The organism is Ruminococcus sp. AM42-11, from assembly GCF_003480145.1.
GTDB classification, from domain to species: Bacteria; Bacillota; Clostridia; order Lachnospirales; family Lachnospiraceae; genus Blautia_A; species Blautia_A faecis.
On record NZ_QUIO01000022.1, the window covers coordinates 1 to 57671 of the forward strand.

Annotated in this window: 58 protein-coding genes, 1 tRNA gene and 4 pseudogenes (1 of these 63 running past the window's edge); 49 read left to right on the top strand and 14 right to left on the bottom strand. The window is 43.7% G+C overall.

The window, feature by feature from the left end; genetic code table 11:
* Window positions 1–109 precede the first annotated feature (109 nt).
* The 7 genes and pseudogenes from DW904_RS24030 to DW904_RS13415 form a co-directional block, all read left to right on the top strand.
* A pseudogene (locus tag DW904_RS24030) lies at window positions 110–256 on the top strand (single-stranded DNA-binding protein); the annotation flags it as partial.
* Between the two features lie 257 nt (window positions 257–513).
* Window positions 514–693, top strand: a complete 180-nt coding sequence (locus DW904_RS13400) for an excisionase (protein WP_118581334.1) — start codon at window positions 514–516, stop codon at window positions 691–693.
* 202 nt (window positions 694–895) lie between these two features.
* Window positions 896–2011, top strand: coding sequence for a site-specific integrase (locus DW904_RS13405; protein WP_195700450.1), 1116 nt, complete (start codon window positions 896–898; stop codon window positions 2009–2011).
* A 33-nt stretch (window positions 2012–2044) separates the two neighbouring features.
* Window positions 2045–2194 (top strand): hypothetical protein, encoded by a 150-nt coding sequence (locus DW904_RS22930; RefSeq protein WP_173718607.1) that lies wholly within the window; start codon window positions 2045–2047, stop codon window positions 2192–2194.
* 324 nt (window positions 2195–2518) lie between these two features.
* Window positions 2519–2590 (top strand) — tRNA-Arg (locus tag DW904_RS13410).
* A gap of 52 nt (window positions 2591–2642) precedes the next feature.
* A complete protein-coding gene (locus DW904_RS22935; RefSeq protein WP_202187720.1) occupies window positions 2643–2798 on the top strand; it encodes a hypothetical protein in 156 nt (51 codons plus the stop codon).
* Entirely contained in the window at window positions 2747–3568 is an 822-nt protein-coding gene (locus tag DW904_RS13415) for an SH3 domain-containing protein (RefSeq protein ID WP_243110418.1), read from the top strand. Before DW904_RS22935 ends, DW904_RS13415 begins: the two co-directional genes overlap by 52 nt.
* Window positions 3569–3773: 205 nt before the next feature.
* Here DW904_RS13415 and DW904_RS13420 read toward each other — a convergent pair whose 3' ends face one another.
* Window positions 3774–5207 carry a polysaccharide deacetylase family protein gene (locus DW904_RS13420; RefSeq protein WP_202187721.1) on the bottom strand — a complete coding sequence of 478 codons (1434 nt, stop codon included), beginning with the start codon at window positions 5205–5207 and terminating at the stop codon, window positions 3774–3776.
* Between the two features lie 411 nt (window positions 5208–5618).
* Here DW904_RS13420 and DW904_RS13425 point away from each other — a divergent pair, with 411 nt between their 5' ends.
* Complete coding sequence (locus DW904_RS13425) at window positions 5619–6215, top strand: zinc dependent phospholipase C family protein (protein WP_118581340.1); 597 nt, start codon at window positions 5619–5621, stop codon at window positions 6213–6215.
* A 344-nt stretch (window positions 6216–6559) separates the two neighbouring features.
* Window positions 6560–8764, top strand: coding sequence for an NlpC/P60 family protein (locus DW904_RS24575; protein WP_270431846.1), 2205 nt, complete (start codon window positions 6560–6562; stop codon window positions 8762–8764).
* A 226-nt stretch (window positions 8765–8990) separates the two neighbouring features.
* Here the strand turns inward: DW904_RS24575 and pduL are convergent, their stop codons facing one another.
* On the bottom strand, window positions 8991–9629 hold the full coding sequence (gene pduL, locus DW904_RS13435; RefSeq protein WP_118581346.1) for a phosphate propanoyltransferase: 639 nt from the start codon (window positions 9627–9629) through the stop codon (window positions 8991–8993).
* A 130-nt stretch (window positions 9630–9759) separates the two neighbouring features.
* Here pduL and DW904_RS13440 point away from each other — a divergent pair, with 130 nt between their 5' ends.
* Both DW904_RS13440 and DW904_RS13445 read left to right on the top strand, forming a co-directional pair.
* Window positions 9760–10647: a leucine-rich repeat protein gene (locus DW904_RS13440; RefSeq protein WP_173718603.1), complete on the top strand. Its 888-nt coding sequence runs from the start codon at window positions 9760–9762 to the stop codon at window positions 10645–10647.
* The gene (locus tag DW904_RS13445; RefSeq protein WP_347562145.1) at window positions 10644–12023 is read left to right on the top strand and encodes a VWA-like domain-containing protein; all 1380 of its coding nucleotides are present in this window, start codon (window positions 10644–10646) and stop codon (window positions 12021–12023) included. The genes DW904_RS13440 and DW904_RS13445 overlap by 4 nt, the downstream gene beginning before the upstream one ends.
* Before the next feature lie 39 nt (window positions 12024–12062).
* Here the strand turns inward: DW904_RS13445 and DW904_RS25660 are convergent, their stop codons facing one another.
* Window positions 12063–12269: a DUF6783 domain-containing protein gene (locus DW904_RS25660; protein ID WP_319017806.1), complete on the bottom strand. Its 207-nt coding sequence runs from the start codon at window positions 12267–12269 to the stop codon at window positions 12063–12065.
* Here DW904_RS25660 and DW904_RS25665 point away from each other — a divergent pair.
* Genes DW904_RS25665 through DW904_RS13465 form a run of 5 tightly spaced genes read left to right on the top strand, consistent with a single transcriptional unit; the run spans window position 12201 to window position 16125 of the window.
* Window positions 12201–12359: a DUF6783 domain-containing protein gene (locus DW904_RS25665; protein WP_308768409.1), complete on the top strand. Its 159-nt coding sequence runs from the start codon at window positions 12201–12203 to the stop codon at window positions 12357–12359. The two genes, DW904_RS25660 and DW904_RS25665, sit on opposite strands and share 69 nt — an antisense overlap.
* Window positions 12356–12814, top strand: coding sequence for a hypothetical protein (locus tag DW904_RS25670; protein ID WP_347562146.1), 459 nt, complete (start codon window positions 12356–12358; stop codon window positions 12812–12814). Before DW904_RS25665 ends, DW904_RS25670 begins: the two co-directional genes overlap by 4 nt.
* Complete coding sequence (locus DW904_RS13455; RefSeq protein ID WP_347562147.1) at window positions 12706–13866, top strand: ATPase; 1161 nt, start codon at window positions 12706–12708, stop codon at window positions 13864–13866. The genes DW904_RS25670 and DW904_RS13455 overlap by 109 nt, the downstream gene beginning before the upstream one ends.
* Window positions 13867–13875: 9 nt before the next feature.
* Window positions 13876–15120, top strand: coding sequence for a transglutaminase domain-containing protein (locus tag DW904_RS13460; RefSeq protein ID WP_118581355.1), 1245 nt, complete (start codon window positions 13876–13878; stop codon window positions 15118–15120).
* 21 nt (window positions 15121–15141) lie between these two features.
* Window positions 15142–16125 carry a DUF4203 domain-containing protein gene (locus DW904_RS13465; RefSeq protein ID WP_118581358.1) on the top strand — a complete coding sequence of 328 codons (984 nt, stop codon included), beginning with the start codon at window positions 15142–15144 and terminating at the stop codon, window positions 16123–16125.
* A gap of 149 nt (window positions 16126–16274) precedes the next feature.
* Here the strand turns inward: DW904_RS13465 and rfbD are convergent, their stop codons facing one another.
* The 4 genes from rfbD to DW904_RS13485 form a co-directional block, all read right to left on the bottom strand.
* Window positions 16275–17216: a dTDP-4-dehydrorhamnose reductase gene (gene rfbD, locus DW904_RS13470; RefSeq protein WP_118581360.1), complete on the bottom strand. Its 942-nt coding sequence runs from the start codon at window positions 17214–17216 to the stop codon at window positions 16275–16277.
* Window positions 17217–17230: 14 nt separating this feature from the next.
* The gene (gene rfbB / locus DW904_RS13475) at window positions 17231–18250 is read right to left on the bottom strand and encodes a dTDP-glucose 4,6-dehydratase (protein WP_021926781.1); all 1020 of its coding nucleotides are present in this window, start codon (window positions 18248–18250) and stop codon (window positions 17231–17233) included.
* Window positions 18251–18277: 27 nt separating this feature from the next.
* Window positions 18278–19174, bottom strand: a complete 897-nt coding sequence (rfbA, locus tag DW904_RS13480) for a glucose-1-phosphate thymidylyltransferase RfbA (protein WP_118581363.1) — start codon at window positions 19172–19174, stop codon at window positions 18278–18280.
* A gap of 195 nt (window positions 19175–19369) precedes the next feature.
* The gene (locus DW904_RS13485; protein ID WP_118581366.1) at window positions 19370–20566 is read right to left on the bottom strand and encodes a methyltransferase domain-containing protein; all 1197 of its coding nucleotides are present in this window, start codon (window positions 20564–20566) and stop codon (window positions 19370–19372) included.
* A 300-nt stretch (window positions 20567–20866) separates the two neighbouring features.
* Here DW904_RS13485 and DW904_RS13490 point away from each other — a divergent pair, with 300 nt between their 5' ends.
* The 17 genes and pseudogenes from DW904_RS13490 (at window position 20867) to DW904_RS13565 (ending at window position 38186) form a co-directional block, all read left to right on the top strand.
* Window positions 20867–21607: a DUF3825 domain-containing protein gene (locus DW904_RS13490; protein ID WP_118581369.1), complete on the top strand. Its 741-nt coding sequence runs from the start codon at window positions 20867–20869 to the stop codon at window positions 21605–21607.
* Window positions 21608–21902: 295 nt separating this feature from the next.
* Window positions 21903–22628 carry a hypothetical protein gene (locus tag DW904_RS13500; RefSeq protein ID WP_118581375.1) on the top strand — a complete coding sequence of 242 codons (726 nt, stop codon included), beginning with the start codon at window positions 21903–21905 and terminating at the stop codon, window positions 22626–22628.
* A 338-nt stretch (window positions 22629–22966) separates the two neighbouring features.
* Window positions 22967–25072 carry an NAD(P)-dependent oxidoreductase gene (locus tag DW904_RS13505; RefSeq protein WP_118581378.1) on the top strand — a complete coding sequence of 702 codons (2106 nt, stop codon included), beginning with the start codon at window positions 22967–22969 and terminating at the stop codon, window positions 25070–25072.
* Window positions 25069–25974 carry a hypothetical protein gene (locus tag DW904_RS13510; protein WP_118581381.1) on the top strand — a complete coding sequence of 302 codons (906 nt, stop codon included), beginning with the start codon at window positions 25069–25071 and terminating at the stop codon, window positions 25972–25974. Before DW904_RS13505 ends, DW904_RS13510 begins: the two co-directional genes overlap by 4 nt.
* The gene (locus DW904_RS13515) at window positions 25950–27791 is read left to right on the top strand and encodes a DUF2194 domain-containing protein (RefSeq protein ID WP_243110419.1); all 1842 of its coding nucleotides are present in this window, start codon (window positions 25950–25952) and stop codon (window positions 27789–27791) included. Before DW904_RS13510 ends, DW904_RS13515 begins: the two co-directional genes overlap by 25 nt.
* Window positions 27792–27875: 84 nt before the next feature.
* Complete coding sequence (gene pelF, locus DW904_RS13520; protein WP_118581384.1) at window positions 27876–29300, top strand: GT4 family glycosyltransferase PelF; 1425 nt, start codon at window positions 27876–27878, stop codon at window positions 29298–29300.
* Window positions 29281–30748, top strand: a pseudogene (gene pelG / locus DW904_RS13525) (exopolysaccharide Pel transporter PelG). The gene pelF and the pseudogene pelG overlap by 20 nt, the downstream one beginning before the upstream one ends.
* Window positions 30735–31949 carry a CotH kinase family protein gene (locus tag DW904_RS24580; protein WP_279254390.1) on the top strand — a complete coding sequence of 405 codons (1215 nt, stop codon included), beginning with the start codon at window positions 30735–30737 and terminating at the stop codon, window positions 31947–31949. The pseudogene pelG and the gene DW904_RS24580 overlap by 14 nt, the downstream one beginning before the upstream one ends.
* Window positions 31931–32539 carry a CotH kinase family protein gene (locus DW904_RS24585; protein WP_279254393.1) on the top strand — a complete coding sequence of 203 codons (609 nt, stop codon included), beginning with the start codon at window positions 31931–31933 and terminating at the stop codon, window positions 32537–32539. The genes DW904_RS24580 and DW904_RS24585 overlap by 19 nt, the downstream gene beginning before the upstream one ends.
* Window positions 32529–33257: a polyphosphate polymerase domain-containing protein gene (locus tag DW904_RS13535; RefSeq protein ID WP_202187722.1), complete on the top strand. Its 729-nt coding sequence runs from the start codon at window positions 32529–32531 to the stop codon at window positions 33255–33257. The genes DW904_RS24585 and DW904_RS13535 overlap by 11 nt, the downstream gene beginning before the upstream one ends.
* Window positions 33258–33363: 106 nt before the next feature.
* Window positions 33364–34035 (top strand): DUF4956 domain-containing protein, encoded by a 672-nt coding sequence (locus DW904_RS13540; protein ID WP_118581390.1) that lies wholly within the window; start codon window positions 33364–33366, stop codon window positions 34033–34035.
* Window positions 34032–34253, top strand: coding sequence for a hypothetical protein (locus DW904_RS24045; RefSeq protein ID WP_243110420.1), 222 nt, complete (start codon window positions 34032–34034; stop codon window positions 34251–34253). The genes DW904_RS13540 and DW904_RS24045 overlap by 4 nt, the downstream gene beginning before the upstream one ends.
* A gap of 14 nt (window positions 34254–34267) precedes the next feature.
* The gene (locus DW904_RS13545) at window positions 34268–35401 is read left to right on the top strand and encodes a DUF4832 domain-containing protein (RefSeq protein ID WP_243110421.1); all 1134 of its coding nucleotides are present in this window, start codon (window positions 34268–34270) and stop codon (window positions 35399–35401) included.
* 62 nt (window positions 35402–35463) lie between these two features.
* Window positions 35464–35700 carry a hypothetical protein gene (locus DW904_RS13550; protein WP_118581393.1) on the top strand — a complete coding sequence of 79 codons (237 nt, stop codon included), beginning with the start codon at window positions 35464–35466 and terminating at the stop codon, window positions 35698–35700.
* Between the two features lie 169 nt (window positions 35701–35869).
* The gene (locus tag DW904_RS24590; protein ID WP_279254391.1) at window positions 35870–35992 is read left to right on the top strand and encodes a hypothetical protein; all 123 of its coding nucleotides are present in this window, start codon (window positions 35870–35872) and stop codon (window positions 35990–35992) included.
* Window positions 35989–37557 (top strand): recombinase family protein, encoded by a 1569-nt coding sequence (locus DW904_RS13560; protein WP_118581399.1) that lies wholly within the window; start codon window positions 35989–35991, stop codon window positions 37555–37557. Before DW904_RS24590 ends, DW904_RS13560 begins: the two co-directional genes overlap by 4 nt.
* Window positions 37558–37688: 131 nt before the next feature.
* Window positions 37689–38186: a GNAT family protein gene (locus DW904_RS13565; protein WP_118581402.1), complete on the top strand. Its 498-nt coding sequence runs from the start codon at window positions 37689–37691 to the stop codon at window positions 38184–38186.
* 107 nt (window positions 38187–38293) lie between these two features.
* On the opposite strand, the gene DW904_RS13570 is transcribed toward DW904_RS13565, so the two are convergent.
* Both DW904_RS13570 and DW904_RS13575 read right to left on the bottom strand, forming a co-directional pair.
* Window positions 38294–38992: an ABC transporter permease gene (locus tag DW904_RS13570; protein ID WP_118581405.1), complete on the bottom strand. Its 699-nt coding sequence runs from the start codon at window positions 38990–38992 to the stop codon at window positions 38294–38296.
* Window positions 38985–39752, bottom strand: a complete 768-nt coding sequence (locus DW904_RS13575; protein ID WP_118581408.1) for an ABC transporter ATP-binding protein — start codon at window positions 39750–39752, stop codon at window positions 38985–38987. Before DW904_RS13575 ends, DW904_RS13570 begins: the two co-directional genes overlap by 8 nt.
* Before the next feature lie 144 nt (window positions 39753–39896).
* On the opposite strand from DW904_RS13575, the gene DW904_RS25675 reads away from it, so the two are divergent.
* From DW904_RS25675 to asd, 7 genes and pseudogenes are all read left to right on the top strand, one after another.
* Window positions 39897–40259 carry a lysylphosphatidylglycerol synthase transmembrane domain-containing protein gene (locus tag DW904_RS25675; protein WP_347562148.1) on the top strand — a complete coding sequence of 121 codons (363 nt, stop codon included), beginning with the start codon at window positions 39897–39899 and terminating at the stop codon, window positions 40257–40259.
* Window positions 40259–40930, top strand: coding sequence for a lysylphosphatidylglycerol synthase domain-containing protein (locus DW904_RS25680; RefSeq protein WP_347562149.1), 672 nt, complete (start codon window positions 40259–40261; stop codon window positions 40928–40930). Before DW904_RS25675 ends, DW904_RS25680 begins: the two co-directional genes overlap by 1 nt.
* A gap of 24 nt (window positions 40931–40954) precedes the next feature.
* On the top strand, window positions 40955–41593 hold the full coding sequence (locus tag DW904_RS13585) for a CDP-alcohol phosphatidyltransferase family protein (RefSeq protein ID WP_330386377.1): 639 nt from the start codon (window positions 40955–40957) through the stop codon (window positions 41591–41593).
* A gap of 177 nt (window positions 41594–41770) precedes the next feature.
* Window positions 41771–42652, top strand: coding sequence for a phosphatidylserine decarboxylase (locus DW904_RS13590; RefSeq protein WP_118581411.1), 882 nt, complete (start codon window positions 41771–41773; stop codon window positions 42650–42652).
* Window positions 42621–43279: pseudogene (locus DW904_RS13595) on the top strand (epoxyqueuosine reductase QueH). The gene DW904_RS13590 and the pseudogene DW904_RS13595 overlap by 32 nt, the downstream one beginning before the upstream one ends.
* Window positions 43280–43569: 290 nt before the next feature.
* The gene (gene argH, locus DW904_RS13600; protein ID WP_118581414.1) at window positions 43570–44949 is read left to right on the top strand and encodes an argininosuccinate lyase; all 1380 of its coding nucleotides are present in this window, start codon (window positions 43570–43572) and stop codon (window positions 44947–44949) included.
* Between the two features lie 223 nt (window positions 44950–45172).
* On the top strand, window positions 45173–46258 hold the full coding sequence (gene asd, locus DW904_RS13605; RefSeq protein ID WP_118581417.1) for an aspartate-semialdehyde dehydrogenase: 1086 nt from the start codon (window positions 45173–45175) through the stop codon (window positions 46256–46258).
* On the opposite strand, the gene DW904_RS25685 is transcribed toward asd, so the two are convergent.
* Together DW904_RS25685 and DW904_RS25690 are read right to left on the bottom strand one after the other, a co-directional pair.
* Window positions 46161–46436 carry a DUF6783 domain-containing protein gene (locus DW904_RS25685; protein WP_334286069.1) on the bottom strand — a complete coding sequence of 92 codons (276 nt, stop codon included), beginning with the start codon at window positions 46434–46436 and terminating at the stop codon, window positions 46161–46163. The genes asd and DW904_RS25685 overlap by 98 nt on opposite strands.
* A gap of 73 nt (window positions 46437–46509) precedes the next feature.
* Complete coding sequence (locus DW904_RS25690; RefSeq protein ID WP_308768408.1) at window positions 46510–46653, bottom strand: DUF6783 domain-containing protein; 144 nt, start codon at window positions 46651–46653, stop codon at window positions 46510–46512.
* On the opposite strand from DW904_RS25690, the gene DW904_RS25695 reads away from it, so the two are divergent.
* The 4 genes from DW904_RS25695 to DW904_RS13625 all read left to right on the top strand — a co-directional run bounded on the left by DW904_RS25695 (window position 46603) and on the right by DW904_RS13625 (window position 50772).
* Window positions 46603–46713 carry a DUF6783 domain-containing protein gene (locus tag DW904_RS25695; protein ID WP_308768407.1) on the top strand — a complete coding sequence of 37 codons (111 nt, stop codon included), beginning with the start codon at window positions 46603–46605 and terminating at the stop codon, window positions 46711–46713. The genes DW904_RS25690 and DW904_RS25695 overlap by 51 nt on opposite strands.
* Window positions 46714–46717: 4 nt before the next feature.
* Window positions 46718–47866, top strand: coding sequence for a selenide, water dikinase SelD (gene selD, locus DW904_RS13615; protein ID WP_226855143.1), 1149 nt, complete (start codon window positions 46718–46720; stop codon window positions 47864–47866).
* Between the two features lie 88 nt (window positions 47867–47954).
* Window positions 47955–48710 carry a formate/nitrite transporter family protein gene (locus tag DW904_RS13620; RefSeq protein WP_118581426.1) on the top strand — a complete coding sequence of 252 codons (756 nt, stop codon included), beginning with the start codon at window positions 47955–47957 and terminating at the stop codon, window positions 48708–48710.
* 1 nt (window position 48711) lies between these two features.
* Window positions 48712–50772, top strand: a complete 2061-nt coding sequence (locus DW904_RS13625) for a DNA topoisomerase (RefSeq protein WP_118581429.1) — start codon at window positions 48712–48714, stop codon at window positions 50770–50772.
* A gap of 498 nt (window positions 50773–51270) precedes the next feature.
* Here DW904_RS13625 and DW904_RS25700 read toward each other — a convergent pair.
* Window positions 51271–51597: pseudogene (locus DW904_RS25700) on the bottom strand (DUF6783 domain-containing protein); the annotation flags it as partial.
* Between DW904_RS25700 and DW904_RS25705 the strand changes: the two are divergent.
* Window positions 51535–51696 carry a DUF6783 domain-containing protein gene (locus tag DW904_RS25705; protein ID WP_319017275.1) on the top strand — a complete coding sequence of 54 codons (162 nt, stop codon included), beginning with the start codon at window positions 51535–51537 and terminating at the stop codon, window positions 51694–51696. The pseudogene DW904_RS25700 and the gene DW904_RS25705 sit on opposite strands and share 63 nt — an antisense overlap.
* 58 nt (window positions 51697–51754) lie before the next feature.
* Here the strand turns inward: DW904_RS25705 and DW904_RS13635 are convergent, their stop codons facing one another.
* A complete protein-coding gene (locus DW904_RS13635) occupies window positions 51755–52498 on the bottom strand; it encodes a TraX family protein (RefSeq protein WP_118581431.1) in 744 nt (247 codons plus the stop codon).
* Between the two features lie 271 nt (window positions 52499–52769).
* Between DW904_RS13635 and DW904_RS13640 the strand changes: the two genes are divergently transcribed.
* The 4 genes from DW904_RS13640 to DW904_RS13655 all read left to right on the top strand — a co-directional run bounded on the left by DW904_RS13640 (window position 52770) and on the right by DW904_RS13655 (window position 56498).
* Window positions 52770–53462: an iron-sulfur cluster assembly scaffold protein gene (locus tag DW904_RS13640; protein ID WP_118581434.1), complete on the top strand. Its 693-nt coding sequence runs from the start codon at window positions 52770–52772 to the stop codon at window positions 53460–53462.
* A 27-nt stretch (window positions 53463–53489) separates the two neighbouring features.
* Window positions 53490–54500, top strand: a complete 1011-nt coding sequence (locus DW904_RS13645) for a GGGtGRT protein (protein ID WP_118581437.1) — start codon at window positions 53490–53492, stop codon at window positions 54498–54500.
* A gap of 460 nt (window positions 54501–54960) precedes the next feature.
* Window positions 54961–55443, top strand: coding sequence for a Cys-tRNA(Pro) deacylase (gene ybaK / locus DW904_RS13650; protein WP_118581456.1), 483 nt, complete (start codon window positions 54961–54963; stop codon window positions 55441–55443).
* A gap of 224 nt (window positions 55444–55667) precedes the next feature.
* The gene (locus DW904_RS13655) at window positions 55668–56498 is read left to right on the top strand and encodes a hypothetical protein (RefSeq protein WP_118581459.1); all 831 of its coding nucleotides are present in this window, start codon (window positions 55668–55670) and stop codon (window positions 56496–56498) included.
* A 154-nt stretch (window positions 56499–56652) separates the two neighbouring features.
* Here DW904_RS13655 and DW904_RS13660 read toward each other — a convergent pair whose 3' ends face one another.
* A protein-coding gene (locus DW904_RS13660) for an ATP-binding cassette domain-containing protein (RefSeq protein ID WP_118581462.1) crosses the window boundary here: on the bottom strand, window positions 56653–57671 show its 3' portion. It continues 622 nt past the right edge of the window; the window shows 1019 of its 1641 coding nt (coding positions 623–1641); its start codon lies off the right edge, out of view — the gene reads right to left on this strand; it ends in the stop codon at window positions 56653–56655.

A 57671-nucleotide genomic window follows, 5' to 3' on the forward strand; every position in this document is an offset into this window, starting at 1 on the left:
ATCTTGTTTTATAAGATTTAATCATATACACCCCTGCCTATATTTTAACACAATGAAAGGAACCTGCGAACAGATTCCTTTCCATTTTTTTCTTAAGTTTATGATGTTGCGCTATGCGGCTGATCTTAAGGTGGGAACCCGTGTGATGGTCTGGGGCAGAATCCAAAGCCGGGAGTACAAAAAACGGATCGAGGAAAATGAAACTCAGAAGCGAATTGCATATGAGGTTTCAATAAATACGCTGGAGGTAGCGTAAATGTTGAGTTTATAACTTTTTATGATAATTAAGCGATAATAATAAAACTTTAATGCTACATATTTGAAACTGTGATGAAATTGACACATAGTTTCATGGATGATATTATAAAAATGGTATTTGGCAGCAGACGCTGCATAAACTCTTATTCCGATTTGGTTCGGGATGGATGGAAATAACGGTAGTGTGTGCAATTGCACCCAAAATCACGAAAACGTTGATTTTTGGGTGCTTTTTTGATTTGGGAGGTGATTATTATGTCTGAGAAATATTTGTTGACGATTGATGAGGCTGCTGAATATTTCAACATTGGTAAAAACAAACTGCGCGATATGATAAAAGAACCTTGCTGCAATTTTGTGCTTTTCAATGGTAAGAAAGCGCTTATCAAAAAAAACAGACTGGAATCATATTTAGATGAAACTGTTTATTTATGATTGCAGGAAACGGAGGTGTGTGATAAGATTAGTGCTATAAAAAATAACATTTACGCACCTCTAGTTAATAAGAGGTGAAAGAATGGGAAAAAATTTAAAAGGAAAGGAATTGGGAAAAGGCATTACACAAAGAAAAAACGGGGTGTATCATGGAAGGTATGTAGACCGTTTCGGCGACAGAAGATCCGTCTATGGTACAACGGTGAAAGAAGTAAAAGCTAAGCTGGCAGAGGCGGAACTAAACGAACAAAAGCTGTCAAATATTGTTGATGAAAAAATAACATTGGATGAGTGGTACGAAAAATGGATGCGGGTTTATAAAGAACCTGTTGTCCGTCTCAGCACAAAAACTACATACAATTCAATGTATAAAAGGTTGATTTCACCAGTTCTTGGAAAAACTCGTTTAGTAAATATCACCAAATTGATGATTACAGATTTGGTGAATAATATGTCAAAAAAAGGATATCAGTATGAGTCTTTGAACAAAGTAAAGGTTCTTCTTATTGATATGCTTAATAGAGCAATGGAAGATCAGTTCCTTATCCGTAATCCAGCAAAAGGTGTAAGATTGCCAAAGAATAAGCCACAGAATGAGATTAAGGCGCTCAGCAAAGAGGATCAGACAGACTTTTTTGAATGTGCTGCCGGTACATTCTATAATAATATGTTTGTAGTTGCTGTAAATACTGGTTTACGTCCAGGAGAATTGTATGCGCTTACGGAAGATGATATTGATTGGAAAAATAATGTTATTCATGTGAAGCGTACGTTGTTGTATCAGAAACTGGAGGGTGATGAGTGTAAGACGTTCCATCTGGGACCACCAAAGACAGAAACAAGTATAAGGACAGTTCCAATTAATTCATATTGCCGTAAAGCATTAGAAAAACAGATTATTCAGCATAAAATTGTAATGGCGAAAACTTGTAGGAAGAATTTGGAATTTCCTGATTTCCTGTTTACTACGAAGCTCGGGACTCCATTAAATGCACAATTATATTGCGATGCAATTGAAAGAATCGTGCAGGAAGTGAATCTGATGAGGGATCCGTTGGATTTGATGGAAACTTTTTCAGGACACTGCTTCAGACATACATTTGCTACTAGATGTTTTGAAGCTGGAATTGTACCAAAAACAGTGCAAGCGTATCTTGGCCATGCTTCTCTTCAGATGACAATGGATTTATATACTGCGGTTATGGAGCATAAAAAAGTGAATGATATGCAACTTCTTGAAGATTCAATTGATCTCCCTGATCCGGCAGCTGAGATAAATTTAGCTAGTAATGAAAAAGTTATTAAATTTTGTGGATGATACCGTGGGGTAAAAATGGGGTAGTGCAGAAAAATGATATGGCGTAGAGCCTTGGAATCCCTTGATTTTACTGGATTTATTGTAACCAGATGGGGTGCAAATAAATGTAATTATTACGTATATCAGAGCACCCCATACGACCTCTACGGAACACCTGATTTTTCCAGTATTTCCAGGGGTTGAGAGAGTGGTGTATTCCACGTAAATTATTATAATTTCAAGCTATTTATTACGAAAATGGAGTAAAAATGGAGTACTAGAGCGTGTTTGAAAAAGGCTTTCTGCAAGATGTGCGTCACAATTTGTGGGAGATTTTGCCCGGATGAGGGCGGGGCTGTCTATTTCCCGACAGCCCCTTTTTCAAAACTGACATAACTATTCCGTCAAAAGAAAAAACTTTACATCCAGTCGATATTGTGCTATAATTTTTTAGTCGAAGTGGTTGTATATAAGGTTGCTGTTTAAACGCTAGACAGTAACGAATGATAATGCAGCTTTCGAATTTATGCACCTGTAGCTCAGTGGATAGAGCAGTGGTTTCCGGTACCATGTGCGGGGGTTCGATTCCCTTCAGGTGTGTTGCCTGGAACGATCGGGCGTTCCGGTGCGTTGTATTAAGGAGGACAAGAACTTGGATAATTTCAGAGAATGGTTATCAGATAACCTTCGCTATTTTATGCTTGGCGGAGCGATTCTGTTAATCGTGGTTGTCCTGTTTTCGGTATCCGTGCATTTATGGGAAGCGGGAAGGGCGATTCCAGCAAGGATACAGCCGATGAGCAGGTAACAGCAGACAACGACCAGGGAAATGTTCCTTCTTCTCCGGCAAATGATGGGGAGACTGACGGGAAGAAAGACGCCAATCCCATGGAAAAAGCTAATGAAGAGATTACTTCATTGATCAAGAGCTATTACACAGCTCTGGGGGATAAAGATATTACCACATTGCGTACTTTGGTAGATAATCTTGCACCGGCAGACGAGTCTAAGATTACCAATGCCAAGTACATTGAAGGGTATGAAGCTGGTGATATCTACACGAAAAAGGGGCTTGATGACGATTCCTATGTAGTATATTCCTGTTTTTACTACATCTGTCAGGGGATTGATACAAAGGTACCTGCGCTTGCTGAGTTCTATGTGGTAAAGGATACAGACGGGAACTGGAAGATTGACGGCGCTGCTCACGATGACAGCGACGAGATAACGAAATATGAAGTTTCTTTGCGTCAGGATGACGACGTGAAGGAGCTGAAGGCCAAGGTACAGAAGCAGTATGAGGATGCACAGACTGCAGATCCTGCACTTGCTGCTTTCCTTGATGGTCTTGGTGAGGATGTCACAGGATCTGCAGAGACAGCCGATGGAACTACGCTGGTAGTGACAGAGGATTGTAATGTCCGTGCAGCAGCCAGCAGTGATGCAGAAGTGATTGGTGGATTGTCCGCTGGAACAGAAGTGGTCAAGAAAGGTGAGAGCGGAGACTGGATCCAGATTGACTATGAAGGCTCTGAGGCGTATGTTCACAGCAGCCTTCTGGAAGAGAAAGCTGAATAAGTATAAAAGAGGAATTGTCATGATGGCAGTTCCTTTTTTTGCGTGTTTGAAAAAAATATATAGAATAAAACCAGAGTATAGTTGATGATTTCCTGAAAACGATACTCTGGTTTTTATATAGTGCTATATTATGATACCAGTGTCAAAAGGTCAAAAAGCCGTTCGTGCTTGCACGATAAGGAGTTTGAACTTGGGACACGCCAAATCAAAACGATCCATAAGCGGTTCCGTTTTCCAATGTAATTCCCTTTGCAGCAGCCAGCTCGCTTACTGTTACCAGCTGATAGCCCTCCTGCAGCAGCTGCGGAATAAAAATTTCAGCAGCATCCACAGATTCTTTGAAAATATCATGCATTAAAATAATCTGTCCATCACTGGCGTTGTCCATTACATTCTGTACTGTGGAATCTGCATTCTGTGTTTCCCAGTCCAGAGTATCCACAGACCACAAAATCAGAGGCCTTGCTGCAGTCTCTGCTACGGTGTCATTGTAAGAACCATAAGGGGGGCGCACAACAGTGGCAATGTGCCCTGTGAGATCCTGGATCAGCTGATCTGTGCGGGAAAGCTGACTTGCAGCATCATCGGCGGAAAGCGTGGTGAGATCCGGGTGATCATAAGAGTGGTTTCCAATCTCGCATCCAAGCTCCTCCATACGCTTTACAGGTTCCTGAAAATATTCCACTTCCTGACCTGCCAGGAAAAAAGTAGCTTTTACATTGTTTGCTTCCAGACAATCCAAAAGACGGTCTGTAAAATCACTGGGTCCATCATCAAAGGTGAGGGCAATCATCCCCTTTGGCTCCGGAGAAACAGTCGGTTCCGAAGTAACGGAGGCTTCCGGTACAGGGGAGACTTCTGATGCTGCAGAAGAGGCTTCAGAAGTCTCATCGACTTCGGAAGAAGCTTTCCTGGAATCTTCATTTCGATCAGAAGAAATATCAGCTTCTGCAGCCGGTGTGGAAGCACCTGTCGCAGAAGCTGTGAGATTGTCAGCATTCGAAGAATCTGATGTAGTATTCATGTAGAATACAAGATCCTGATTGGAACTATCATCTGGCGTCGTCGGTTCACCCTGTTGTGCACCGTCAGCGCCAAAGTGATAAATTTCGCCGTCTATTGTCACGTCACCAGTCTGAAGAACTCCATCTGCATTGAGGTAGTAGCGCTTGCCATCAAGCTCAAGCCATCCGGTCTGCATAACGCCTTTGTCATTGAAGTAATAGCGGTGTCCGTCTGTATCTGTGAGCCAGCCTTTATAACCTTCTCCGTTTACCATGAAATACCAGTTACTGTCAACTGGCGTCCACACCCCCTGGGAAGCTTCCGGAGAGACTTCGAAAGAAGTGTCTGAACCTGAAAGGGTATCAGGTGCCGGGGTATCTGCGGCAGGCGCTTCGGTGGGAATGACATCCTCCGGTGTGTTCTCCTCTCCTGCATCGGTATTTTCAGCTGCCGCACCATCAGATTGAATCTGGGAATCATCTGTATTTCCAGCTACGAACATGTCTGGGGTCTGGGTATCTGTAATGGGTGAGTGCGAAGCGGAAGACTGGGTAAAAGAAACTCCGCATGCAAGACACATAAGAACAGCAGCTATAGCCAGCCCTTTATTCGTCCGTGGTTTATGGCCAGGCATATAATTCCTCCTTTATGTAACGATTTCATGATGCCAGTGTATTTCATTACTGTTCGCTGGCAGCATTTCATTTTTTGGATCATGTTACGGTTCACTTTGTGACCAGCAACACACTTTGCAATGTACAGAAATCATGGGTCTGCATGATTTTCAGCTGTACAGTAACCTAATAATACAATATATGACGAAAAAAAACAAGACCGGCTTACACGCAGGATATAATTGTGCAATTTAACGATATATTGGAAAATATTTTACAGAAAATCAGAAAATGTTTATTTGAAATTTGACAGAGATTCTGCTATATTAAGTTGTGATAACGATGATTTGAAAAGCAGATACAAAAGCTTTTTACAGTTTATTGTTTTTTATCTGTTACAATGGATAAGAACAGGAAAGAAGAGGAAGCGGTTGCGTAAAAAATCCCATATACTGGTAGCCAGATATCTGGCAGACCAGATGCCTGCCACTAAGAGTCTGCAGTCCCACAGAAAGGCGTTCTGCCTTGGAAGCATTCTTCCGGATATTAAGCCATCTTTTCTTACAAAGAAGCATGAATATTTCGGCACCTTCGAAGAAATCCAGGGTAAGATGAAAGCTCTTATTGACAATGATCCCAAAGAAAGCAAGGAGCGCGTTTACTGGCGCAGGTTTGGCGAAGTGATGCATTATATGGCAGATTATTTTACTTTTCCCCATAATAAGAACTTTACCGGGAATCTGTACGAGCATAATAAATACGAGAAGCATCTTAAGAACCATCTGAAGCGCTACATAGAGAGTGGGGCAGCAGATCGTATGGTCATTCTTCCAGTGAATTTCGGAAGCTTCAGGGAACTGGTGGAGTATATTGGAAATGCCCATGAAAGATATCTTCTTAAGGAGCGTAATATTGCAGAGGATGTTCAGTATATTCTCAGAATCTGTTCACAGGTTATTCATGGAATCCTGCAGCTGGCTGCGAAGCAGTTTGGCAGAGAGGATATTCTGATTCCGGCTGCATGCTGATAATGGGAAGAGCCAGTGCCGGGAGATCACAGCAGCTTGTCTGTGAGTACCGGGACTGGTATTTTTTTGTACAGCAGAAAAAATGAATTATTCGCTGCTGCGATAAAAACGGTATTTAGCAAGTGGGAAACGCTTTCACTTAAATCTGTACAGAAATTGTGAAGAAAAAATGAAAAATCACGAAAATACGTCTGTATATTTTGAGGATAGTTGATTTAGAAGGGTTAGTATGCTACAATAATGCATGTTAATACTTAATGCGAACTGTCTTTAAGGTAAGAATGCATACCTTTATATAGGGGAGTAAAGGGATGTTCATGAATAGAAGGGAGCATCTTTTGAATATGAAAAATAAATATCTGACAAAATGTTTATGTATTACTATGGCAGCTGCGATATCCTTTACAGGAACGGCCAGTGTTTTTGCCTCAGAAGAGACAGCCTTGTCAGAAACAGAAACAGCTGCCCGGGAAGCGGCAGCAGAGCCGATTTCATCAGAGCAGGCATCGGCAGAGACGCCTTCCGCACCTCCGGAGACAACGTCAGAGCCGGCACAGGTACCAGCAGAGTCTGTACAGACGCCATCAGAGCCCACAGAAACACCAGCTGAGCCTACACAGATCCCATCAGAGCCTACTACACCAGATCATATACCTACAGAGACACCGGCTCCAAGTGAAACACCAGATCATACACCTACAGTGACACCGGCTCCAAGTGTGACGCCAGATCATACACCTGAGTTGACACCAGAACCAAGTGCGACACCAGAACCAAGCGTGACACCAGAAGCTAGTGCAACGCCGGACGATACCCCCACAGTGACACCAGAGCCTAGTGCTGCACCTGAGGTGACACCCACTGTGACTCCTGGACTTTCAGCAGAGAGCCAGCAGAAGGTAAGTGCCCTGATCAAAGACATTGATAAAACCTTCAAGCAGGAATTAGATAAGAAAAAGAAGAAAAAAGTCAAAGCCCTGAGAAAGACCTATAACAGCTTTTCAGACCAGGAGAAGGCTGCTGTTACTAATTACAAGCTTCTTATCGATATGGAGAAGACGATCAGCCAGCTGTCCGGGGCAGCAGACGATAAAGATGCAGATAAGATTGACAGCACCACAACGCAGGCACTTAATGGAACCCCAGTCTACTATGCATCTAATCTTCATGCAGGCAAGGAATTTTATCTGAACAGCCTGCAGGAGAACTATCAGCTGTCATTTTCTGATGATTTTGCAGATGTTATGGAGCAGATTGAGACAGAGTATAAAGCTGCCAATCAACTGACAGATGTATCTGATTCCGAAGGTGGTGTTACCACATCCGCAGATACCCTTCTTGTACGCAACTGGCAGGATATACTTGCCATATATGTCTATGAGAAGAGCCTTGATGGTGCCACTTCTTTTACGCTGGATTCTTCCTGTAAGGATGATCTGGCAGCTATTTTTGCCAGGATGAATCCTGTTGTGAAGGACGAAAGTAATTCTAACAGAGTTACATATGGAAATTACCATATTAACCATTACATTAAAGAGAATAAGATCCCCAAGGATGAGAGGGGGATTTTGAAGAAATATCTTGAAACAGACTGCAAGCTTCTTTGTGCAACCGTTACAGCAGCCAAGGGCTTTGTAAGACAGAGTGTTGGCGATGACGTTTCAGAAGAGCGTGTAAACGTAATTGCAGCTGCTTATTCACTGGTTGGTAAGGTAGGGTATTTCTGGGGCGGCAAGTCTACTGTGATCGGAATGGATCCAAGCTGGGGCGCAGTACAGCAGGTAAGCGCAGAGGGAAGTCAGAGTACCGGTACTTTACGTGCTTATGGCCTTGACTGCAGCGGTTTTGTTACCTGGGCAGTGATCAATGGCTATGAGAATCAGGCTATGATCGCAGCTGTAGGAAGCGGTACCTCAGACCAGTGGGGCAGAGCGAACGTGGTAAGTGAGGCGGATGCCCAGCCAGGTGACCTGGTTTTTCAGAGAGGACCAGAAGCAGGAAGTGCCAACCATGTTGGTATTATCTGTGGAAAAACTGACGCAGGAGACTGGATCGTCGTACATTGTTCTTCCAGCAAGAATGGTGTTACAGTAGGAGAGGCTTATAGTGCAAGCTTTCGTTACATCCGTCAGCCATCCTTCTATCCGAACGCACAGCAGGTAGAGGAAATGAGACAGAGTGGTAAAACTATAGCCAATACCCAGTATATCACAGGAATTGACGTATCCAATAACCTTCAGGATCTGATCAAGGCGAACCTTGTTACAACAGGAGATATGGATACGGTTACCATAGATGCTTCCGGAGACGGAACTGTTTCACCGGGAAGCCTCTATGTCGCAAACAGCCTTCAGGAACTGTTTGATGCAGGACAGCATGTAAGTGTATTTAGTCAGGTGACATACGGAGATGCCGCAGAGATGGAAGCTGGCAGTAATGAGGCAGCAGGTACTGCGGGAGTTAATAAAGCCCAGACAGTAGATTTTTCCAGAATTATGGTTACCAATTCTCTTCAGGAGCTGTTGGCGGCGACAATTGGAATTCAGTGACGCAAAAGTGCTTCCACACCCGGATTCGGGCAGGAAGCACTTTTCATTTGTATAGACTGAGTGAACAGATTACAGAATTGATTTTCAGACAGGCTCCGGGAGGCTGTGACTGGCATATGCTGCTGCAAGAAAATGGAATTACTGTTCACTCTGTTCACAAAAAACACCTTGCGGAATGTCACCAGTGAACAATAATAAAATGGAGTCACAGAGTATGCCCTGACATTTAGCGGTTAATACCGGACAATACGTCTTCAATCCATTTATCTGTATTATAGTTATCATCAAAGAATTTTACGATTACCCCATAAGGCTCTTTTTCATTGGAAAAAGCATTGGCCTCATCGGTATCTACGTGCATGGCAAGGCGGTAACTCCAGTCTACACGTACTACCACATCTGCATAAATAAGAGCGCGGCCGAAGCTTTTGGTCAGGACAAAAACTTCGTCATTATCTTTGACCTTCAAAGTAACAGCATCTGCCGGAGTCATGTGAATGTGACGTTTGGCAACAATGACACCGTGAGCAAGGATAAGTTCGCCCTTGGGTCCGATGAGAGTGCAGCCAGGGGAGCCGACAGTATCACCAGACTGGCGGATAAGACCGGGAAGACCGATCTTGCGGGTATCTGTAAGGGAAAGCTCAATCTGGGTTTCTTTACGAAAAGGACCTAGAATGGCCATATTCTGATACTCACCTTTAGGCCCCTTTACGGTAAGACGTTCCTGGCAGAGATACTGTCCAGGCTGGCTTAATTCCTTTATGTAATGAAGCTGGGCATCCTCTCCAAACAGGAGTTGGAAATCCTCCTGGGAAACATGAATATGCCGTGCTGAGGTTTCAATCGGTATTTTAATGCTCATGGAAATTCCTCCGATATTATATAGAGTGTGAACATCAGTACTGTTTTAACACTGCAATAGATTAAGTTTAATATTAATGAGAAAAAATAGCAAGCCTTTTTTTACAGGCACATATACAGGAGTGTATGAAATGAAAAAACATACAGACAGCGGTTTTACCTTTGATATTAAGGAAGATCATGCTGCAGTAATGGAAATTGATGGGGATCCCCAGATTGTGGAAATTCCGGAACAGATCGACGGAGTACCGGTCACAGAACTGGCTGAATATCTTTTTTCCGGGAAAAGCTGTCAGGTCATACGGATTCCCTTGGGAGTTCAGAAAATAGGCCGTTACGGTTTTTATAACTGTCGGAATCTGGAAGAGCTATGGTTTTCCAGTGATTTTACTGATCTTGGAAGTGGAGCTTTTACAGGGTGCCACAGGATCCGAAGAATGGAAGTTTTGATGAATGATGAACAATCCGGGCTGAAAGAGATCCTTTCAGAAGTTGGGGAGGAGCTGCGGGTACATTTATATGGAAAAGTGGAAGCCATGCTTTGGTTTCCGGAATATTATGAGGAAGGTGTGGAAAATACTCCTGCCAGGATATTGATGACTGAGGTGCATGGAAGCGGTCTGTATTACAGAAACTGCTTTCAGGGAAAAGTATTTCATTTTCTGGAGTATGACAAGCGTTTTGAGATGGCGAGAGCCCAGGAATCATCAGATTTCCTGAGAGAAATGGTATATGGCAGACTGAACTGGCCGACAGGGCTGACTGAACAGGCGAAAATACAGTACGAGCAGTACCTGAAGGAGCATATAGAACAGATTGCTTCTGATTTTATCCGTCAGAAAAGAGGAGAAGAGCTGGAATGGCTTCTTCACACGTATCCCCTGGAACCTGGGCAGAAAGAACTGTTTACAGGTCTGGTAAATCTGGCAGACAAAGTGAAATCTCCGGAGATTTTAAGTATGCTTATGGAGTACCAGAGACTGCATTTTCCATCGAAAAGGAGAAGTTTTGAACTATGAGTGGTTCAGAAGAGAAAAAATTGAATTCATTACATGAGGAAGATTCGTTATATAAAGCGCAGGGGGGAAAAGCTGCTTACCAGATAAGTCCGACATATGGGCAAAATACTTTGTACAAGGTAAATCCGGTACATGACGCCTGGGATCGTGCGTTGGCGGCAGAAAGCATCTGCCAGGATATTTTGTCCAGTGCCAGAAACCAGTTGTACCTGAATATGCGCTTTATGGACTGCGCATTGTCAGCACTTTTCTTTCAGGGAGATATGGGCGTTCATCCTGTTGGAACGGATGGAACTGTCCTGTACTATCAGCCGGAAGAACTGATGGAACAGTTCAGGAGAAGCCAGGAAAAGGTGAATCGAATCTATCTTCACAGCCTTTTACACTGCATTTTTCTCCACTGTTTTCCAGAGAAGGATGAAGAAGGAAATCCTGCTGTGGATGTCCAGTACTGGAATCTTGCATGTGACATTACAGTGGAAAATATCATTGACGGGCTTTATCTGAAATGTGTGCATCAGCCGGCATCTATGGTGAAGAGGCAGGCGTTGAAGCTGATACTGGAAGAGGGAAAGGTAATGACGGCTCAGAGAATTTACCGAAGGCTTCAGACTCTTCATTTGCCGGAAAATAAAATGCAGGAGCTGCGCCGTGAGTTTACTCAGGATGACCATGGTAAGTGGTATGAAAACCATCCAAACAGTCCTCAGATGTCCCAGCGGAAAAAGAACTGGGACGACATCCGCAACCGCATGCAGACAGAGATGGAAACTTTTTCAAAAGAAGCGGGAGAAGGCGGAGAAACTCTGGTAGACCAGCTGCGTGCCCAGAATCAAAATCGCTATGATTATAAAGAATTTCTGCGGAAATTTTCTGTTTTGAAAGAAGAAATGAAAGTTGATATGGACACTTTCGATTATATATTTTACAATTATGGAATGAATCTGTATGGCAATATGCCGCTGATCGAGCCCTTAGAAACGAAAGAAGAGCGGAAGGTGGAAGATTTTGTGATCGTTATTGACACTTCCATGTCCTGTAAAGGAGAGCTTGTCCGGAAGTTTCTGGAGGAAACCTACAGTGTGCTCAGTGAATCTGAGAGCTTTTTCAGGCGGATTCACGTACACATTCTTCAGTGTGACGAGAAAATCCAGTCTGATGTGGTGATTGAAAATGCCATGCAGTTGAAGGAATATATGTCCCATTTCACAGTGAAAGGAGGGGGCGGCACAGATTTTCGCCCTGCTTTTGCCTATGTGGAACAGCTTATGAGAGCGAAGAAGTTTACAAAACTTCGGGGACTGATTTATTTTACAGATGGTTATGGAATTTATCCGGCAAAAATGCTCCTTATGAGACTGCTTTTGTATTTATGAAGGAGGATTACCAGGACATTGATGTGCCGCCATGGGCGATCAGGCTGATCCTTGATGAAGAGGACCTGGAGTCTGTTTAAAAAGTCTTTCTGTGTCAGATCTCATGTAAAGCAGGATATGTAGATTAGCGCCTGTTTGAAAAATCATTCCCGCAATCTGCACGCCCCACTTTGCGGTATATTTTGCCCGAATTCGGTTGCCGTAGCCCGCTACGGCGCCCTCATCCGGACAAAATCTCCCACAAATTGTGACGCACATCTTGCAGAAAGCCTTTTTCAAACATGCTCTAGAATAGTACAGCCAATCTGTAAAGACGAGGAGAATATAATATTATGAACATCAAGCGAGCGAAGGAAGAAATACGCAATACAATAGAAGCTTACCTTTTGAAAAATGAATACGGGGAGTATGAGATCCCGGTTATGGCCCAGCGCCCTGTTTTTCTTATTGGCGCCCCTGGAATCGGCAAGACACAGATCATGGAGCAGATTTCCCGGGAATGTAAGGTGGGACTGGTTTCTTACACCATTACCCACCATACCAGACAGAGTGCAATTGGACTTCCTTTTATTTCCAGAAAGAATTTTGACGGAAAAGAGATGGCAGTTACAGAATATACTATGAGCGAGATCGTGGCATCCATCTATGAGAAAATCCAGGAATCCGGCCTCGGGAGGGAATTTTGTTTATTGATGAGATCAACTGTGTTTCCGAGACACTGGCACCTGCCATGCTGCAGTTCCTTCAGTGTAAAACCTTTGGAAGCCACAAGATTCCGGAAGGCTGGCTGATCGTAGCTGCCGGGAATCCGCCGGAGTACAATAAATCGGTCCGTGAATTTGATGTGGTGACCATGGACCGTGTGAAGAAAATCCAGGTGGAGCCGGATTTTGACGCATGGAGAGAGTATGCTTACGCAAAAGGCGTTCACCCTGCAGTGATTTCCTATCTGAATACAAGACCGGCTAATTTTTATAAGATGGAGAGCACAGTAGATGGCAAAAATTTTGCTACTCCAAGAGGATGGGAGGATCTGTCCAGACTGATACAGGTATATGAAAAACTGGAGAAAACCGTGGATAAGGACGTGGTAGTCCAGTATATCCAGCATCCGCAGATTGCAAGAGATTTCGCCAGCTATCTGGAACTTTTCTACAAGTACCGTACGGATTATCAGATCGATGAGGTTTTAAGCGGCCATATCGATGATATTCTGGTAAAAAAGGCGGCACATGCTTCCTTTGATGAAAAGCTGAGTGTCACCGGACTTCTTCTTTCCAGACTGAACAAAGTCTTTGGAAATGTGCAGGAAGAAGAAGAGAAGCTTGCCAGCATTTTTGATATTTTAAAAGAGGCGAAAGAGCCTCTTATGGGAGCGCAGAAGGAGCAGCCGTTGGTTTATCTGGAGGATGTAAAGAACCGCTTCCAGTCAGACTCATTGGCAAAGAAGAAAGCAGGGCTTTTGTCCAGGGAGGACCTCCATCATGACCAGCAGGTTCTGGATACCCTGGAAAAATATGTGATGGATCTGAAGAAAGAAAATGTACAGGATGGCCAGTCTGCTTTTTCCCTTCTCAGAGGCTGGTTTAATGCGGAAAAAGAAGAATATGACAATGGTTTTGACAAGGCGGCGAAGCAGCTTGAATATGCTTTTGATTTTATGGAGAGTGCTTTTGCGGGTGGACAGGAACTTGTGGTATTTATTACAGAACTGAATACCAGCAGTCCTGCAGTGGCTTTTCTTCAGGAATATTCCTGTGAAAGATATTACCGCTACAATAAGGAACTTTTATTCCGGGAAAACACCAGAGATATTCTGGAACGGATCCGGCAGCTTGGATAAGGAGGCTGAATGAGAAAAAGAAAACCATGGAAATTTATTTTTATTCTTCTGTTTGCAGTGGCAATTTCCCTGGGAATCTATGTTTATCAGCAGCAGTATGAGCCAGCCGATTTGTTTGTGAAGGTGGGAGAGGGAATTCTGGATAACGCTCCGGAGATTTTTTCCGGAGAGCCGAAAGAAGTCCGGGAACTGCGGACGCAGGAGGTGGCAGACACCGACACACAGCGACTGCGCCAAGAATACTATTTTGGTCAGCTGAATGAAGAAGAACAGCGGGGGTATCGGGAAATGATAGAAGGAATCCGGTCAAGAGAGAAAGAATTTTATCTTACGATCTATGATGATGACACCGTAAATAAAGTTTACCATGCGGTGCTTATGGATCATCCTGAGCTGTTCTGGGTGCATAACCGGAAGCAGGTATATAAAACAACCTTCTCAAATGCCAATTATTGTATGTTTTCTCCCGGCTACAGTTATACGGATGAGGAAATCCGGGAGATACAGGCAGCTGCTGATAATGCCTGTCAGGAGGTAAGTGCATTGGTCTCAGAGGGGGCGGATGATTATGAAAAGGCGAAAGCAGTTTATACTTATCTGATCGATACTGCCGAATATCAGGAATCTGAGGACGACCAGAGCATGGCAGGAATCTTTTGGAGGAAGCAGGCAGTGTGTGCCGGATATGCAGGGGCTGCCCAGTATCTGCTGGAATATCTTGGAGTGCCCTGTATTTACGTGGAAGGCAGTACTGCCGGAAGTACAGAGGGACATGCCTGGAACATTATTACTTTAAATGGAAATGATTACTATTTTGATGCGACCAACGGTGACCAGCCGGAATTTCTGGAGGGCGATGCAGTCCAGCTTGCAGAACATAAGACAATCCTATATGATTATTTGTGTCCATTCCCGGAGGAGTATGAGATGACATATACACCCTCTGATGAATTTACGGTTCCGGCGTGTTCTGCAACAGATATGAATTTTTATGTGCTGAACCAGGGCTGCTTTGACAGTTATGACTATCAGGAAATTCTGGCATACTGTCAGATGAGGCTGAATAACGGGGCTGCAGTAGTGAGGTTTAAATTCTCATCACAGGAAGCTTTTGAACAGGCCAGAGCAGACTGGATCAATGGAGATGCCATTCAGGAGGCTGCAAGATATTATATGACTATATATGGAATGAGTCAGGTAGAGTATCATTATGGAATTCTGGAAAACATGAAAACTATCTATTATATGTTTTAAAAGGAAGAGGTATAAACAGATATGGTTGATATTTTAAAAAATATTATGAATATTGCATACAGAGTTCGGGATATGCAGATCGCGGGTACTTTGTCCATGGCGTTATTTGGAGTAGTGCTTGTGTTCGGAATTATGAACTGTGTACTCGGATACCGTCTTTTAAGATTCTGGATGATGATCTTTGGATTTCTCATTGGAGCAGGAATCGGATTATTTGCCATTCATCAGATCGGATTCGGGGAAAAGATGTATTATGCAGTGGGAATGATCGGGGTAGGACTGGTACTTGCCATTCTTTCTTTTGCAGTGTTTAAGGCCGGTATTTTTATTATGGGAGCAGGAATTGGGCTGACGATTACTGTATATATTATCCATCCGACTACTTCTTTCAGCTTTTTCATCTGTCTTCTGGCGGGAGTAGGTCTTGGAATGCTGGCGCTTCGCTATGAGAGAGAAGTGATCATCGTGGGAACCAGTATACTGGGTGGTATCTTAAGTGGCTTTTCTGCTGCCAAGCTGGCAAAAATGGAGGAAATTCCTTTTGGAATTATTTTTTCCATTGGGTTCGCCCTTGTGGGAATGTTGATCCAGTTTGCCATTAATAAGCCGAAATATGACGATGATTACGATGACGAGGAAGATGAGGATCAGGGGAAAGTACCAGAAAGACGACAGAAACGGGAAGAAGCTGACTGGGAGGAGGCTGAAAACGAGACAAAGCGCAGAGGGAAAAAAGAACGTGATGATAAAAAGAATCCTTCCAGGGAGCAGTACAGAAAGTATCAGGAAGAGTATGAAGATGATGATTTAGATGATGATCTGTCTGATGCAGATGACAAGGAAATTGATGAGATTCTGGATGAGTATGGCGTGGACGAGGAAGATGTGATTGAGGAATACCTGGAAGATTATTATGGCGAGAACAAGAGAAAGCCGCAGAAAAGACGGAAAAGTAAGAACAAGCGAAAAAACAGTGCCAGCCTTATCAGAAGAACAGATAGATGAAATCCATTTTCAAACACGCTCTAGAGAGAAAGGCAGAAGAAAGTAAATAAAAACTATGAAATCCTGGAGTCAATAATGCTTCAGGATTTTGACTTATAAAGAAAACGCAGTCAATTGATTTTGAAATTGACTACGCTTTGTTTTGTGAATTAGAATTCGATTTCCTTTAAATATCTTGCCAGAGCATCCTGCCAGGTTGGAAGAGGGGTGAATCCATTTTCTACCAGCTTCTTTTTGTCCAGACGGCTGTTAAATGGGCGTGCTGCCTTGGAAACTCCGTATTCAGCGGTGGTAACAGGAAGAACTGTTACTTTATCCTCGGCATACTCGGTATGTCCAAGCTCAACAGCCTGACGGAAGATTTCCTTAGTGAAATCATACCAGCTGATATAACCACCCTCATTGGTTGCGTGATAGTAACCGTATTTGTCAGTGAGAATCATGTCGATCATCAGGCGGGCAAGGTCATAGGTGTAGGTTGGAGTACCGATCTGGTCGTTGACAACCTTTAAGGTATCATGCGTTTTGGCAACGTTTAACATGGTCTTGATAAAGTTCTTGCCATTTTTACCAAATACCCATGCAATACGGATAATAAAAAATTTGTCAACATTGTTATAAACTGCAAGCTCTCCGTCAAGTTTCGTCTGACCGTAAACATTCAGAGGCTTGTAGGCTTTACAGTCTGGCTCCCATGGAGTGGTGCCCTGACCGTCGAATACATAGTCTGTGGAAAGATACATCATTTTGATGCCCAGCTTTTTGCAGACTTTTGCAATATTTTCAGTACCAAGAACATTTACTTTGCGGACGATTTCCTGTTTGTCCTCATCTTCAGCTGCATCTACAGCTGTCCAGGCTGCACAGTGTACCACGCCGTCCACGCCTGCTTCTGTAATGGCTTTTTCCACAGCGGAAGCATCTGTAATGTCTACAGAAATATAAGGCATTGTGGTGACAGCAGTACTATCCTGAATTCCGCTATACTCCGGGGCAAGGTCAGAGCCTACCCCTTCGTATCCGCGTTTGTTAAGTTCGTTCATTACATCATGACCAAGCTGACCGGCCACACCTGTTACAAACAGTTTCATAAAAACAGCCCTCCTTAGCGGTTGCCGTACATTTTTTCGTAGTAATTCTGATACTCTCCGGAAATAATGGTCTCCCACCATTCCTTGTTGTCAAGATACCACTGGATGGTCTTCTTGATACCGTCTGCAAATTTGGTTTCTGGCAGCCAGCCCAGTTCGTTGTGGATCTTGGTTGGGTCGATCGCATAACGCATGTCATGACCCTTACGGTCTGTTACGTATGTGATCAGGCTCTCTGGTTTTCCAAGCTCTTTGCAGATGATCTTAACGATGTCGATATTTTTCATTTCGTTGTGTCCGCCTACATTGTAAACCTCACCAACACGTCCTTTGTGGATGATCAGGTCGATGGCGCGGCAGTGATCCTCAACATACAGCCAGTCACGAACATTCTCACCTTTTCCATAAACAGGAAGCGGTTTGTCATTTAATGCGTTGGCGATCATAAGCGGAATCAGTTTTTCAGGGAAATGATATGGGCCGTAGTTGTTAGAGCAGCGGCTGATGGATACAGGAAGTCCATAGGTTCTGTGGTAAGCAAGTACCAGAAGGTCAGCAGAAGCCTTGGAAGAGCTGTATGGGCTGCTTGTGTGGATCGGAGTCTCCTCTGTGAAGAACAGGTCCGGTCTGTCAAGTGGCAGATCACCGTAAACCTCGTCAGTGGAAACCTGATGGTAACGTTTGATTCCGTATTTGCGGCAGGCATCCATAAGAACAGCAGTACCAATGATGTTTGTGTTCAGGAAAACTTCAGGGTTTTCGATGGAACGGTCAACGTGGCTCTCAGCCGCGAAGTTTACAACCATGTCCGGATGTTCTTCCTCAAAAAGCTTGTAAACTGCTTCACGGTCTGTGATGCTCTCTTTTACAAAACGGAAATTCGGGTTATCCATAACCGGTGCCAGAGTAGAAAGATTACCTGCATAGGTAAGGCAGTCCAGACAGATGATGCGGTAGTCCGGGTACTTTTTTAACATGTGGAAAATAAAGTTGCTTCCGATAAATCCGGCACCGCCGGTAACGATAATATTCATGATATAATTCTCCTTTGATTTTTATAATTAGTGAAGTACGTCCATATATTTGCCATCCAGTACGTCCTTCAGATACTGACCATACTGATTCTTCTTCAGCACGTTGTAAACTTCCATAACTTCTTCTCTGGAAATCCAGCCGTTTAAGTAAGCAATTTCCTCAAGGCATGCAATCTTACGGTGCTGATGGGTTTCTACTGTTTTTACAAAATTAGTTGCGTCTACAAGACTCTCATGTGTACCTGTGTCAAGCCATGTGAAGCCCTGACCAAGAAGCTCTACATTTAACTGACCTTTTTCCAGGTAAATACGGTTCAGGTCTGTGATCTCCAGCTCACCGCGGGCGCTTGGTTTCAGGTTCTTTGCATATTCAACAACTTTGTTATCATAGAAGTAAAGACCTGTTACACAATAGTTGCTCTTCGGATGCTCCGGCTTTTCTTCGATGGAAATGGCCTTGCCTTCCTGGTCGAATTCAACGATACCAAATCGTTCCGGGTCGTCTACATAGTAGCCGAATACAGTAGCACCTTTTCCTGAGCTTGCATTCTCAACAGCGGCTTTCAGACGCTTCTTAAGACCGTGTCCTGCGAAAATGTTGTCTCCAAGAACCATGGCAACCGTGTCATTTCCAATGAACTCTTCGCCGATGATAAATGCCTGTGCAAGTCCATCCGGGCTTGGCTGTACCGCGTAAGTAAGAGATACGCCGAACTGATGACCGTCACCAAGAAGCTCCTTGAAACGTGGGGTATCCTGTGGAGTGGAAATGATCAGGATATCACGGATCCCTGCGTTCATAAGAACGGACATTGGATAGTAGATCATTGGTTTATCATAAATTGGAAGCAGCTGCTTGGATGTGACCATAGTCAATGGGTAAAGTCTGGTACCGGATCCACCGGCTAAAATAATTCCCTTCATAATTTCGTTCTCCTTTGTTGGATTTGCTATATTGTTCCTATTGCGGACAATATCTGATTTATGCTGTCAGGTGCATAATTTCGTAGTCGTTCATGAATGCTGCCGGATTTTGGGCAGCATTTGTTTGCCCTGACCTGAGTCTGTAGCTACATTATAAAAGGTGACCTTACGTTACCTTCAAGACCTTTTTTACAATTATTTCAAGTTTGTTACTTTTTCACAAAGAAATACCCCTGCATCCTTGGTGATATGGAACCCATTTTCTGTCTTTTTCTTAACAAGGGCGCGAAAATCCTTGTAACGGTCTGGCAGATACTGGTTCTGATTGCCGTGGCAGGAGAGAATATAGGAAATTAAAGGTTCCGCATCGGTGACAATCAGTTCGTCCTCATAGGATTTCCAGGTAATCTGCTGAAAATAAGGGGAAAGGATATCCGTTCCATTTTCCCTGCCAAAGCGTTCGTACAGTTTATCTGCGGAGAGGGCAATCCTTTCATCGAAGGACTGGACTAGAAGGCTGACCTCCCGCATATGTCTGGAACCGTAGGTACTGCAAAGAAAACGTCCGCCTGGCTTCAGGATTTTTGTTACATTTTTGCACACCTTTCCAATGTCGTCACAGTAAAAAAGTACATGATTGGCAATGACCAGATCAAAGGTGCCAATCCTTGGAGGAATGTTGTGACAGTCAAAAGCTTTGAAAGAAAAACGGGGATCTTCTCCGCCAATGGCACGCCTGGCGTCACGGAGCATACCCTCGGAAATATCAGAAAGGGTAATGTGTATGTTCCCTGGCAGTTTTGATAAGTTCTGGGTCCAGAGAGCTCCGTCACCGCATCCAAGCTCCAGAATATTCATTCCCTCATGAATCTGGCACTGCTGGCAGATCCAGGGAAACCAGCCTTCCTGGTTTACAGAATAAAGACTGTGCAGGTTGATTCTGGAAGAAATGTTGGAAGCATTCTGGTACTGATTTTTCAGACTTTTTTCCATGACAGTCAGATGGATCAGGTCCAGCATACGACTCCAGTCCACGGTATGCTCCTCAGAAATGGCCTGGGCAGTATCTTTCAGTGTTTTTTCCACAAGCTGCATCTGTTCAATCCGGTCCTGTACAAGCTTCAGCTGTACATTCAGGGCATTGAGCATAAAATGGCTGTCCGGGTCTTCGATAGTCATCTCCCGGATATCCTCCAGGGAAAATCCAAGATATTTCAGCAGCAGGATCTGCTGCAGCCTTGCAAAGTCCGTGTCAGTATAAAATCTTGCGCCGGACTCGGATACAAGAGAAGGTTTCAGAATATCGTGCTGGTCGTAATAGCGGATGGTCCGCAGTGTTACTCCAGCCATCCGGGCAAACTGACCGGAAGAGTAGTAGCCGTCTTTTTTCAAAAAAACACCTCCTGGATTGCCAAATGTTATATTATATTATAGGGAAAATTTATCTGGGGTGCAATGGAAAGTTTGAGGCAGGTTATGGTTTATTACACTTACAAAAGAACAGCTTGCGGAATATTACTGGCAGATCCTGTCGCAAAGAGGCGAACGCTTTTCCTTGTGCTTTTTTTATCTGTGTGCTACCCTTTAAGCAAGGCCAGCGGGGCCGAAGATGAATCTTAAAACTGGCAGTTCTGTCAGTCTTTTTCCACAATAAAATGTAAGGAAGAGAAGAAAAAAGGACAGGAGGTTAACATGAACCTATTCGATTTTACCTACTGCGGTAATTATAACCGGCAGATTCAGAACCTGGCCAGGATATCCCCTGAGAAGTGGAGTTTTGGGCAGTCCGGGGATAACGGGATCCTGAAAGGTTATCTGGAAAATACATTCCGCAGACTGTATGAGGAAGGAAAAGTACGGGAAGAGAAAGAATATGCCCTTTTTCATACAGGACTCTTTAATCAATATTATCAGCCAATTTATGCTTATTTTGTTCCAAATGTAGTACCGGACAGACAGAAATGGTATCTGGAAGGATTTTATACAGACTACTCGCTTTTAAAAATAAAAATTACGGATCTGCCGCCCAGGGCTGCTTATGTGGAAAATCCTTCCGATCTGGTGTTTGATACCAAGCTGCCGGTGGTGCCTCAGTATGAGCATATTTTTGATGATGAGGAAAATGTGCAGCGGCTTCCTTCTGCAGTGAGGGAGAGCGGCATGCGGGTACAGCTTTTTGATGGAGCCTTACAGCAGACCAGACGGATACTGGAGTCAGACTACAAGGCTGCCATTCCTCAGTATTATAACCATTCCATTCAGCTTTTAATCCCAATCTGCCTTCAGAATCCGGGAATTCCGGATCTGGCACTGGCCTGTATGAAAACTCCGGATGGGACCAAATATCTGGGACGAACCTGTCTGACTCTCCGGATGGCCTATCACAATGCCAGACTGCTTGCAAGGCTGGACGGGAGCTGGCTGAGGGCGTGAAGAAGTTAGAGAAAATGAAATACCTTCAAAGAGGATATTGGAACAGCAATCGGAAAGCTGCAATTTCCTGGCAACGTCTTGCTGCTGTGGGGCAGATCGTGAGCAGGAATAAAGAGTGTGAAAGAACTGTGACTTTCTTTCGGAAAAACTGTTCAAAATATATAAAACGTGTTACAATATAAAACTATCACAGAGAGAAAATCAGAGGTAAGGACTACATAAGACAGCAAGTCCTGGATTGATCAGAGAGGCAGGAATCAGACCTTGGATTTTCTTATGAAACACAGGAGAATGTATGAGAATCGAATTAAAAGACGAAAATCAGGAAGAACCGCAGAAAATTGATGAGAACGACATCCGTTACAAACACGAGACCGATCTGACGAAGAAAGAGAAGCGTGAACTTGAGAAAATGAAGCTTGCCAGTATGGGCTGGAAGGGAAAGCTTCAGTATATCTGGGCCTATTATAAGCCACAGATGGCAGCCATTGTGGCGGTGATCGCCATAGCCTTTTTTGTAAAAGATCTTTACGAAAATTCCAGGATCCATACAGCACTTACGGTTATGGTAATTGACTCCTACGGAACGAAGCAGGAGGAAGCCGAAGAAAAGGTACAGGAAGCGCTGGGAATCCAGGACGATCCATATGAAATCGTCACAGTAGACGAAAGCCTGCGCACCGGTGAAGACGGAGTTGCATTGGAATCCTACAGTCAGATGGCCTTTACCACCAAAGTATCTGCCAGGGCAGTGGATGTGCTTATTGGTTCTGAAGATTATATGGACGGTTTTGAGTTCAAAGATGAGTATTTTATGGATCTGACAAAGCTTTTGCCAGAGGATGTTTACCAGGCATTTGGGAAGCAGGATGATAAATACAGCATTACCATTGATTCTGATGAACTGGCAGAGGAACTTGAGGTGACCTATGAGCCTGTTAAGATCGGAGTTCTCGCTAATTCAGAGAATGTGGAGAATGCAGTGAAATGGCTGACGAAACTGGCAGAAGAATTATCGTAAATAATGAAGGGAGACGTGTGAAAGGTGCCGCGTCCCCCTTCCTTTTTCTATAAAAATAGGCCGAATTTTCTGGGCGCATTTCAAACACGCTCTAAAGCTTTTTCAGATAGTGTTTTTCAATAAAAGAGAGAACTCCATATAGCCCCATGGCAATCAGACACAAAACCACAATGGACATCAGCACCCAGGTAAGCTTGAAGAAGTGTGTCTGCAATCTGAAAGAAAACTATATAAAATTCAGAAAAAATTTTGTAAAAATGTCAATAGGATATTTGACCGAAATAAGGTATCCTAAACAGATAGAAGAGATTCTAAAGGATAACAGGAGAGAGAAGGATATGAAGGTTTTGCTGGTCGGGAATACCGGCTATGTGACAGAAGAATTTGTAGAAGAAGCATTTCCAGAATGTCAGGTAATGGTACTTGGAAATAAAATGATAAAGACAGTCCGGAGAAGGGAACTTATTTCCAGACCATTTCCCAGGACGGAACTGGAACTTGGAGATATTTTCAGAACATACGAATTTGAAGCTGTGGTATACTTTTCTAATTATCTGACCTTACATGGAGAACTGGAAGGGGAAGCAGAGAATCTGCGCAAGATCCTGCAATACTGCAGGAAAGGGGTTCAAAGCCATTTCCTTTACGTGACAGGACCGGAGGGAATGTTTGATGTACCAACAGGCAAGACTCTGCTGGTACAAAATGCAGAGGATGTGTGCAGACGCTATGCGGGACTGTACGGTCTGAGGGTGAAAATACTGCGAGTACCCTATTTATATTCCGGAACCTATAAAAAAGATTTCTTTTACAAAATTTTCCAGGCTTCGAAAGAGAGCCAGAAGCTGTTTTTTCGGGAAGCTCCGGAGCAGAAAGCCTGTTTTTTATATTCTATGGATCTGGCAGAACTGATGTACAAGCTTTTTGATAACTGGAATGATGAGGAAGAGGTGTTGAATGTGCCAGATGTATTTGGCATCTGTTTTCAGGATGTGACCGAAGAACTGAAAAAGGTTTTATCCCCGGTCTCCATTATCTATAAAAGCAGTGCCGTTGTAGAAAAAATAAAAGAAGACGACAGACAGATCCGAACAAACTATAACTGGTTTCCAAAGATTTCAGTATTAGATCATATTTCGGAAATGTATGAAGAATACAAAAAAAACAATGGAGAAAAAGCAAGCCGGTTTACCAGGCTTTTCAATCAGAACCAAAGATGGCTGCGGGTATGTGAGTTTGTGGTCTGCTTTCTGGCGTTCGAATTTTTGCAGCGTCTTCTGGGAAATCAGGCTCAGTTTAAGATGATTGATCTGCGTCTTGTGTTTATTGTCTTGTTTGGAAGTCTTTACGGTCTGGGATATGGAATTGCCGGAGCAGCAGCCCAGACAGTATCCTTGCTTCTGGCATATGAAAGCCAGGGAACAAAGTGGTATACCCTTTTTTACGAACCAGCTAACTGGATCCCATTTATCTTTTATTTTGCTGCAGGTGCCGTGTGTGGTTATGTGCGAATGAAAAACAGGGAAAATCTGGAATTTATATCAGAGGAGAATCAGCTGATCCGGGAAAAATTTCTCTTTATGCGTGATCTGTACCAGGCGACCCTTCAGGACAAAAAAAGATACAAAAAACAAATTCTGGGCAGTAAAGACAGCTTTGGAAAGATTTTTGACATTACCAGGAAGCTGGATATTGTACAGCCAGAGGAATTGTTTATTGAAACGATGCACATTATGGAAGAGGTTCTGGAGAATGAAACCTTTGCGTTTTATTCCCTCAGTCAGAAAAACGGCTATGGCAGGCTGGAAGCTGCATCTCCCAAGTCTCAGGGAATGTACTCTGCTTCTGTCAGATTAAGTGAGTATACGCTTGCCCTGGAAACCCTGGAAAAAGGGCAGGTATGGGCAAATCGGGATTTCGTAAAAGGTTATCCCATGTATATGGCTGGTATCCGGAAAGAAGGCAGTCTGGTGATGTTGATCTGTATTCAGGAGGTAAAAAACGGACAGCTGACTTTATACTATATGAATCTGTTTCAGATTTTATGTGGTCTGGTAGAAACATCACTTTTACGTGCTCTTGAATATCAGGAAGCCACGGAATACAAGAAATATGTAGAGAATACGAGGATTCTGAAGCCGGAATACTTTGAAAAAAGTCTGGAGCTTCAGCATTCTATGCGTGAGCAGAAGATGGCATCCTATATCCTTCTGAAACTGAAGTATGGGAATATGACCATTGAGGATGCGGATGAGGCACTGGACCGCTGTATCAGAGAAAACGATATCCGTGGTATTTCTCCGGAAGGGGAGTTGTATCTGATTCTGACCCAGGCAGATGACAAGGCATTGCCAGTCATCCTTGAACGTCTGAAAAGAAATGGATTTGAGGGAAAGGTGCTTGATGTTCCGGTAGGAAAAGAGACAGCAGGAGTGGAATCATGACAAAAACAGCAATTGGAATCACGGCACTGGCGATTCATCTGATCATCTGCATACTGATCTGGTCAGGAATACGCACAGGATTTCTGAAAGCAAAGATGTACATGCTGTCTCTTGCCGTATTTGTACCAGTCTGGGGACCGGTGTGTGTCCTGCTCATACATTTTCAGCTTTTTTCCGGTACGGATCAGGTGAAAACAGTGGGAGTTGAAAAGCTCAGGGTTAACGAGGAAATTTATAAGAACATGTTTCCGGCCATGGAGGAAAATGACAGGGATGTGGTTCCTCTGGAGGAGGCCCTTCTTCTGAATGATCCTTCCAGGCGCCGGGAACTGATCATGAACGTTCTGAATGATAACCCGGGGGAATATGTGGAATTATTAAAGCAGGCACGAATGAATGAGGATGTGGAGGTAGTCCATTATGCGATTACAGCCATGGTGGAACTGTCCAAAGAATATGATTACAGATTACAAAAGATTGAGAAAAAATATACGAATGATCCAGATGATCCTGTTATTCTGGAGGAGTACTGTGATTTCCTGAAAGAATATCTGAGTCAGGGCTTTATGGAGAAGCAGATGGAACAGATTTACAGAAACCAGTATACCCAGCTTTTGTTAAAACAGCTGGAACAAAAGGTGAATCTCCATACCTGTGTCTGCCTGATGGAAAATCTTATGGTGCAAAGGGATTTTTTTCTGGCAGAAAAAATATTGAAAATCATGGATCAGAACTGGCACAGAGGTGAAGAATACTGGATCTGGAAAATTCGGTATCTGGCAGAACGGAAAATGGGGAAAGAACTGAAACAGAGCTTACAGGCATTGAAGGAAGAGCATATCTATCTTTCTTCCAGAGGAAAGGAGGCACTGGGATTTTGGCTGGATGGATCAAAAAAGTGAAAGCTTTTCAATTTAAGGGAATTCTGGTGATCCTGGGCTGTTTTCTGCTTATAGGAGCCATTCTGTTTGCAGAACGATCCGGTCTGTCCTACCGGGAAAAGGCAAAGAAACTGACTTATCTGGATGCAGATAAAGTGGTTACGGAAGAAACTGCGATAAAGACACTAAAGCCAACCTGCCTTGTTCTTACAGACAGCAGTCAGGCGAACAGCACCATGGCGTGGATCCAGTTCGAGCAGATCTTTAAGGATATGAAGGTGGGTACTGATCTGGTTGATGTAAATCATGAAAGTATACCGGATGATCTGTCTGATTATGAGACTGTGGTCGTTCTTTTAAGCGATTTAAGTCCGCTGAAAGAAAATGTGCTGAAGATCAGCGACTGGGTAAAAGAAGGCGGAAGTGCCATGTTCGCTCTTACTCTTCAAAAGGATACTTATGTATCCCTTATTGAGCAGAAGCTTGGAATTGTATCCTCAGGTTACACAGATGCCATGGTAAACAGCATTTATTTCGACAGTGAGTTTCTCGTCGGAGGCGGAAAAGCATACAAAGTCACAGACGGCTACGAATCGGCCTGGGCAGTGGAGCTGAGTCAGCGTGCAAGGGTATACGCCTGGGCGGATGATACGTCAGGCATTCCTTTGATCTGGGAAGCTGATTATGGAAACGGAAAGTTTGTAGTAGATAATTTTGGGTTTTATGAAAAAGCTTTCAGAGGCTTTTTTGCTGCATCCTACAGTCTTCTTACAGATGTGGGGGTATATCCGGTGATCAACGGATCCGTCTTTTATCTGGATGATTTTCCCTCCCCTGTTCCAAATGGAGATGGAACTTATGTAAAAAGGGATTATGGCACCAGTATTGCAGATTTCTATACCAATATCTGGTGGCCGGATATGATCGCCCTTGCTACGGCTCACAATGTGCAATATACAGGAGTTATAATAGAAAATTATGAGGATGAAACAGACGGAGAGACGGAACGCCAGGATGATGTACAGCGGTTCCAGTATTTTGGAAATATGATCCTTCATCAGGGCGGGGAACTGGGTTATCACGGTTATAATCATCAGCCGCTCAGCCTGTCAGACACGGATTATGGAGATGCACTTCCCTATAAGACCTGGACAAGCTTTTCTGCCATGGAAAAAGCAATGAAAGAGCTGATGAATTTTGGAAAGGAAATGTTTCCGGAGACTACCATGTCTGTTTATGTTCCTCCTTCTAATGTTTTGTCAGAAGCGGGAAGGAAACTGCTGGGTTCCTTGTATCCCAAGATCCGTACTATTGCCAGCAATTATTTTTCCGGCGACTATGCTTATGTGCAGGAGTTTGAAGTGGCTGAAGATGGAATCGTAGAACAGCCGCGTATTATTTCCGGTGCGATCATTGACGATTATATGCAGATGGCTGCTTTGTCTGAGTTGAATATGCATTTTGTAAATACACATTTTATGCATCCGGATGACCTTCTGGATGAGGACAGAGGCGCTGCCCTTGGCTGGGAAAAGCTGAAAAACCGTCTGGATGAGTACATGACCTGGCTGAATGAAGCAGCACCGGCACTCCGAAATCTTACAGGCTCCCAGTTATCCGGTGCCATTGAAAGATATGGTGCCCTGACCGTGGAGAAAGACATTACAGACAAGAAAGTGCATCTTCATCTGGGAAATTTTTACGATCAGGCGTATCTGATGGTGAGAATGAATAAAGGAACTCCGGTGCGTGTGACTGGTGGAGACTTGACTCAGGCTGCTGGGAATCTGTATCTGCTGAGCGCAGAACAGGAAGATGTGTACATTGAGTTCGAATAAATATAATGACAGCAGTGTCAAAAGGTCTTTTACTATTGGTAACATAAACATATGTATTGAAAATGCAGATAAAAGGAGAAAACAGTGAGAATCTGTCTGGTTTTGGAAGGGTGTTATCCTTATGTGTTCGGCGGTGTTTCCACATGGATGCACCAGTATATCAATCAGATGCAGGAGCATGAATTTGTGCTCTGGGTTATTGGGGCAAATGCAGAAAAAAGAGGAAAATTTGTCTATGAACTTCCAGAGAATGTTGTGGAGGTTCATGAGGTTTTTCTGGATGATGCTCTCCAGGTGAAAGAAAAGGGGAAAATGTCCCATATTTTTTCCGAAAAAGAACTAGAAAGTCTGAGCGAGCTGATGCAGATGAGGAGACCGGACTGGGAGACGTTGTTTTCCCTGTATCATGATAAACATTTAAACCCTATGGCTTTTTTGAAAAGTGAGACTTTCCTGGAGCTTCTTATAAAAATCTGTAAGGAACAGTATCCGTATATTGCTTTTGCAGATGCCTTTCACACCATGCGTTCCATGCTTCTTCCTGTTCTGTATCTTATGGGAAGTGAAGTGCCAGAGGCGGATGTGTATCATGCCATATGTACCGGGTACGGTGGACTTCTGGCCTGTCTGGGCGGTTATGTGCACAAAAAGGATGTTCTTCTTACAGAACATGGAATTTATACACGGGAAAGAGAGGAGGAGATCATCCGTGCCAAGTGGGTGGTTCCATCCTTTAAGAAACAGTGGATCGCTTTCTTTTATATGCTGTCAGATATGATCTATCAGAGGGCATTTCGTGTGACCTGTCTTTTTACAAATGCAATGCGCACTCAGATTCAGATGGGCTGTGCACCTGGGAAGTGCCGGGTTATCGAAAATGGGATCGACTATGACAGGTTGTCTGGAATCCCCCTGAAAGAAGAGGATGGCTGGGTGGATATTGGAGCAGTAGTAAGGCTTGCTCCTATCAAAGATATCAAGACCATGATCTACGCTTTTTTTGAACTGTCTGCACATGTAAAAAATGTACGCCTTCACATTATGGGAGGAGTCGATGATGAAGAATATGCACAGGAGTGCTACGAGCTGGTGAAACAGCTGAAGCTGGAAAACATTATATTTACAGGGCGTGTGGACATTGTAAAATATATGGAGAAACTGGATTTTACCATCCTTACCAGCATTTCAGAAGGACAGCCCCTGTCTGTGCTGGAATCCTTTGCTGCAAGACGTCCCTGTGTTACCACAGATGTCGGCTGCTGTCGGGAACTTCTGGAAGGAAAGGAAGAGGATGTATATGGAAAGGCAGGCTATTATGTGGCACCTATGTATCGTGACGGACTGGCTCTTGCCATGGAGAAAATGTGTGAATCCAGAAGAAGGCGGCTTCGTATGGGAAAAAATGGACAGGAACGGGTAAAGGCTTATTACAGACAGGAACGCATGATCCGTCTGTACAGGGAGCTTTATGAGGAGGTGATACAAAAGAATGGCCGGAATCGGATTTGAACTAAAAAAACTGTTTAACAGACGAGGATTGTTTGCTTCCTTCAGAGCTTACGGATATGCGGGAGTCGTATGTACCGGTCCAATGCTCCTTGGAATTGTATTGCTTCTTGGCGTTATGTATCTTTGTGATAAAACAGGAGGCAGCAGACACAGCCGGGAACTTCTGGTGTGTATGATCACGTATACCCTTTTGTTTTCCCTGACAGTTACCAGTTTTTATCTATGGTAGTTACCAGGTTTATTGCGGATATGCTGTACGAAGAAAAATATGATATGGTATTGCCTTCTTTCTGGGGCTCTACAGGGATCATGCTGGTGGCCGGCGGGATTCTGTATGGAATTTTTCTTATCTTTTCCGGAGCAGGACTTCTGGACGGATTGCTGTGTCTGTGGCTTTTTGGAGAGCTGACCGTCACCTGGAATGCAATGAGTTATCTCACTGCAATCAAAGATTACAGAGGAATCATGCTGTCATTTACAGCTGCTATTGTGATCACATTTATATCCGGCTGGGTATTGCTGATGCTGGGGATTCCCCATGTGGAAGCTCTTCTGATTGCAGTGGCTGTGGGATACGGAGTGATGCTTTTGTGGGATGTGATCCTTTTGTATCAGTATTTTCCCCAAGGGGAAAGGGTGCCTTCCTTTTCCTAAGATGGGTGGATCAGTTTCTGCCTCTGGCATTTACCGGGCTTTTTATCAATATTGGACTGTTTGCCCATTTGGTGATCATGTGGGTCGGACCGCTTCAGGTACAGGTGCAGGGACTGTTTGTTGGTGCACCCTACCATGATGTGCCAGCTCTTGTGGCATTTCTTACAATTTTGGTAACAACAGTAAACTTTGTGGTTTCTGTGGAGGTGAATTTTTATCCGAAATATAAAAACTACTACAGTTTATTTAATGATAAAGGTGCTGTAGGAGATATTACCCAGGCTGGTGAGGAAATGTTAAAGGTATTGAATGTGGAATTAAAATACACGGCCTTGAAGCAGCTCCTTGCTACAGCACTTGCTATTTCTCTTGGCGGACTGCTCCTGGAGTATGTGCCGCTTGGGTTTAACGATCTTATGGAAGGGTATTTCAGAACCCTCTGCGTGGGATATGGCATTTATGCAGTGGCAAATACCATACTTCTGCTGCTTTTATATTTTACAGATTACAAAGGAGCGCTGGCGGCCTCCGGATGTTTTGCAGGAGGAACTGTGCTGTTTACAGTAATATCCCTGTTTTTCCCAAGAGTATATTATGGTTTCGGGTTTCTCACAGGCAGCGCAGTGTTTTTTTTGATTGCAGCCTTTCGTCTGGACTATTACACAAAGAGGCTGCCCTATTATATTTTGAGTGTACAGCCTGTGGTGGCCAGGGAAAAAAGAGGAAAGTTTTCCAGACTTGGTTTTTTCCTCAGCAAAAAACTGGAAAGGAGTCAGAACAGTGAAAAAATATAGAAAACTTGCATGTATTCTTGCCGGAAGTATGACCATGTCTTTATTCGCAGGCTGTATAGGAAATGGAGATGTAGTGCCGGAAGAAAAAAATGAGAGCACAGATACAGAAGAACCGACAGCATCCGAAACGTCACAGGAGATAAAAAAAGCAGAATCCCGGGATATTGACCAGATTCATTTAAGAGATAAGGACAGTCTTTATGAAAACGATGACGATACCAGCGTGGTTACCATGTACCTCACTGTTTCAAAAGGGAATTCTTCAGAAAATACAGATCATACATGGGAAGAAATCAATAGTTATTCTGTCTATGATTATGAAGAGATGGGAGTAGACAGATATCAGGCGGCTGCACTTTTACAGATAGGGGATGAGAATGGTCCGACAGAGGGAATGGTAGGATACGGGGAGAATGTTCCCAATGCCACGGTACAGATCCGTGGGCAGACTTCAAGCAAGAACGCCCAGAAAAACTATAAGATTGAGCTGAAGAAAAATAAAGGAACCTGGCGCGGGCAGAGAGCCATTAATCTGAACAAGCATATGACAGAAGGAATGCGGTTTCGGAACAAGCTCGCCTATGACCTGCTGAAGGGCATTCCCCAGCTGATCAGTCTGAGAACACAGTTCGTCCATCTGTATGTAAAAGATACTACAGATGGTTCTGCTGACGCGAAATTTGAGGACTATGGCTTGTATACCCAGGTAGAGCAGCTGAATAAGACTGGATTGAAGAATCATGGACTGGATTCCAATGGACAGCTTTATAAAATTAATTCTTTTGAATTTTACAGATATGAAGATGTGATAAAACTCCAGGATGATCCATCCTACGACAGTGTTGCTTTTGAAAAATTGCTGGAGATAAAGGGAAGTACCGATCATAGGAAACTGATTCAGATGCTTGAAGCAGTAAATGACTACAGTATTCCAATTGATACGGTTCTGGAAGAATACTTTGATGAGGAAAATATTACATATTGGATGGGATTCCAGATTTTGATGGGAAATGTGGATACCCAGAGCCGAAACGTGTATTTATATAGTCCATTAAATTCTGATACTTGGTATTTTATTCCCTGGGATAATGATGGCAGTCTGATGAGACCTGAATATAAGATAACCGGTTTAGTGATCAGAAAAGCTGGGAATCCGGCGTTAGTAACTATTGGGGAAATGTACTGTTCCAGAGATGCCTGAAATCAGAGCGTTTCCGGGAAAAGCTGGATGAGGCCATTCTGGATCTGAAAGAATATCTCAGTGAAGAAAGACTGGTCACCATGATTGAAAAATACAAGACTGTGGTGAAGCCGTATCTTTATGAGATGCCGGATGTGTTTTATGCACCTCTTACCAGTGAACAATATGATGAGCTTGCTGCATCACTTCCGGAAGAAATAGAAAAAAATTATCAGCTCTATGTAGAAAGTCTTAGTAAGCCTATGCCGTTTTTTATTGGTGTTCCTGTTGCAGAGGGAAATAAAATGAAAATAAACTGGGATAATTCCTATTCCTTTGACGCGGAGGATATTACTTATTCTGTAGAGATAGCAAAGGATTATCTTTTTCAGGATGTGATCTATACACAGGATGGTCTTCTGATCCCGGAAACGGAGCTGGAGCTTCCGGAAGCAGGACAGTATTTTATCCGTGTGCGTGCAACCAATGAAAAGGGAAAAACACAGGATGCTTTTGACTATTATGTTACAGATGAAGGAAAGCAGTATGGCATGAGGTGCATCTATGTAACGGAAGATGGTCAGATCGAGGAAGATATTTATGAGGAATAAAAGCAGGGAAGCATTTCGAAATGAATGGAAGTATCTGATCAGTACCAGTGAAAAAGAAATGCTTATGCTCAGGCTGAAGCCATTTCTACAGCCGGATCCCCATGCCGGGGAAGGGGGATATTATATCCGCAGTCTGTATTTTGAGGATTACTGGAACAGTGCATACGCGGAAAAGGAAGCCGGGGTACTGATGCGAAAAAAATACAGGATCCGGATTTATAACAATAATGACAAATTTATCAAACTGGAGCGGAAAAAGAAGTTTGGAAGTTATATTTACAAAGAGAGTGCACCGCTTACAAGAGAAGAGGTGGAGAAAATCCTGAAGGGGGACTATGCGTTCCTTTTGTACAGTCCCCACTCTTTATGCCGGGAATTTTACATAGAATGTACCTGCAATATGATGCGGCCAAGGACCATTGTGGATTACGAACGGATTCCCTGGATCCTGGATGCCGGAACGGTAAGGATCACCTTTGATTCAGATGTGAGAGCGGCTATTGGCAGTTATGATATTTTTGATCCTGGATTGCCTGCTTTGTCTGTGCTGGAACCTGGAAAACTGATTCTGGAAGTGAAGTTTACAGAAATGCTTCCCCAGCTTTTACGCGATGTTCTGCCACCGCCAGCAGCGGAATTTACAGCAGTTTCCAAATATGTACTCTGTTATGAGAAAACCAGGTATATGAATGGATTCGAGTACTGGTATGAGACATAAAAAGAAAACGTATAACTGTGAACTATGTTCACAAAAAATATCTTGCAAAATACTGCCTTCTGAATAATTACAAAAAAGCACAAAGAGATAAGTGGAGGAATTTTTTATGAGTGTAAAGGACATGATCAAAAAATCAGTTCTGGAATCCGGAGCGTTTACCAATTATGATGTTCCGGGGATTCTCACAGCTCTTGCGGCGGCTCTGCTGTTAGGGGCGCTGATCTATCTGGTATACCGGAAGTTTTACGCAGGAGTTGTTTTTTCAAGAACATTTGCTGTTACTCTGGTGGGAATGACAGTGCTTACCTGTATGGTAACCTTGGCTATCAGTACCAATGTGGTAATTTCACTTGGTATGGTAGGAGCGTTGTCCATTGTCCGTTTTCGTACAGCAATTAAGGATCCTATGGATCTTTTGTATTTGTTTTGGGCAATCACCACAGGAATTACGGCTGGAGCGGGAATGTATGTCCTGGCGCTTTTGGCGGCTGCGATTATGATCCTGATGATCGTATTGTTTTATCACAAACAGCAGAGAGGAAAAATCTATATTGCAGTGATCCACTATACAGGAGACCAGGCAGGGGATGAGGTAATCCGCTGCTTTGGAAAAAGAAAGTATTTTGTCAAATCCAAGACCATGCGCAAAGAAAAAACAGAGATGGCAGTGGAATTGTACTGCCGACAAAATGATATGGATTTTATGGAAAAAATCCGCAGCATTGAAGATGTAGAAGATGTCACTCTGATTCAGTATAATGGAGAATATCACGGATGAAAAAGATTCTGGCAGCAATGTTGCTGATTCTGATAGTCATTCTGGCAGCTGGCGCAGGTTATCAATGGTGGTCTTCCGGAAATGGAAACAAAAAGCAGTTTCAGAAATCCCAGGAGATTTTTGGAAATCCGCTTATGGGATATGCACCAAGTGCCTGGTATGAGAATGTGTCAGAGGATATTTCGCTTTTGTATATGGACATTACCTGGCAGAATTAGAGCCGGAAGAAGGGGTGTATGCCTGGGATTCCATAGAAGAGGAAAACCAGATAAACAGGTGGAAAAAAGAAGGAAAGCATCTGATCCTTCGTTTTGTCTGTGACATTCCAGGTGATGAGAAACATATGGATATCCCCCGGTGGCTGTATGAGAAGACGGGGGAAGACGGAACCTGGTATGATGGTGAATATGGAAAAGGATATTCACCGGATTACAACAATAAGGTTTTTATAGAAGAGCATGAGAAGGCAATCAAAGCCCTTGGAGAGCATTTTGGAAAAGACGGGCTGATCAGTTATATTGAGCTTGGAAGTCTTGGACATTGGGGAGAGTGGCATGTAAATTACAGCGATGGGATTACGAGAATCCCTGAGGAAGCTGTAAGAAACCAGTATATTATGCCCTGGCTGGAAGCTTTTCCCGGCGTAAACATGCTTATGAGAAGACCTTTTCATATTGCAGAAGCTTATGGAATGGGGCTTTATAATGATATGACCGGGCATAAAGAGTCCACAGAAGAATGGCTGACCTGGATTCAGGAAGGTGGAGATTATGGACAGGCAGAGGAGAAAGATGCGCTTGGCAGTATGCCAGATTTCTGGAAGACAGCTCCATCGGGCGGTGAATTTACCAGCTCTGTTTCCATGGAACAGATGCTGGTGACAGATCTGGAACAGACTGTAGAATTGGTCCGGAAGTCTCACACTACATTTTTAGGTCCGAAATATGCAGACAGTCAGTATAAAGATGGCTATGACAAAGTGCTTTTGAATATGGGGTACCGCCTGTGGATCTCAGAAGCTGCCTGGAAAAGGGAGGGGCAGGAAGATTGCCTGTGCCTGACCTGGAATAATGACGGCGTTGCTCCGTTTTACAAAAAATGGCCGGTATATCTGTATCTGGAGGATCCCTCTGGAAATACAGTGGAGAAGACGGAAATCAATATGCTTCTTTCTTCTGTTTTACCAGATACACAGCTTATTACCCGGACTGTATTTGAAACCCGGGATATTCCGGCACTTTTGAAGAAGGGATATGCTCTGTCTGTGGGAATTGAAGATCCCATGACAGAAAAGCCTGGCGTAAGGCTGGCAATGGAATGTGCTTATCAGAATGGCAGAAATATACTATGGCAGAAGGAAAAATAGAGTGGCTTTCGGTCCCTTTGCTTTCGGAAGACCGGTAATAAAAAGTTGGAAGAGGTAGAGAAATGTCAGAAAAAATAGTGAAATACGAGTATGAATATGGCCTGTGTAAACGGATGCACTACCGTGGATTATGGTGCGTGCGTTATGAAGGTGTGCCAGGGCATTTTGAGAAAGCGGGTATGGCCTGTTCCTGTGCAGTGGATGGCTGTGATAAGGATTGTGCAGTTATGGAAAGTGCGGATGCCGTTATTGATCCGGAGTGGGAGTGGCATATGCTGGACAATCCGCCTGGAAGATAGAAAAAAATTACGGCAGAGACAGGAAGAACTGCATATTATACCATAAGGCATGAAAACCGGAGTTGATAGTATGAGTCTGGCGGAATCCTTAAATTGGGAGCAAGAAGAGCAGTGCACATCCGTTTTTCCACGGTCTGTTACCAACCGGAAAAATCAGGAAAATTTAAAATTGTCAGAGAAAAAGGAATTATTAAAGAAAATCGCAGATATTCTTGCAGAGGAAAAATGGATTACCTCAGCTGAATTGTTGGTTTTGAAGGAAAAAATAGAAAAATACGGTGACACTTTATGACCAGGGCAGTGATCTACTGCCGGTGCAGTACAGAAGAGGAGTGCCAGAAGGATGCGCTTATAAGACAGGCGGCGGAGGCAAGAGAATGCGTCTGCCGCCTGAACTGGTCCTTAGAGGATGAATATATAGAAAGCAGGTCCGGTACCAGCACCCGGGGACGGGAACAGTACCAGCGGCTTTTTTCTGACCTTCTTAGAGATAAATTTGAGATTGTAGTGATAAAATCCCAGGACAGACTGATGCGAAACACAAAGGACTGGTATGTTTTTGTGGATCGGCTTGTGACTTGTGGCAAACGACTGTATCTCTATCTGGAAAACCGTTTTTACAGTGCCGATGACAGTCTGATCACTGGAATCAAGGCAATTCTGGCAGAGGAATACAGCCGGGAATTAAGCCGTAAGATCAATAACGCCCACCGGAACCGGCAAAAGACTGGAAGTGCCCTGATGCTTACTTCCAATACTTATGGCTACCGGAAGCTGCCAGATAAAAGCCTGGCGATCATAGAGGAAGAGGCACAGGTGAAAAGAAAAATGTATGAGCTTTGTGCAGGAGGTCTTGGCAGCAGATGTATCGCCCGGATCCTGCGGGAGGATGGTGTGCAGAAACGAAATGGAAGCTTTTTTACCGATTCTGATATCCGCCGCATGATCCGAAATCCTGTCAATAAAGGTACTGTGGTCATGAACCGGAAACATTATGATTTTGATACCAGGCAGGTGGTAAAAAATCCACAGGAACAGTTTTATATTTATGAAAACCGGATTCCGGCAATTGTGTCAGAAGAACTGTGGAAGGCTGCCAATGAAGAAATCGACAAAAGAAAGAAACCTGTCGGAAACCAGGAGAGAACGGCCAGGTGCTTTGGAGTAAATCCGGGAAAGCATGTGTTTAGCGGAAAATTGGTCTGTGGTTTGTGCGGGGCCCCTTTTTACCGGACAACAAGAAAGAGAAAAAACTATAAAATCCATGAATGGAAATGCAAAATTTATCTGGAACAGGGGAGAAAAAAGGAGGAAAAGCCAGGCGGCTGTGCCAATATCCATCTGGAAGAGGAAAAGTTGTTTCTTCTTCTGGAAAGGTCCGGAGGAAAAGAAATCCTGCCAGATCAGGAATGGGAGATTACGGATTTTTTTATGCAGCTTTTGAAGGAAAGTCTGGAAGAAAACCAAAAGAAGGATTTGGAAAAGTACGAACAGCTGGAAAAAAAGATTAAATACCAGCAACAGCTTTTGCTGGACAAATATCTGGAAGGCCTGGTGGAAGAATCTCTTTACCAGATCAAGGAAAGGGAACTGCAAAATAAATTAAAGAACAACACCGGCAGCAGAACGTGCAGGCAGAAGAACAGGGATTTTCTGGCAGAGGAACAGGAAGAAGTGGAAAAAAGGCTTCGGGAGACAGAGCAGTTTTTAAAAGAACATCATGTGATTCTAAAGGCCCACGTATTATGTGAGTTAAAAATGGTGGAGAAAATCCTGATTTATCCGGATCATCTGGAAGTGGTAAAGAAACAGGGAAAATGCATTATTGCGGCAGAGACCTTGGATATGCTATACTGAAAAAATCGTAACTGCCCGTCATGTCTGCAGTTACAGACATGACTTAGAGCCTGTTTGAAAAATCATTCTCGCAATCTGCACGCCTTGCTGTGCGGTATATTTTGTCCGAACAGGTAGAAAGGAACAGTATTATGAATATCAGAAAATCTACACTTCAGGATCTGCCACAGATACTGAACTTATATAAAATTGCCCGGGAATTTATGAAAAACAACGGTAATCCAAACCAGTGGGAGGACCGCTACCCGGAAGCTTCCACGGTAGAAAATGATATAAAAACAGGAATTTCCCATGTATGCGTGGAAAATGGGGAAATTGTTGGAACATTTGTATTTTATACAGGAGAAGATCCTACTTACCGTGTGATCGAAAATGGTGAATGGCACAGTGACAGGGAGCCCTACGGCGTGATTCACAGAGTTGCTTCCAATGGGGTGACAAAGGGTGTGACCAGGGCTGCATTTTCTTATGGGTTGGAGAGAAGCGGATATGTGCGCATTGATACCCATGAGGACAACAAGCCCATGCAGGGCGCTTTGAAGAAATTTGGTTTCAGGGAATGCGGTGTGATCCATCTGGAAAGAGGAGCGGAGAGGATAGCCTTTGACTGTCGGAAAGAGTGGCTCTGAAAAATAAAATTAAATTTCTTTTTTGAAGAAATACGGAATTGCACTTCGTTATAGAAAATTGGAAAGAGAAGAGGACAGCATTTTGGGGAAACTGTCAGAATGCGTACTCACTGGAATGTCTGACTTCCATATATGATCAGGTAGCCAAGCCCCTGTCTTGCACCGATGAATTCGCCTATGATCACCCCTACCAGGCAAAGACCGATATTTACTTTCATATTTGCAAGAATAAGGGGCACGGAGGAGGGCAAAACAATTTTTAAAAGTTCTTCTTTTTTACCGCCTCCAAGTGTGCGGATCAGCTTCAGCTTTTCCTGGCTGATCTCCCCGAAGCCTGTATACAGGTTCAGAATCGATCCAAAGATTGCCACAGACATACCTGCAACAATGATGGTCCGCTGACGGGCACCCAGCCATACAATGAGAAGGGGTGCCAGGGCAGACTTTGGAAGGCTGTTCAGCACTACCAGATAAGGCTCCAGTACTTTTGCAAGTCTGGGGCATACCCACAGCAGAATGGAAATGCCAAGACCCAGGACTACTACGAAGAGGAAACTAAGAAGAGTTTCCTTCAGGGTGGCTCCAATGTGGATGAACAGCGAGTGGTTTTTGGCCATCTCTACAAAGGTTTTGAAGATCATGGAAGGGCTGCTGAAGATAAAAGAGTCAATCCAGCCAGCCCTTGCCAGGATTTCCCATTGTGCCAGAAAAATAAGAAAGACCAGAAGCCTTGCGCTTACAACAAGGCGACGGTCCCTTTTCTGACGGGCAAGATATGCTTTTTGAGCGGGGGAAGGTTTATGCATTCTGATTCAACTCCTTCCAGATCAGATTAAAGTAGGATTTGAAAGCCGGGGCATTTCTCGAAGAAAGGGGCGTACGGTCTTTCATATCCAGATCAATGGGAACGATCTTTATTACAGTGGCAGGACGCTTTGAAAGAATCAGTACCCGGTCTGCCATGCTGATGGCTTCGGAAATATCATGAGTGACAAGAATAGCCGGTTTTCGTTGTTTTTTCAGGATTTTTCCAATGTCATCACTTACGTTCAGCCGTGTCTGGTAATCAAGTGCGGAGAATGGTTCGTCGAGAAGCAGAAGATCCGGTTTTAATACAAGAGTGCGGATCAGTGCCGCTCGCTGCCGCATGCCGCCGGAGAGCTGGCTTGGACGACTGTTACGGAATTTGTCCAGCTCATAAAGCTTTAACAGTTCATCTACATAGGAAAGATTGTCTTTTGTGAGTTCGCCTTGTATTTCCAGTCCAAGGAGAACATTGCGGTAGATGCTGCGCCATTCCAGAAGGTGGTCTTTTTGAAGCATATAGCCAATACGGGCGCTGTCCTTGTTCAGTGGCTTTCCATTCATAAGAATGGTTCCGCTTTCCGCATGTAAAAGCCCGCAGATCAGATTCAGCAAAGTGGACTTTCCACAACCGGAAGGCCCTACGACAGCCAGAAACTCTTCTGGCATAAGATGAAAAGATATATGAGAAAGGGCAGCCGTTTCCCCGGATAAGCTATGGTAAGAAAGGCACACATCCTTTACTTCCAGAAGCGGATTCATAATCAAACCTCCATTTTCGTATAATTTATGATATGCTTTTGGGGTGGGGTGTGTTATAATGAAGTGATTTATCTATGTGCAGAGTGTAGCGAAGCGGAGTTCGCGGTTCCTGTACCGACAATTTTTTAGAAAGAAAATAATATTATGAGTAAAAAGCAAACGGTTTTCAACCTGTTATTTCTGGTGATCGTTTTCGGTCTTACCGTGTACCTGGTTTTTCGCGGCAAGGACATCGGGGATATTATCCGTACTGCCAGGGAAGCTGATGGAAGATATCTGCTTCTGAGTCTTGTGTGCGTGGTATTTTTTATTCTTGGCGAATCGGTTATCATTTTTTATATGATGAAAACACTTGGAGCCAGTGTGAAAATGACTCATTGTGCACTGTATTCCTTTGTTGGATTTTTTTTCAGCTGTATTACTCCGTCTGCATCAGGCGGACAGCCCATGCAGATCTTTTACATGAAAAAAGATAAACTGCCTATTCCGGTAACCACTCTGGTTTGATGATCGTTACCATCACCTACAAGGCAGTTCTTGTAGTGATCGGTGTTCTGATCTGTTTTCTGGGCGGTGATTTCCTGAGAGGCTATCTTGGGGACTATATGTGGGTGTTTTATCTAGGCGTGGGTCTGAACGTGTTCTGTGTTACCTTTATGATGATATTGGTGTTTGCCCCAGGCCTTGCGAAATGGATCATGGTAAAAGGTCTGAAGATCATTGAGCATGTCCGGATTCTGAAGCCAAAAAAAGCAAGGCTTGAGAAGCTGGAGGCTTCCATGGACCAGTATCACGCAACGGCAGCCTTCTGGGCCAGCCATAAACGGATCATACTGAATGTATTTATCATTACATTTGTGCAGAGGTGTATTCTGTTCACGGTCACTTACTGGGTGTACCGCGCCCTGGGACTCCATGAGTATGGAATCCTGACCGTTACTATTTTACAGGCGGTGATTTCCGTATCTGTGGATATGCTTCCTCTTCCGGGAGGCATGGGAATCAGCGAGACATTATATATGGTGATGTTTGTGCCCGTATTTGGACCGCTTTTGCTGCCATCTATGCTGCTCAGCCGTGGGATTTCCTATTACGGACAGATGCTGATCAGTGCACTTATGACCTGTGTGGCACATCTTACCATTGGAAGGAAAAACGAAGAGATACAAAGGATGTAATTAACTGCAATGAAGGAAGAACGTTTGAAAAAGGAGAAACAGGATATGCTTGGATTTTATGATTATACGGTGGTGCTTACATACATCAGTCTCGCTGTTTCCGTATTTGGAATGACAAGAGCACTGGAGGGAGACTTCAAAGTTGCAATTTTGTGTCTGGCACTGTCCGGACTTTGTGATATGTTTGACGGGAAAATCGCCCGTACAAAGAAGAACCGTACAGAGGATGAGAAGAAATTTGGAATTCAGATCGATTCCCTGTGTGATGTGGTATGTTTTGGTGTGTTTCCGGCAATGATCTGTTATTGTCTGGGAATGAACCATATTCCGGGTGTGATCATTCTCTGCCTGTATTGTGTAGCTTCTGTAATCCGTCTGGGTTACTTTAACGTAATGGAAGAGAAGAGACAGAACGAGACCTCCGAGCTTCGTCACTATTACCAAGGTCTGCCAATCACTTCGATGGCGATCATCCTTCCGTTCCTTTATCTGCTGAGAAGAGGATGCGGGAAAAATTTCCTTCTGGTGATCCATGTGGCAGTGGTAGTAGTCGGAGTGCTGTTTATCAGTGATTTTAAGGTGAAAAAACCTCAGAATCCAATGGTGATCCTTCTGGTTGCCCTTGTGGCACTGGCGCTTTCCATGATGTTTCATCTGTTATAAAACGGATATTCACCATATATGAAAGTCAGCTGTCTGGCGCCTGTTGCGCTCCTGCAGCTGCCGGCTGCATTCGTAATCCGGGCTGTCGCCAGACGATATCCATGAATTCGCTTATGCAGGCATGGCTCTTTTGTGGATGCCATCGGGAACTTTTATAGCAAATGCAGGGGAGGTATTATGAAATATATAGACAGAAAAGGCAACATCACAATAGAGGAGAACAGACAGGATAAATTTTTGCGCCATCTGTATAATGACTGGGGCGGACGTCTTTGCCTGAAGATCATAATACAGCCTTTTGTTACCAGACTGGGCGGCTGGTTTTTGAATACCAGGCTTTCTGCGAGGATGATTCCTGGATTTGTGGAGCGCAATCACATTGATCTTTCCAGCTGCACCAGACAGGAGTTTGCTTCCTATAACGACTTTTTTACCCGCAGGCTTAAAGAGGGGCAGCGGCCTGTAGCAGCGGATGACAGCGTACTGGTCAGTCCTTGTGACGGAAAGGTTACCGTGAGCCGTATTGGCAGTGATTCCAGATTTTATATAAAAGATACTCTGTATACTCTGGAACGCCTGCTGAAGAATAAAAAGCTGGCAAAGCGGTATCTTGGCGGTTATGCAGTGATCCTCAGGCTGACAGTCGATGATTATCACCATTACTGCTATGTGGCAGATGGAGAGAAATCTCCGGATGTAAAGATCCCCGGTGTTTTTCATACGGTAAATCCTGCTGCTAATGACGTATGCCAGATTTATCATGAGAATACCAGAGAGTATTGCCTGTTAAAAACAGAGCAGTTTGGAACCATTGCTATGATGGAAGTCGGAGCTATGATGGTGGGGAAAATTACCAATCTGAAACCTGGTGCCTGTGAAGTGAAAAAGGGTGAAGAAAAAGGTTATTTTGAATTCGGAGGTTCTACCATTGTCCTGCTTCTTCAGCATGGAAAGGTAAGGCTGGATTCTGATTTGATAGAGAATTCTGAAAATGGATATGAAACGATTGTAAGAATGGGTGAGAGAATTGGCAAATGTAAATTACCAAAAAGAGCTTGAAAAATTAATCGAACAGCATGAGAGAGAAGGAAAGGTTCCCAGACTTTTTCTTCATGCATGCTGTGCGCCCTGCAGCAGTTATGTCCTGGAATATCTTTCCAGGTTTTTTTCTGTTACAGTATTTTTTTATAATCCCAATATTTCTCCCAAGGAGGAATATGAGAAGCGGGTGGCAGAAATCCGCAGGCTGATCAGCGAGATGGAGTTTCTTCATCCAGTCGATCTGGTGGAAGGCGCGTATAGACCAGAGGATTTTATGCCATGGCAAAAGGGCTGGAGGATGTACCGGAGGGAGGAGAACGGTGTTTCAAATGTTATCGGCTTCGAATGGAGGCAGCAGCAAAGCTGGCTCAGGAGGGCGGATATGATTATTTTACCACCACACTTTCCATCAGTCCTTTAAAAAATGCAGGAAAGATCAATGAGATAGGCCAGGAACTTGCACAAATCTATAAAGTGGAGCATCTTCCGTCTGATTTCAAGAAAAAGAACGGATATAAGCGGTCTATAGAACTTTCCCATGAATATGGGCTGTATCGGCAGAATTATTGCGGGTGTGTGTTTTCTAAGCGGGAGAGCATGGAGCGGGAAAAGCAGAAACAACAGAGCTGCATGGACTGTCAGTGAAACCATCTGATATTTTGCAAACAATAGTGCAGAGTCATGCACTTGCATGAATTTTGTGCATTGCAAAACGGTTTGATGCAGTAATGTATAGCGAAAATCATAATGAAAGACTCTTTGCAATTAGCAGAAAGTGTGATAAACTAGCACTTGATTGTAGTAAAGTTAGAAAGAATTTGTAAGGTTCCTATAATACTTCAAAGTGTATTTCTGTAAAATTCTTAAGCATCTTGCTTTTGGAATAAAAATATTGAAAAATTCGTGGAACTTTGCAGGAAATGAGGGAAAATATTATGGCACAGCTTTGGGGCGGACGCTTCACTAAGGAAACCGATAAACTGGTTTATAATTTTAATGCATCCATTTCATTTGACCAGAAATTTTATGAACAGGACATCCGTGGCAGCAAGGCACATGTAAAGATGCTTGCAAAACAGGGGATTCTGACAGAGAAAGAGAGAGATCAGATATTAGAAGGACTGGAGGGAATCCTGGCAGATGTGAAAGCAGGCAGACTTGCAATCACATCAGAATATGAGGATATCCACAGTTTTGTAGAGGCAAACCTGATCGACCGTATTGGTGATCCGGGTAAGAAGCTTCACACGGGAAGAAGCCGTAATGACCAGGTTGCACTGGACATGAAGCTTTATGTGCGTGATGAGATCGATGAGATTGACCAGGAAGTAAAATCACTGCTTGAGGCTCTTCAGAAGATCATGGAAGAGAATGTGCATACGTATATGCCCGGCTTTACCCATCTCCAGAAAGCCCAGCCAGTTACGCTGGCGCATCATGTGGGAGCATATTTTGAAATGTTCCGCCGTGACAGAGGACGTCTGTTTGATATCCGCAAGAGAATGAACACCTGTCCTCTTGGCGCGGGAGCTCTTGCAGGAACTACCTATCCGCTGGACAGAGAATACACCGCACAGCTTCTGGACTTTGATGAGCCAACCAGAAACAGCATGGACTCTGTATCTGACAGAGATTATGTGATTGAACTGTTGTCCGCACTTTCTACGGTTATGATGCATCTCAGCCGTTTTTCCGAGGAGATTATTCTCTGGAATTCCAATGAGTACCGTTTTGTGGAAATCGATGATGCATACAGTACCGGAAGCAGTATTATGCCTCAGAAGAAGAACCCGGATATTGCTGAGCTGGTAAGAGGAAAAACAGGACGTGTTTATGGAGCACTGACATCAATTCTTACTACCATGAAGGGAATTCCGCTGGCATACAATAAGGATATGCAGGAGGATAAGGAACTTACATTTGATGCTATTGATACTGTGAAAGGTTGTCTGGCTCTTTTTACCGGCATGATATCCACCATGCAGTTTAACAAGGCGAACATGGAAGCAAGCGCAAAGAATGGCTTTACCAATGCTACTGATGCGGCAGATTACCTGGTAAATCATGGCGTGCCTTTCCGTGATGCGCATGGAATCGTTGGGCAGTTGGTTTTAAAATGTATTGAAAAGGGAATTTCCCTGGATGAACTGTCCCTTGAAGAGTATAAAGAAATCAGTCCTGTGTTTGAACAGGATATTTATGAGGCTATCAGCATGAAGACCTGTGTGGAGAAACGTATGACTCTTGGAGCTCCCGGTCCGGATGTGATGGAGCAGGTAATTGCAGGAAATAAAAAGTATCTGGAAGCGAACTGAAAAGAGGACACATCCTGCAGAAAGCCTTTTTCAAACATGCTCTGGGCAGTTCGGTGGAAAGTAACGAAAGAATCTTGTTTTACAGGATTTTTTTGGTAAATCAGATAAATTTATTGCTTTAATATGATAAAATTTAAGAAAGTACTTGCATTTTCTCAGAACATGGTATAGTATGTCATAGGAATACACATGTACGCAGAGGAAAGAATGAGGAGAGAATATTATGAGTGAAAAGCTTAGAGTTGGTATTTTAGGTGCTACCGGAATGGTGGGTCAGAGATTTATTTCCCTGTTAGAGAATCATCCATGGTTTGAAGTTGTAACTGTTGCAGCAAGCCCGAGAAGTGCTGGAAAGACTTACGAGGACGCTGTAGGAGGCAGATGGAAAATGGATACTCCAATGCCGGAAGCAGTGAAAAAGCTTGTTGTTATGAATGTAAATGAGGTAGAGAAGGTTGCGTCAACTGTTGACTTTGTATTCTCTGCTGTAGATATGTCCAAGGACGAGATTAAAGCCATCGAGGAAGCATATGCCAAGACTGAGACACCAGTTGTTTCCAACAACAGCGCTCACAGATGGACACCTGATGTGCCGATGGTAATTCCGGAAATCAATCCAGAGCATTTCGAAGTTATCAAACATCAGAAAGAGCGTCTGGGAACAAAGAGAGGTTTCATCGCTGTTAAGCCAAACTGTTCTATTCAGAGCTATGCACCTGCACTTACTGCATGGAAAGAATTTGAGCCATATGAAGTAGTTGCTACTACATATCAGGCAATTTCCGGAGCTGGAAAAACATTTAAGGACTGGCCGGAAATGGAGCATAACATCATTCCATATATTGGTGGCGAGGAAGAAAAGAGCGAGAAAGAGCCACTTCGTATCTGGGGTAAAGTTGAGGACGGCGTGATTGTTCCGGCGAAAGAGCCTGTTATCACATGTCAGTGCGTTCGTGTGCCGATCCTGAATGGCCACACTGCAGCTGCATTTGTAAAATTCAGAAAGAAACCTACGAAAGAGCAGCTTGTAAAAGCACTTGTAGAGTTCAAGGGAGTTCCTCAGGAACTGAATCTTCCAAGCGCACCGAAGCAGTTCATTCAGTATCTTGAGGAGGATAATCGTCCACAGGTTACAGAGGATGTGAACTTCGAGAACGGAATGGGCGTATCAATCGGAAGACTTCGCGAGGATACTGTTTACGATTGGAAGTTCATTGGACTTTCCCACAACACTGTAAGAGGTGCTGCAGGTGGTGCTGTTCTTTGCGCAGAGACATTGAAGGCGCAGGGATATATCCAGGCGAAATAAATTGAAGAGTGAATAAATGCAGGGAGAATGCTGCCGGATGTGGTGGCATTCTCCCTTTTTGGGGATAGTCGGCAATCAGCACGCCCCACTTTGTGGTAGATTTCACTCGAATTCGTCTGCCGTAGCCCGTTACGGCGCATTCATCCAGGCGAAATCTCCCGCAAATTGTGACGTACATCTTGCACCTTTTTCAAGAATAGTAACAGATAAACAACTAAAATAAAAAACTGACCGTTTACGATAGGGGAGATTCATGTTAAAATAGATAGCACGTTAGAGCCTGTTTGAAAAATCATTCCCGCAATATGCACGCCCCACTTTGCGGGAGATTTCACCCGAATTCGATTGCCGTAGCCCGCTACGGCGCCCTCATCCGGGCAAAATTTCCCACAAATTGTGACGCACATCTTGCAGAAAGCCTTTTTCAAACACGCTCTAGAACTGACAGGAGGTGAGTCCATGAGCGACAGAGAGCGAATCCGCCTTACCCAGTATTCTCATACATCTGGCTGAGCGGCGAAAGTAGGTCCGGGGACCCTTGCCCAGGTTCTGGGTAAGCTGCCGAAGTTTTATGATTCGAATTTACTGGTCGGAACGGAATCTTCCGACGATGCTGCTGTATATCGTATATCTGATGATCTGGCCATGATCCAGACCGTGGATTTTTTTACACCGATCGTGGACGATCCTTATACTTTCGGACAGATCGCAGCGGCAAATGCGTTAAGTGATGTGTATGCTATGGGTGGAGAGCCTAAGCTGGCATTGAATATTGCAGCCTTTCCTAATTGTCTTGATCCGGAGATTCTGGGCGAGATTCTGCGGGGAGGTGCAGACAAGGTAATGGAGGCTGGTGCTTCTCTTGCGGGAGGACACACGATTCAGGACGATGAGCCGAAATATGGCTTGTGCGTTACCGGATTTGTAAATCCTGCCTCAATGTGGAAAAATATTGGAGCAGAGACCGGAGATGTTCTGATCCTTACCAAGCCTCTTGGAACCGGAATTCTTTCTACTGCAGTGAAAGGAGAGATGGCATCTGAGGAAGAGACTGCCTATGCAGCTTCTGTGATGGCGACTTTGAACAGGTATGCCAGAGATAAAGTGGCAGATCTGCAGATTCATGCCTGCACGGATGTAACAGGTTTTGGTCTTGCCGGACATGCCCTGGAAATGGCGAAGGGAAGTGGGAAGACCCTTTGTATTTCTCTTGGTTCCCTGCCGATTATGAAAGGAGCACTTGACTATGCTTCTATGGGATTTATTCCTGCAGGTGCATACCGCAATCGGGAATTTGCAGGGGGAGAGTGCGAGTTTTCATGGAAGAATCACAGTGGGGAAAGCAGTGAGAATTTCTGGCTGGAAAAGACCAGGTGTGAAGCTGTGGAAAATGAAACAGGCAGAAGTGAAACCATCATAAATGAAGCAGAGCTTGCTGCCCGTGAGGATATAGTATTTGACCCGCAGACTTCCGGAGGGCTTCTCCTGAGTATAGATTCTCAGGATGCGGACAGGGCAATTAGTCGACTGTCTTCTCTGTCGCTTCCCTGTGCTGTGATTGGACGGGTAATTAATTTACAAAAGAAACATCTCGTTTTTGTGAAATAGTTCCTAATTGATAAAAAATTATCAACTTCTATTGTGAAAAATACATCAAAGTGTTATAATTGTAAAAAACAATACGGAGGTGTTTTTTATGAACTATGAAGATGTGCAAAAACTTTCAAACGCAGCCAAAAACAAAATCGGGCTGCTGAACGGCAATTTCCTGAAGTACTTTCTTCGGGCTGTAATGGCTGGTTTCTTTATTGATGTGGCAGTTATTTACAGCAATGTTATAGGAAGTGTATTTTCAGGATCAGATCCTGCCTGGGGCAAGTTTCTTGGAGCTGTAGTGTTCTCCATTGCTGTTCTTCTGATCAGCCTGGTTGGCGGCGAGCTGTTTACCGGTAATAACATGGTAATGGCATTCGGCGCCTTCGACAAGAGTGTATCCTGGGGGGATGCAGGCAAGGTATGGCTGGTAAGCTACCTTGGCAATTTCGTTGGATGTGCAATTATGGCACTTCTTTTTGTAGGAGCAGGTGCATCCGGCTCAGCAGATTATTTCGCAGGCTTTATTAACAACAAGCTGACGATCCCTATGGGACAGATGTTCATGCGTGCAATTTTGTGTAACTTCTTCGTATGTCTTGGTGTACTCTGCGGAATTAAGCTGAAAAGTGAAACCGGTAAATTCCTTATGATCGTAATGTGTATCTCTGCATTCGTTTTCAGCGGATTTGAGCACTGCATTGCAAACATGGGAATTTTTGTAGTAAGCCTTGGTCTGGTAGATGGCCTTTCCGTTGGTCTCATGCTGAAGAGTATGCTGATCGTAACCATTGGAAATATGGTGGGAGGTGCTCTTTTACTGGCATGGCCATTAAGAAAGATGAGCGCAGATAAATAATATGTCAAAAGCTTTATACATAGCAGAGAAGCCCAGCGTGGCTCAGGAATTTGCGAAAGCTTTAAAATCTGGCGGACAAAGACGGGATGGCTATATCGAGTCTGATACCTGCGTGGTGACCTGGTGTGTGGGACATCTGGTCACCATGAGCTATCCTGAGAAATATGATATGAAATACAAAAGGTGGAGTTTAGATACCCTGCCTTTTTTGCCGCATGATTTTAAATACGAAGTGATACCTGGCGTGGAAAAACAGTTCCAGATCGTGAAAGGGCTTTTAAACAGACCTGATATTGATACCATTTATGTGTGTACCGACTCTGGGCGTGAAGGTGAATATATTTACCGCCTGGTAGCACAGATGGCGGGAGTGAAGGACAAGACGCAGAAGCGTGTGTGGATCGACTCCCAGACTGAAGAAGAGATTCTTCGGGGAATCCGTGAGGCAAAGGACATCTCAGAATATGATAACCTTGCCGCAGCCGCCTATCTTCGGGCAAAAGAAGATTATCTGATGGGAATTAATTTCTCACGTGTACTGACTTTGCGTTATGGAAACAGCGTAACCAATTATCTTGGAGGCAAATACCAGGCAATTTCCGTTGGACGGGTTATGACCTGTGTCCTTGGGATGGTAGTTCGCCGCGAGCGGGAAATCCGCGCATTTGTGAAAACACCTTTTTACAGAGTTGTGAGCAGCATTGCTCTTGAAGGAGAAAGCTTTGAAGGAGAGTGGAGAGCTGTAGAAGGCAGCCGCTATTTCCAGTCCCCTGTTTTATATAAAGAAAATGGTTTTAAGAAAAAAGAAGATGCCCAGAAGCTGATCTGTGAATTAAGTACACAGCAGCCTCTTATATGTACGGTGGAGAAGATTGAGCGAAAGAAGGAAAATAAGAATCCGCCTCTTCTGTTTAATCTGGCAGAGCTTCAGAATGTCTGTTCCAAACTGTTCAAGATCAGTCCGGATGAGACTCTTTCCATTGTGCAGGATCTTTATGAAAAGAAACTGGTCACATATCCCAGAACAGATGCCAGAGTTTTATCGACAGCTGTGGCAAAGGAGATTTATAAGAATATTTCCGGGCTTCGGAATTATCCTCAGGCCGGGGAAGCTGCGCAAGGTGCGTTAGAGCTTGGCGCATACAAAAATATCGCGAAGACACGTTACACCAATGACAAACAGATTACAGACCATTATGCTATTATTCCTACTGGCCAGGGACTTGGCGCACTAAAGGGACTTTCTCTGACAGCACAGCGGGTGTATGAGACGATTGTGAGACGATTTTTAAGCATTTTTTATCCACCGGCTGTTTATCAGAAGGTAAGCCTTGTGACGAAAATGGAGAATGAATCTTTCTTTTCTTCTTTTAAAGTTTTGCTTAGTGAAGGGTATCTGAAGATTGCTGCAAATTCTTTTGCAAAAAAGAGTATGGCAGAAGCTTCCGGAAAAACTCCCGAAAGTGAAGGAGAAGGTGAGGTTTCCTGCGACGAAGCTTTGTTAGCTGCATTGCAGAAACTGAAAAAGGGTGATATACTAAACATAAATGGTCTTGGTATCAAGGAAGGAGAGACATCTCCACCGAAACGATACAATTCCGGTTCTATGATCCTGGCAATGGAGAATGCAGGCCAGCTGATCGAGGATGAGGATCTTCGTTCACAGATCAAGGGAAGCGGAATTGGTACCAGCGCCACCAGAGCAGAGATTTTGAAGAAACTGTTTAATATCAGATATCTGTCTCTGAATAAGAAAACCCAGGTGATCACGCCTACCCTTCAGGGAGAAATGATTTATGATGTGGTAAACTGTTCTATCCGTCAGCTTCTGAACCCGGAACTGACTGCCAGCTGGGAGAAGGGACTCACCTATGTAGCAGAGGGATCTATTACAGAGCAGGAATATATGGATAAGCTGGAACGCTTTGTAAGGATTCGTACCAAACAGGTGGAGGACAGTCATTTTCAGTATGCGCTGAGGCAGTTTTTTGATGCAGCTGCGCAGTATTATAAGAAGCCGGAGCGGGAAACTGCTATGAAAAAAAGGCAGAACACGCTCTGATACAGATTGGGGAATAAAGGAAATTATTCATTAAATTAGATTTATATGAGGAGGATGTATTATGTTAAAAGATTTTACCATCGCAAACATGCTGGATATGACCCAGACCATCGCAGGAGAGCTTTTCCAGGGGAAAACCTATCCGTGGGAAGTTCTTCCGGAGATTGGTGATTTCATTGTGAAATTGGGAAAACATTGGATCCAAATGAATATGACTATCTGGAGGGGGATATCTGGATTGCGAAATCTGCCAAGGTTGCACCTACCGCCTACATTAACGGACCGGCCATCATTGGCAAGAATACAGAAGTGCGTCACTGTGCATTTATCCGCGGCAAAGCTCTTGTAGGAGAGGGCTGTGTAGTGGGAAACTCCACAGAGCTTAAGAATGTAGTTCTTTTTAACAATGTGCAGGTTCCCCATTACAATTATGTAGGAGACGCTGTACTGGGTTACAAATCCCATATGGGTGCAGGTTCCATTTGCTCCAATGTAAAGTCAGACAAGAAACTGGTTGTTGTAAAAGACGGCGAGGAGAAGATTGAGACAGGACTTAAGAAGTTTGGTGCCATGCTGGCAGATCATGTAGAAGTTGGCTGTGGCTCTGTGCTGAATCCTGGAACTGTGATCGGAAGAAACACTAACATTTATCCGCTTTCTCCAGTACGTGGATGCATTCCGGCAAACAGCATTTATAAGAATAAAGACGAGATTGTAACAAAGAATTAAACTAGAGCGTGTTTGAAAAAGGCTTTCTGCAAGATGTGCGTCACAATTTGTGGGAGATTTCGCCCGGATGAGGGCGCTGTAGCGGGCTACGGCAACCGAATTCGGGTGAAATCTCCCGCAAAGTGGGGCGCGCAGATTGCGGGAATGATTTTTCAAACAGGCTCTAGTATAATAAAATGGCTTGGCAGAAAATGAATTCTGTCAAGCCGTTTTTCTGGACATGTCCATAAATGATTTTTATATCATAGCTGTTCTAAATTCCAAACCACATCTTGCGGATTACGGTCAGTATAGCAATATGTACCGGATAAAAAGCATAGAAGAGGTATTTTACCCATTTCCCCTGAATAAATCCCCGTTTTTCATTGTACATATTCAAAGGAATAAAAGCAAAGCAAGCCTTCCATTCATAGATCAGCCAGCAGCTTCCAATAACTGCCTGTGCAGGTTTGTGCTGATGCAGCCAGTACATGATCAGGAGAAATACAAAGCCTTTATATCCGTAATCTGCTTTGAGAAAATAGGAGACTGCAAGAAGCAACAACATGCAGACAAGCTGCATGGAAGCATTTTTTTCAAAGTGTTCGACCAGGCAGAATGCAAGATATCCCAGAAATAAGGTGAAAAAAACGTTCTGCTTATCTGGATACAGCAGAGTGCCATTTTGTGCAAAATTCCATGGAATTTCTGAAATACAGGCGAAAATCAGAAGATTTCTTCCATATTTAAAGCGGTTATGGGTGTGAAGAAATCCTTCCACAAGCAGGAAACAGAAAATAGGGAAAGCTGCACGCCCCACGTCACGCATTACCCGGTATAGGGAATAAGTGGTGCTGCCTATTTGAAACCAGGGCGCAATGGCTGGCGGGTAGTGACGCAGAAGGAAAGAAGCGGTATGGTCGATCAGCATAATCGCCATAGCCAGCATCTTCAGGGCACTTCCGCTTAGGATTCTCAGTTTTTCGGGCATAAAAGAAGTTGAAGTTTGCAATGACATATCTATGTAAGTCCTCCTGTTCTGAATATAGAGTATTGCTGGATACTTTTGGCTATGAAAGTTCCGGGCGGCAGCTGTGATCGGAATGTTCTTATGTAGTTTATCATGAAAATAAAATTTCTACAAGACAAGTCCAATAAATGGTACCGACAACTTTTTCGTAAATTTTGCAAAATATGACTAGACGAATGAAGGATTTTGTGAGAAAATAACACTAGGTTGTTAGGTCTTTAACAACGATTAAGTAATCAACACTGAAAGGAGTCTTAAAATGATTTACACTACTGAAGTTGAAAACATGTGCCCAGTAGCTAAGGGTGCAAAACATGAGCCAGCTCCGATCCCGGAAGAAGGCCAGTGGGTCCATGCAAAGAAAATTGAAGATATCTCTGGTTTTACACATGGTGTAGGCTGGTGTGCTCCTCAGCAGGGTGCCTGTAAACTGTCCTTAAATGTTAAGAATGGTGTAATCGAGGAAGCCCTTATTGAGACAATCGGATGCTCCGGTATGACACATTCTGCAGCTATGGCAGCAGAGGTTCTTCAGGGTAAGACAATTCTTGAAGCATTAAATACAGACCTTGTCTGTGATGCAATCAATACAGCAATGAGAGAACTGTTCCTTCAGATCGTTTACGGACGTACTCAGAGTGCTTTCTCTGATGACGGTCTTGCTGTTGGTGCAGGTCTTGAGGACCTTGGTAAAGGCCTTCGTTCCCAGGTTGGTACAATGTACGCTACCAAGGAAAAAGGAGTTCGTTACCTGGAAATGGCAGAGGGCTATGTAACAGGTATTGCTCTTGACGAAGACAACGAAGTAATCGGATATCAGTTCGTTTCTCTTGGAAAAATGACTGACTTTATCAAAAAAGGTGATGATCCTAACACTGCATGGGAGAAGGCAAAAGGTCAGTATGGCCGTGTAGCTGATGCTGTTAAGATTATTGACCCAAGAAAAGAGTAAGCCACAAGCGAAAGGAGACGAACAGAAATGGCATTATTTGAAGGATATGAGAGAAGAATTGCTCAGATCAATTCTGTATTAAATAGCTATGGAATCAGCTCTATCGAAGAAGCTGAGAAAATCACAAAAGACGCTGGTCTTGATGTATATGACCAGGTTAAGAAAATTCAGCCGATCTGCTTTGAGAATGCTGCATGGGCTTACACAGTAGGTGCTGCAATCGCGATCAAGAAAGGCTGCAAGAGAGCTGCTGACGCTGCTGCAGCTATCGGAGAAGGACTTCAGGCTTTCTGTATTCCTGGATCTGTTGCTGACCACAGAAAAGTAGGTCTTGGACATGGAAATCTTGGTAAAATGCTCCTTGAGGAAGAGACAGAGTGCTTCTGCTTCTTAGCAGGACATGAGTCTTTCGCAGCTGCTGAGGGTGCGATCGGTATCGCTGAGAAAGCAAACAAAGTACGTCAGAAACCATTACGTGTTATCCTGAACGGACTTGGAAAAGATGCTGCCCAGATCATTTCCCGTATCAACGGATTCACATTTGTTGAGACAAAATACGATTACAAAGAAGCTAAATTAAACGTAATCTATGAGAAGCCATATTCAAACGGACTTCGTGCTACTGTAAAATGCTACGGTGCAGATGATGTTCAGGAAGGTGTTGCTATCATGCATCACGAGAACGTTGGTGTTTCCATCACTGGTAACTCCACTAACCCGACTCGTTTCCAGCATCCGGTTGCAGGTACATACAAGAAAGAATGTATCGAGCAGGGTAAAAAATATTTCTCCGTTGCTTCCGGCGGTGGTACAGGACGTACTCTTCACCCAGACAACATGGCAGCAGGTCCTGCTTCCTACGGTATGACAGATACTATGGGACGTATGCACTCTGACGCACAGTTTGCTGGATCCTCTTCCGTACCGGCTCACGTTGAGATGATGGGTCTTATCGGAATGGGTAACAACCCGATGGTTGGTGCTACTGTTGCTGTAGCTGTTTCTGTTGAGGAAGCTGCTAAGGCTGGTAAGTTCTAATAATTGAATAAACTATAATTGCTATGCAGCAATGAAATTGGGCATTCTGTACAAAATACAGGGTGCTCATTTTTTATCCGCAAAGTCAACACGCAGACCCTGCCCACGTCCTGTTCACATAAGTAATTCCGTATGGGCAAAATGTGGGTGAAATTCTGAATGCATAATATATAATGTGGGTGCTAAAATTTGACTTCTACTCACAGAAATTTTCACAAACCCATCAAATCTCCCTCACAATTTCATCACAGATTTCAGGTATATTAATAATCAAACAAAGGCGATAACCTTTTTAATCGTATAGATCATATTTTCTTTTTCATACTTGCCAGGACTTTTTGATAAGTCCTGGCCCTCCTTTTTTTCTGGAACAAAATCAGCCCGACAGATTTCATTGACGAAAACATAATTCTATGGTAAAACTTTACTATGCCAATACATTACAGGAGGTCGACCCGAAATGGCAAAAGAAGCAAAGACAAATGCAATGCGAATGCTGGACAGACAGAAGGTAAAGTATGAAACACTTGCCTATGAATGTGATGAATTTATTGATGGAATCCATTGTGCGGATATTACAGGAGCGCCTTATGAGCAGTCCTTTAAAACGCTTGTGATGGAAGGGAAAAGCGGTGGATATTATGTATTTGTAGTTCCAATCGAGAAAGAAGTGGACCGGAAAGCGGCTGCCAAGGCTGTAGGAGAGAAGGCTGTGGATATGATCCATGTGAAAGATATTACGAAGATCACAGGCTATGTTCGCGGTGGCTGCAGCCCTATTGGAATGAAGAAACCTTTTCCCACGGTTTTTGATGCTTCGGCAGGAAATTTTCAGGAAATTTATGTAAGCGGGGGGAGAATCGGCCTGACCTTGAAAGTGCCGGTAGCGGATCTTCTGAAAGTGACAGGCGGCAAACTGGCTGCAATCACAGCAGAAGAGTAAGAAACATATATTTTACAGAAAACAAAGCGAAATATGCTAAAATGTTTATAAAGAAAACACTGCATGCTGCTATATGCCAAATGCCTTTTTCAAACACACTCTGGCACAGTCAGCAGTGCGAATCAGAAACAAATGATAAAGTGTTCCTGATAAGGGTTCGGTAAGCAAAAGCCACCAGCAAATGTATTATATTAAGCTCGCAAGACGAGCGGCAAGGAGGATTTATGAGAGAAGGAAAGAAGTTTAAGAAACTATTGATCGGGGTCGCAGCGGCTGCTATGACCATGCTTTGTACCTTGCCGGTATCAGCGGCAACCAAATCGTTTAAACCAATCACAGTAAAAGCAGGCAGATGTATTCATTTATTGAATACCAATATTCAGTCAAATGCGATTACGAATTACAGTTACCGCATTCAGCCGCAGAGTTCCGGCACCAGATATGATATTGTATATGCATATGGCGGAGAAGCAGAAGCTTTGAAGGGCGCCAGAACAGATTCTGGCCAGATTATTAACAACACATACATTAAGAGCAGCACCTCTTCCAATCAAGGAATGATCGCCTGCCTTAAGGTTACATCAGGTTCTGTGAAGCTTAGCGTGAAAATTACCTCACCGAATGCTAAGAGCAAGCTTACAGCAGCATACCAGAGCTCCAGCCATAGTCCACTGAAGAACACAAGGACCATCAAGAAAGGTCAGTGGATCAAGATGACAAGAACCGGAAGCAATCTTTCTACTTTACCATTAATTGTTGCGGCTAAAAAGGGTGCTAACATTAATCGTAGATTAAACACAACCTCTTATGAAAATTACAGCTTCAAGTCCAAGTATGTGGCATTCAGACGCTACACCAATAAGAAGGGCGGCAAACTCTATAAGAGAAAATATCTGACTACCAATGGAAGCACCAAGTATCATTTTATGCTGATTCCACAGAGCTCTGCCGGAAGATCTTATACAGGTGTTCTGACCACGAAGAAAGGCAATGTAACTTATTACTATCCGTCTGATTATATCAAGGTAAGCGGATATGCAGGAAACAGTAAATAAACCCTGAACCCATTTTCAAACATGCTCTAGAAAAGTAAATAGCAATATCTGCGAAAAGCTCCTCCTGTCAGTTGATTTGGCAGGAGGAGCTTTTTAAGAATGTGTTTGGAAAATCTGTGTCGTACATCTTGCGGAAAGACTTTTCAAACGCGTTTTAATTATCCTGAGCGTCTTCTTCAGTAATCTCAAAGACATGGCGCTTTTTGGCCATCTCATCACTTGCAAGATATTCGTCATAAGTAGTGATCTTGTCAATCATAGTACCATTTGGAAGAATTTCCATAATACGGTTTGCAGTTGTCTGAACAAACTGATGATCATGAGAGGTGAAAAGAATTACCCCCGGGAATTTGATCAGACCATTGTTCAATGCAGTGATGGACTCCATGTCCAGATGGTTGGTAGGCTCATCCAGAATTAGGATGTTGGCACCGGAAATCATCATTTTGGAAAGAAGGCAGCGAACCTTCTCGCCACCGGAAAGTACGCGGACACGTTTCACACCATCCTCACCAGGGAAGAGCATACGTCCAAGGAAACCACGCACATAAGTGGCGTCCTTGATCTCAGAATACTGTGTCAGCCAGTCTGTGATCGTAAGGTCGTTATCGAATTCCTGAGTATTGTCTTTGGGAAAATAAGCCTGGGTGGTAGTGATTCCCCATTTGTAATTACCTTCATCCGGTTCCATTTCTCCAGTGATGATCTTGAAGAAAGTAGTGATCGCCTGCTCATTGGCACCAACGAAAGCAACCTTGTCCTCACGTCCAAGAGTGAAGGAAATGTTATCCAGAACCTTCACGCCATCAATGGTTTTGGAAAGATTTTCGACCATGAGAACTTCATTTCCAATTTCACGGTTCGGGCGGAAATCAATGTATGGATATTTACGGCTGGAAGGACGCATGTCATCCAGCTGGATTTTCTCAAGGGCTCTCTTACGGGAGGTTGCCTGCTTGGACTTGGAAGCGTTAGCACTGAATCGGGAAATAAATTCCTGGAGCTCTTTGATCTTCTCTTCTTTTTTCTTATTTGCTTCTTTCATCTGCTTGATCAGAAGCTGGCTGGATTCATACCAGAAATCATAGTTACCAGCGTACAGCTGAATTTTGCCATAATCAATATCAGCAGTCTGTGTACAAACCTTGTTCAGGAAGTAACGGTCATGGGATA

Excerpts from the sequence above, each read along its gene's own strand:
- DW904_RS13400 (WP_118581334.1), top strand. The coding sequence starts at position 514 with ATGTCTGAGAAATATTTGTTGACGATTGATGAGGCTGCTGAATATTTC.
- DW904_RS22930 (WP_173718607.1), top strand. The coding sequence starts at position 2,045 with ATGATATGGCGTAGAGCCTTGGAATCCCTTGATTTTACTGGATTTATT.
- DW904_RS13415 (WP_243110418.1), top strand. The coding sequence starts at position 2,747 with ATGGGAAGCGGGAAGGGCGATTCCAGCAAGGATACAGCCGATGAGCAG.
- DW904_RS13420 (WP_202187721.1), bottom strand. The coding sequence starts at position 5,207 with ATGCCTGGCCATAAACCACGGACGAATAAAGGGCTGGCTATAGCTGCT.
- DW904_RS24575 (WP_270431846.1), top strand. The coding sequence starts at position 6,560 with ATGAAAAATAAATATCTGACAAAATGTTTATGTATTACTATGGCAGCT.
- pduL (WP_118581346.1), bottom strand. The coding sequence starts at position 9,629 with ATGAGCATTAAAATACCGATTGAAACCTCAGCACGGCATATTCATGTT.
- DW904_RS13440 (WP_173718603.1), top strand. The coding sequence starts at position 9,760 with ATGAAAAAACATACAGACAGCGGTTTTACCTTTGATATTAAGGAAGAT.
- DW904_RS13445 (WP_347562145.1), top strand. The coding sequence starts at position 10,644 with ATGAGTGGTTCAGAAGAGAAAAAATTGAATTCATTACATGAGGAAGAT.
- DW904_RS25670 (WP_347562146.1), top strand. The coding sequence starts at position 12,356 with ATGAACATCAAGCGAGCGAAGGAAGAAATACGCAATACAATAGAAGCT.
- DW904_RS13460 (WP_118581355.1), top strand. The coding sequence starts at position 13,876 with ATGAGAAAAAGAAAACCATGGAAATTTATTTTTATTCTTCTGTTTGCA.
- DW904_RS13465 (WP_118581358.1), top strand. The coding sequence starts at position 15,142 with ATGGTTGATATTTTAAAAAATATTATGAATATTGCATACAGAGTTCGG.
- rfbD (WP_118581360.1), bottom strand. The coding sequence starts at position 17,216 with ATGAAACTGTTTGTAACAGGTGTGGCCGGTCAGCTTGGTCATGATGTA.
- rfbB (WP_021926781.1), bottom strand. The coding sequence starts at position 18,250 with ATGAATATTATCGTTACCGGCGGTGCCGGATTTATCGGAAGCAACTTT.
- rfbA (WP_118581363.1), bottom strand. The coding sequence starts at position 19,174 with ATGAAGGGAATTATTTTAGCCGGTGGATCCGGTACCAGACTTTACCCA.
- DW904_RS13490 (WP_118581369.1), top strand. The coding sequence starts at position 20,867 with ATGAACCTATTCGATTTTACCTACTGCGGTAATTATAACCGGCAGATT.
- DW904_RS13500 (WP_118581375.1), top strand. The coding sequence starts at position 21,903 with ATGAGAATCGAATTAAAAGACGAAAATCAGGAAGAACCGCAGAAAATT.
- DW904_RS13505 (WP_118581378.1), top strand. The coding sequence starts at position 22,967 with ATGAAGGTTTTGCTGGTCGGGAATACCGGCTATGTGACAGAAGAATTT.
- DW904_RS13510 (WP_118581381.1), top strand. The coding sequence starts at position 25,069 with ATGACAAAAACAGCAATTGGAATCACGGCACTGGCGATTCATCTGATC.
- DW904_RS13535 (WP_202187722.1), top strand. The coding sequence starts at position 32,529 with ATGAGGAATAAAAGCAGGGAAGCATTTCGAAATGAATGGAAGTATCTG.
- DW904_RS13540 (WP_118581390.1), top strand. The coding sequence starts at position 33,364 with ATGAGTGTAAAGGACATGATCAAAAAATCAGTTCTGGAATCCGGAGCG.
- DW904_RS24045 (WP_243110420.1), top strand. The coding sequence starts at position 34,032 with ATGAAAAAGATTCTGGCAGCAATGTTGCTGATTCTGATAGTCATTCTG.
- DW904_RS13550 (WP_118581393.1), top strand. The coding sequence starts at position 35,464 with ATGTCAGAAAAAATAGTGAAATACGAGTATGAATATGGCCTGTGTAAA.
- DW904_RS13560 (WP_118581399.1), top strand. The coding sequence starts at position 35,989 with ATGACCAGGGCAGTGATCTACTGCCGGTGCAGTACAGAAGAGGAGTGC.
- DW904_RS13565 (WP_118581402.1), top strand. The coding sequence starts at position 37,689 with ATGAATATCAGAAAATCTACACTTCAGGATCTGCCACAGATACTGAAC.
- DW904_RS13570 (WP_118581405.1), bottom strand. The coding sequence starts at position 38,992 with ATGCATAAACCTTCCCCCGCTCAAAAAGCATATCTTGCCCGTCAGAAA.
- DW904_RS13575 (WP_118581408.1), bottom strand. The coding sequence starts at position 39,752 with ATGAATCCGCTTCTGGAAGTAAAGGATGTGTGCCTTTCTTACCATAGC.
- DW904_RS25675 (WP_347562148.1), top strand. The coding sequence starts at position 39,897 with ATGAGTAAAAAGCAAACGGTTTTCAACCTGTTATTTCTGGTGATCGTT.
- DW904_RS25680 (WP_347562149.1), top strand. The coding sequence starts at position 40,259 with ATGATCGTTACCATCACCTACAAGGCAGTTCTTGTAGTGATCGGTGTT.
- DW904_RS13590 (WP_118581411.1), top strand. The coding sequence starts at position 41,771 with ATGAAATATATAGACAGAAAAGGCAACATCACAATAGAGGAGAACAGA.
- argH (WP_118581414.1), top strand. The coding sequence starts at position 43,570 with ATGGCACAGCTTTGGGGCGGACGCTTCACTAAGGAAACCGATAAACTG.
- asd (WP_118581417.1), top strand. The coding sequence starts at position 45,173 with ATGAGTGAAAAGCTTAGAGTTGGTATTTTAGGTGCTACCGGAATGGTG.
- DW904_RS25685 (WP_334286069.1), bottom strand. The coding sequence starts at position 46,436 with ATGTACGTCACAATTTGCGGGAGATTTCGCCTGGATGAATGCGCCGTA.
- DW904_RS13620 (WP_118581426.1), top strand. The coding sequence starts at position 47,955 with ATGAACTATGAAGATGTGCAAAAACTTTCAAACGCAGCCAAAAACAAA.
- DW904_RS13625 (WP_118581429.1), top strand. The coding sequence starts at position 48,712 with ATGTCAAAAGCTTTATACATAGCAGAGAAGCCCAGCGTGGCTCAGGAA.
- DW904_RS25705 (WP_319017275.1), top strand. The coding sequence starts at position 51,535 with ATGTGCGTCACAATTTGTGGGAGATTTCGCCCGGATGAGGGCGCTGTA.
- DW904_RS13635 (WP_118581431.1), bottom strand. The coding sequence starts at position 52,498 with ATGTCATTGCAAACTTCAACTTCTTTTATGCCCGAAAAACTGAGAATC.
- DW904_RS13640 (WP_118581434.1), top strand. The coding sequence starts at position 52,770 with ATGATTTACACTACTGAAGTTGAAAACATGTGCCCAGTAGCTAAGGGT.
- DW904_RS13645 (WP_118581437.1), top strand. The coding sequence starts at position 53,490 with ATGGCATTATTTGAAGGATATGAGAGAAGAATTGCTCAGATCAATTCT.
- ybaK (WP_118581456.1), top strand. The coding sequence starts at position 54,961 with ATGGCAAAAGAAGCAAAGACAAATGCAATGCGAATGCTGGACAGACAG.
- DW904_RS13655 (WP_118581459.1), top strand. The coding sequence starts at position 55,668 with ATGAGAGAAGGAAAGAAGTTTAAGAAACTATTGATCGGGGTCGCAGCG.